The 55,538-nt window shown below is 67.5% G+C and carries 62 protein-coding genes (2 of these 62 cut by a window edge); 8 read left to right on the forward strand and 54 right to left on the reverse strand.

Annotated features, from left to right (window positions below; genetic code table 11):
* The 44 genes from map to EV643_RS15270 form a co-directional block, all read right to left on the reverse strand.
* Nucleotides 1-293, reverse strand: partial view of a type I methionyl aminopeptidase gene (map, locus tag EV643_RS15055; protein ID WP_133800681.1) — the start only. The gene continues 532 nt to the left of window position 1, outside the view; the window shows 293 of its 825 coding nt (coding positions 1-293); its start codon is at nt 291-293; the stop codon falls past the left edge of the window.
* Nucleotides 294-308: 15 nt separating this feature from the next.
* Entirely contained in the window at nt 309-884 is a 576-nt protein-coding gene (locus EV643_RS15060; RefSeq protein ID WP_133800682.1) for an adenylate kinase, read from the reverse strand.
* The gene (gene secY, locus EV643_RS15065; RefSeq protein WP_133800683.1) at nt 884-2,185 is read right to left on the reverse strand and encodes a preprotein translocase subunit SecY; all 1,302 of its coding nucleotides are present in this window, start codon (nt 2,183-2,185) and stop codon (nt 884-886) included. The genes EV643_RS15060 and secY overlap by 1 nt, the downstream gene beginning before the upstream one ends.
* A gap of 135 nt (nt 2,186-2,320) precedes the next feature.
* Nucleotides 2,321-2,761, reverse strand: coding sequence for a 50S ribosomal protein L15 (gene rplO, locus EV643_RS15070; protein ID WP_133800684.1), 441 nt, complete (start codon nt 2,759-2,761; stop codon nt 2,321-2,323).
* Nucleotide 2,762: 1 nt separating this feature from the next.
* Nucleotides 2,763-2,945 (reverse strand): 50S ribosomal protein L30, encoded by a 183-nt coding sequence (rpmD, locus tag EV643_RS15075; RefSeq protein WP_012923669.1) that lies wholly within the window; start codon nt 2,943-2,945, stop codon nt 2,763-2,765.
* Nucleotides 2,945-3,544 carry a 30S ribosomal protein S5 gene (gene rpsE, locus EV643_RS15080; RefSeq protein WP_133800685.1) on the reverse strand — a complete coding sequence of 200 codons (600 nt, stop codon included), beginning with the start codon at nt 3,542-3,544 and terminating at the stop codon, nt 2,945-2,947. Before rpsE ends, rpmD begins: the two co-directional genes overlap by 1 nt.
* A 30-nt stretch (nt 3,545-3,574) precedes the next feature.
* Nucleotides 3,575-3,958, reverse strand: a complete 384-nt coding sequence (gene rplR / locus EV643_RS15085) for a 50S ribosomal protein L18 (RefSeq protein WP_133800686.1) — start codon at nt 3,956-3,958, stop codon at nt 3,575-3,577.
* A gap of 2 nt (nt 3,959-3,960) precedes the next feature.
* Complete coding sequence (gene rplF / locus EV643_RS15090) at nt 3,961-4,503, reverse strand: 50S ribosomal protein L6 (protein ID WP_133800687.1); 543 nt, start codon at nt 4,501-4,503, stop codon at nt 3,961-3,963.
* A gap of 27 nt (nt 4,504-4,530) precedes the next feature.
* Nucleotides 4,531-4,938, reverse strand: coding sequence for a 30S ribosomal protein S8 (gene rpsH, locus EV643_RS15095; RefSeq protein WP_133800688.1), 408 nt, complete (start codon nt 4,936-4,938; stop codon nt 4,531-4,533).
* A 91-nt stretch (nt 4,939-5,029) separates the two neighbouring features.
* Nucleotides 5,030-5,215, reverse strand: a complete 186-nt coding sequence (locus EV643_RS15100) for a type Z 30S ribosomal protein S14 (protein WP_012923674.1) — start codon at nt 5,213-5,215, stop codon at nt 5,030-5,032.
* A gap of 1 nt (nt 5,216) precedes the next feature.
* Nucleotides 5,217-5,789 carry a 50S ribosomal protein L5 gene (gene rplE, locus EV643_RS15105; protein WP_133800689.1) on the reverse strand — a complete coding sequence of 191 codons (573 nt, stop codon included), beginning with the start codon at nt 5,787-5,789 and terminating at the stop codon, nt 5,217-5,219.
* Nucleotides 5,789-6,184 (reverse strand): 50S ribosomal protein L24, encoded by a 396-nt coding sequence (gene rplX, locus EV643_RS15110; RefSeq protein ID WP_133800690.1) that lies wholly within the window; start codon nt 6,182-6,184, stop codon nt 5,789-5,791. The genes rplE and rplX overlap by 1 nt, the downstream gene beginning before the upstream one ends.
* A gap of 1 nt (nt 6,185) precedes the next feature.
* The gene (gene rplN, locus EV643_RS15115; protein WP_012923677.1) at nt 6,186-6,554 is read right to left on the reverse strand and encodes a 50S ribosomal protein L14; all 369 of its coding nucleotides are present in this window, start codon (nt 6,552-6,554) and stop codon (nt 6,186-6,188) included.
* A gap of 96 nt (nt 6,555-6,650) precedes the next feature.
* Nucleotides 6,651-6,953 carry a 30S ribosomal protein S17 gene (rpsQ, locus tag EV643_RS15120; RefSeq protein WP_133800691.1) on the reverse strand — a complete coding sequence of 101 codons (303 nt, stop codon included), beginning with the start codon at nt 6,951-6,953 and terminating at the stop codon, nt 6,651-6,653.
* Complete coding sequence (gene rpmC, locus EV643_RS47175) at nt 6,950-7,267, reverse strand: 50S ribosomal protein L29 (protein WP_133800692.1); 318 nt, start codon at nt 7,265-7,267, stop codon at nt 6,950-6,952. The genes rpsQ and rpmC overlap by 4 nt, the downstream gene beginning before the upstream one ends.
* On the reverse strand, nt 7,267-7,686 hold the full coding sequence (gene rplP / locus EV643_RS15130; protein WP_133800693.1) for a 50S ribosomal protein L16: 420 nt from the start codon (nt 7,684-7,686) through the stop codon (nt 7,267-7,269). Before rplP ends, rpmC begins: the two co-directional genes overlap by 1 nt.
* A gap of 3 nt (nt 7,687-7,689) precedes the next feature.
* Nucleotides 7,690-8,544 (reverse strand): 30S ribosomal protein S3, encoded by an 855-nt coding sequence (rpsC, locus tag EV643_RS15135; protein WP_133800694.1) that lies wholly within the window; start codon nt 8,542-8,544, stop codon nt 7,690-7,692.
* Nucleotides 8,544-8,996, reverse strand: coding sequence for a 50S ribosomal protein L22 (gene rplV, locus EV643_RS15140; RefSeq protein WP_133800695.1), 453 nt, complete (start codon nt 8,994-8,996; stop codon nt 8,544-8,546). Before rplV ends, rpsC begins: the two co-directional genes overlap by 1 nt.
* Nucleotides 8,997-9,045: 49 nt before the next feature.
* On the reverse strand, nt 9,046-9,327 hold the full coding sequence (gene rpsS / locus EV643_RS15145; protein WP_131361012.1) for a 30S ribosomal protein S19: 282 nt from the start codon (nt 9,325-9,327) through the stop codon (nt 9,046-9,048).
* Nucleotides 9,328-9,342: 15 nt separating this feature from the next.
* On the reverse strand, nt 9,343-10,176 hold the full coding sequence (rplB, locus tag EV643_RS15150) for a 50S ribosomal protein L2 (RefSeq protein WP_077019232.1): 834 nt from the start codon (nt 10,174-10,176) through the stop codon (nt 9,343-9,345).
* Nucleotides 10,176-10,481, reverse strand: a complete 306-nt coding sequence (gene rplW / locus EV643_RS15155) for a 50S ribosomal protein L23 (RefSeq protein WP_133800696.1) — start codon at nt 10,479-10,481, stop codon at nt 10,176-10,178. Before rplW ends, rplB begins: the two co-directional genes overlap by 1 nt.
* Entirely contained in the window at nt 10,478-11,173 is a 696-nt protein-coding gene (gene rplD, locus EV643_RS15160; RefSeq protein ID WP_133800697.1) for a 50S ribosomal protein L4, read from the reverse strand. The genes rplW and rplD overlap by 4 nt, the downstream gene beginning before the upstream one ends.
* Nucleotides 11,170-11,826 carry a 50S ribosomal protein L3 gene (gene rplC / locus EV643_RS15165; RefSeq protein ID WP_202869559.1) on the reverse strand — a complete coding sequence of 219 codons (657 nt, stop codon included), beginning with the start codon at nt 11,824-11,826 and terminating at the stop codon, nt 11,170-11,172. The genes rplD and rplC overlap by 4 nt, the downstream gene beginning before the upstream one ends.
* A 16-nt stretch (nt 11,827-11,842) precedes the next feature.
* A complete protein-coding gene (rpsJ, locus tag EV643_RS15170) occupies nt 11,843-12,151 on the reverse strand; it encodes a 30S ribosomal protein S10 (protein ID WP_012923688.1) in 309 nt (102 codons plus the stop codon).
* Nucleotides 12,152-12,489: 338 nt separating this feature from the next.
* The gene (gene tuf, locus EV643_RS15175) at nt 12,490-13,683 is read right to left on the reverse strand and encodes an elongation factor Tu (RefSeq protein ID WP_133800698.1); all 1,194 of its coding nucleotides are present in this window, start codon (nt 13,681-13,683) and stop codon (nt 12,490-12,492) included.
* A gap of 72 nt (nt 13,684-13,755) precedes the next feature.
* Entirely contained in the window at nt 13,756-15,816 is a 2,061-nt protein-coding gene (gene fusA / locus EV643_RS15180) for an elongation factor G (RefSeq protein WP_238165604.1), read from the reverse strand.
* A gap of 122 nt (nt 15,817-15,938) precedes the next feature.
* Nucleotides 15,939-16,409 carry a 30S ribosomal protein S7 gene (gene rpsG / locus EV643_RS15185; protein WP_012923691.1) on the reverse strand — a complete coding sequence of 157 codons (471 nt, stop codon included), beginning with the start codon at nt 16,407-16,409 and terminating at the stop codon, nt 15,939-15,941.
* Nucleotides 16,409-16,783 carry a 30S ribosomal protein S12 gene (gene rpsL, locus EV643_RS15190; RefSeq protein ID WP_012923692.1) on the reverse strand — a complete coding sequence of 125 codons (375 nt, stop codon included), beginning with the start codon at nt 16,781-16,783 and terminating at the stop codon, nt 16,409-16,411. The genes rpsG and rpsL overlap by 1 nt, the downstream gene beginning before the upstream one ends.
* Before the next feature lie 265 nt (nt 16,784-17,048).
* Entirely contained in the window at nt 17,049-17,825 is a 777-nt protein-coding gene (locus EV643_RS15195) for a maleylpyruvate isomerase N-terminal domain-containing protein (RefSeq protein WP_238165593.1), read from the reverse strand.
* Nucleotides 17,818-19,056 carry a nuclear transport factor 2 family protein gene (locus EV643_RS15200; protein WP_133800700.1) on the reverse strand — a complete coding sequence of 413 codons (1,239 nt, stop codon included), beginning with the start codon at nt 19,054-19,056 and terminating at the stop codon, nt 17,818-17,820. The genes EV643_RS15195 and EV643_RS15200 overlap by 8 nt, the downstream gene beginning before the upstream one ends.
* A 55-nt stretch (nt 19,057-19,111) precedes the next feature.
* Nucleotides 19,112-19,375, reverse strand: coding sequence for a DUF1801 domain-containing protein (locus tag EV643_RS15205; protein ID WP_133800701.1), 264 nt, complete (start codon nt 19,373-19,375; stop codon nt 19,112-19,114).
* A 44-nt stretch (nt 19,376-19,419) separates the two neighbouring features.
* Complete coding sequence (locus tag EV643_RS15210) at nt 19,420-23,280, reverse strand: DNA-directed RNA polymerase subunit beta' (protein WP_133800702.1); 3,861 nt, start codon at nt 23,278-23,280, stop codon at nt 19,420-19,422.
* A 62-nt stretch (nt 23,281-23,342) separates the two neighbouring features.
* The gene (rpoB, locus tag EV643_RS15215; protein ID WP_133800703.1) at nt 23,343-26,825 is read right to left on the reverse strand and encodes a DNA-directed RNA polymerase subunit beta; all 3,483 of its coding nucleotides are present in this window, start codon (nt 26,823-26,825) and stop codon (nt 23,343-23,345) included.
* A 262-nt stretch (nt 26,826-27,087) separates the two neighbouring features.
* Nucleotides 27,088-27,756, reverse strand: a complete 669-nt coding sequence (locus EV643_RS15220; RefSeq protein WP_133800704.1) for a hypothetical protein — start codon at nt 27,754-27,756, stop codon at nt 27,088-27,090.
* A complete protein-coding gene (locus EV643_RS15225; RefSeq protein ID WP_133800705.1) occupies nt 27,756-28,253 on the reverse strand; it encodes an Rv1363c family protein in 498 nt (165 codons plus the stop codon). Before EV643_RS15225 ends, EV643_RS15220 begins: the two co-directional genes overlap by 1 nt.
* Nucleotides 28,250-29,542 (reverse strand): MCE family protein, encoded by a 1,293-nt coding sequence (locus tag EV643_RS15230; protein ID WP_133800706.1) that lies wholly within the window; start codon nt 29,540-29,542, stop codon nt 28,250-28,252. Before EV643_RS15230 ends, EV643_RS15225 begins: the two co-directional genes overlap by 4 nt.
* Nucleotides 29,539-30,762: an MCE family protein gene (locus EV643_RS15235; protein WP_133800707.1), complete on the reverse strand. Its 1,224-nt coding sequence runs from the start codon at nt 30,760-30,762 to the stop codon at nt 29,539-29,541. Before EV643_RS15235 ends, EV643_RS15230 begins: the two co-directional genes overlap by 4 nt.
* Nucleotides 30,759-31,949 (reverse strand): MCE family protein, encoded by a 1,191-nt coding sequence (locus EV643_RS15240; protein ID WP_133800708.1) that lies wholly within the window; start codon nt 31,947-31,949, stop codon nt 30,759-30,761. Before EV643_RS15240 ends, EV643_RS15235 begins: the two co-directional genes overlap by 4 nt.
* Nucleotides 31,946-32,959, reverse strand: a complete 1,014-nt coding sequence (locus EV643_RS15245; RefSeq protein WP_133800709.1) for an MCE family protein — start codon at nt 32,957-32,959, stop codon at nt 31,946-31,948. Before EV643_RS15245 ends, EV643_RS15240 begins: the two co-directional genes overlap by 4 nt.
* Nucleotides 32,956-33,987 (reverse strand): MCE family protein, encoded by a 1,032-nt coding sequence (locus EV643_RS15250; protein WP_133800710.1) that lies wholly within the window; start codon nt 33,985-33,987, stop codon nt 32,956-32,958. The genes EV643_RS15245 and EV643_RS15250 overlap by 4 nt, the downstream gene beginning before the upstream one ends.
* Nucleotides 33,984-35,312, reverse strand: coding sequence for an MCE family protein (locus EV643_RS15255; RefSeq protein ID WP_133800711.1), 1,329 nt, complete (start codon nt 35,310-35,312; stop codon nt 33,984-33,986). The genes EV643_RS15250 and EV643_RS15255 overlap by 4 nt, the downstream gene beginning before the upstream one ends.
* 5 nt (nt 35,313-35,317) lie before the next feature.
* The gene (locus tag EV643_RS15260; protein WP_133800712.1) at nt 35,318-36,148 is read right to left on the reverse strand and encodes an MlaE family ABC transporter permease; all 831 of its coding nucleotides are present in this window, start codon (nt 36,146-36,148) and stop codon (nt 35,318-35,320) included.
* A 1-nt stretch (nt 36,149) separates the two neighbouring features.
* Nucleotides 36,150-36,923 carry an MlaE family ABC transporter permease gene (locus EV643_RS15265; protein ID WP_133800713.1) on the reverse strand — a complete coding sequence of 258 codons (774 nt, stop codon included), beginning with the start codon at nt 36,921-36,923 and terminating at the stop codon, nt 36,150-36,152.
* The gene (locus tag EV643_RS15270; RefSeq protein ID WP_133800714.1) at nt 36,920-37,870 is read right to left on the reverse strand and encodes an ABC transporter ATP-binding protein; all 951 of its coding nucleotides are present in this window, start codon (nt 37,868-37,870) and stop codon (nt 36,920-36,922) included. Before EV643_RS15270 ends, EV643_RS15265 begins: the two co-directional genes overlap by 4 nt.
* Before the next feature lie 223 nt (nt 37,871-38,093).
* Here EV643_RS15270 and EV643_RS15275 point away from each other — a divergent pair, with 223 nt between their 5' ends.
* From EV643_RS15275 to EV643_RS15285, 3 genes are all read left to right on the forward strand, one after another.
* Nucleotides 38,094-39,341 carry an acyltransferase family protein gene (locus EV643_RS15275; protein WP_166665446.1) on the forward strand — a complete coding sequence of 416 codons (1,248 nt, stop codon included), beginning with the start codon at nt 38,094-38,096 and terminating at the stop codon, nt 39,339-39,341.
* Nucleotides 39,338-40,201 carry an acyltransferase family protein gene (locus EV643_RS15280; protein ID WP_133800716.1) on the forward strand — a complete coding sequence of 288 codons (864 nt, stop codon included), beginning with the start codon at nt 39,338-39,340 and terminating at the stop codon, nt 40,199-40,201. The genes EV643_RS15275 and EV643_RS15280 overlap by 4 nt, the downstream gene beginning before the upstream one ends.
* A 133-nt stretch (nt 40,202-40,334) precedes the next feature.
* Nucleotides 40,335-41,789: a PhoX family protein gene (locus EV643_RS15285; protein WP_133800717.1), complete on the forward strand. Its 1,455-nt coding sequence runs from the start codon at nt 40,335-40,337 to the stop codon at nt 41,787-41,789.
* Between the two features lie 73 nt (nt 41,790-41,862).
* On the opposite strand, the gene rplL is transcribed toward EV643_RS15285, so the two are convergent.
* The 3 genes from rplL to EV643_RS15300 all read right to left on the reverse strand — a co-directional run bounded on the left by rplL (nt 41,863) and on the right by EV643_RS15300 (nt 44,620).
* Complete coding sequence (rplL, locus tag EV643_RS15290) at nt 41,863-42,249, reverse strand: 50S ribosomal protein L7/L12 (protein WP_133800718.1); 387 nt, start codon at nt 42,247-42,249, stop codon at nt 41,863-41,865.
* A 68-nt stretch (nt 42,250-42,317) separates the two neighbouring features.
* Nucleotides 42,318-42,932 carry a 50S ribosomal protein L10 gene (gene rplJ / locus EV643_RS15295; protein WP_133800719.1) on the reverse strand — a complete coding sequence of 205 codons (615 nt, stop codon included), beginning with the start codon at nt 42,930-42,932 and terminating at the stop codon, nt 42,318-42,320.
* Nucleotides 42,933-43,432: 500 nt separating this feature from the next.
* Nucleotides 43,433-44,620, reverse strand: coding sequence for an MFS transporter (locus tag EV643_RS15300; RefSeq protein ID WP_166665447.1), 1,188 nt, complete (start codon nt 44,618-44,620; stop codon nt 43,433-43,435).
* A 137-nt stretch (nt 44,621-44,757) separates the two neighbouring features.
* On the opposite strand from EV643_RS15300, the gene EV643_RS15305 reads away from it, so the two are divergent.
* Entirely contained in the window at nt 44,758-45,402 is a 645-nt protein-coding gene (locus EV643_RS15305; protein WP_133800721.1) for an SMI1/KNR4 family protein, read from the forward strand.
* On the opposite strand, the gene EV643_RS15310 is transcribed toward EV643_RS15305, so the two are convergent.
* Genes EV643_RS15310 through EV643_RS15320 form a run of 3 tightly spaced genes read right to left on the reverse strand, consistent with a single transcriptional unit; the run spans nt 45,399 to nt 47,541 of the window.
* Entirely contained in the window at nt 45,399-45,803 is a 405-nt protein-coding gene (locus EV643_RS15310) for a RidA family protein (protein ID WP_133800722.1), read from the reverse strand. The genes EV643_RS15305 and EV643_RS15310 overlap by 4 nt on opposite strands.
* A gap of 14 nt (nt 45,804-45,817) precedes the next feature.
* Nucleotides 45,818-46,552: an IclR family transcriptional regulator gene (locus EV643_RS15315; RefSeq protein WP_133800723.1), complete on the reverse strand. Its 735-nt coding sequence runs from the start codon at nt 46,550-46,552 to the stop codon at nt 45,818-45,820.
* Nucleotides 46,549-47,541: a sugar kinase gene (locus tag EV643_RS15320; protein ID WP_133800724.1), complete on the reverse strand. Its 993-nt coding sequence runs from the start codon at nt 47,539-47,541 to the stop codon at nt 46,549-46,551. Before EV643_RS15320 ends, EV643_RS15315 begins: the two co-directional genes overlap by 4 nt.
* Before the next feature lie 118 nt (nt 47,542-47,659).
* On the opposite strand from EV643_RS15320, the gene EV643_RS15325 reads away from it, so the two are divergent.
* Genes EV643_RS15325 through EV643_RS15335 form a run of 3 tightly spaced genes read left to right on the forward strand, consistent with a single transcriptional unit; the run spans nt 47,660 to nt 51,272 of the window.
* Nucleotides 47,660-48,979, forward strand: a complete 1,320-nt coding sequence (locus tag EV643_RS15325) for a type III PLP-dependent enzyme domain-containing protein (protein WP_133800725.1) — start codon at nt 47,660-47,662, stop codon at nt 48,977-48,979.
* A gap of 23 nt (nt 48,980-49,002) precedes the next feature.
* Complete coding sequence (locus EV643_RS15330; RefSeq protein ID WP_202869560.1) at nt 49,003-50,640, forward strand: N-acyl-D-amino-acid deacylase family protein; 1,638 nt, start codon at nt 49,003-49,005, stop codon at nt 50,638-50,640.
* Nucleotides 50,637-51,272: a bifunctional 4-hydroxy-2-oxoglutarate aldolase/2-dehydro-3-deoxy-phosphogluconate aldolase gene (locus tag EV643_RS15335; protein WP_133800727.1), complete on the forward strand. Its 636-nt coding sequence runs from the start codon at nt 50,637-50,639 to the stop codon at nt 51,270-51,272. Before EV643_RS15330 ends, EV643_RS15335 begins: the two co-directional genes overlap by 4 nt.
* Here the strand turns inward: EV643_RS15335 and srmL are convergent.
* Entirely contained in the window at nt 51,269-52,390 is a 1,122-nt protein-coding gene (gene srmL / locus EV643_RS15340; RefSeq protein ID WP_133800728.1) for a PheS-related mystery ligase SrmL, read from the reverse strand. The two genes, EV643_RS15335 and srmL, sit on opposite strands and share 4 nt — an antisense overlap.
* A 214-nt stretch (nt 52,391-52,604) precedes the next feature.
* Between srmL and EV643_RS15345 the strand changes: the two genes are divergently transcribed.
* Nucleotides 52,605-53,642 carry an alpha-hydroxy acid oxidase gene (locus EV643_RS15345; protein ID WP_133800729.1) on the forward strand — a complete coding sequence of 346 codons (1,038 nt, stop codon included), beginning with the start codon at nt 52,605-52,607 and terminating at the stop codon, nt 53,640-53,642.
* A gap of 104 nt (nt 53,643-53,746) precedes the next feature.
* On the opposite strand, the gene rplA is transcribed toward EV643_RS15345, so the two are convergent.
* The 3 genes from rplA to nusG form a co-directional block, all read right to left on the reverse strand.
* Nucleotides 53,747-54,472, reverse strand: a complete 726-nt coding sequence (gene rplA, locus EV643_RS15350) for a 50S ribosomal protein L1 (protein WP_133800730.1) — start codon at nt 54,470-54,472, stop codon at nt 53,747-53,749.
* An 84-nt stretch (nt 54,473-54,556) separates the two neighbouring features.
* Entirely contained in the window at nt 54,557-54,988 is a 432-nt protein-coding gene (gene rplK / locus EV643_RS15355; RefSeq protein WP_133800731.1) for a 50S ribosomal protein L11, read from the reverse strand.
* A gap of 12 nt (nt 54,989-55,000) precedes the next feature.
* Nucleotides 55,001-55,538, reverse strand: partial view of a transcription termination/antitermination protein NusG gene (gene nusG, locus EV643_RS15360; protein WP_370452284.1) — the 3' portion only. 407 nt of this gene lie beyond the right edge of the window; 538 of the gene's 945 nt are visible here — the last part of the coding sequence; its start codon lies beyond the right edge, outside the window — the gene reads right to left on this strand; the stop codon is at nt 55,001-55,003.

Raw genomic sequence — 55,538 nt, forward strand, 5'->3', positions numbered from 1 at the left:
GAGATGATGTCGCCGTCGGCGAGCACCCGGTCACCCGGGATGCCGTGCACGATCTCGGCGTTGACCGAGGCGCAGATCGAACCGGTGAACCCGTGGTAGCCCTTGAACGACGGGGTCGCGCCGGACGAGCGGATGTTGTCCTCGGCGATCGCGTCCAGCTCAGCGGTGCTGATCCCGGCCTTCACCTCGCCGCGGAGCAGTTCCAGCGTGCGGCCGACCACCAGGCCGGCCTTACGCATGGTCAGGATCTGCTCGCGGGTCTTGATCTCGATCCCGCGGTCCTTGAAGATCATCGAAACTCTGCTGGCCTACTCGTCGGTGACGGACTTCAGCAAGGTCAGCACACGTTCGCTGACCTCGTCGATCTCGCCGACGCCGTCCACCTCGACCAGGATGCCGCGCTGTGCGTACACCTGCAGCAACGGCTTGGTCTCGGCGGCGTACACGTCCTGCCGGTGCCGGATGACCTCTTCGGAGTCGTCCGTCCGGCCGTCGGTCCGGGCCCGCTTGAGCATCCGCTCGACCAGCACGTCGGTGTCGGCGATCAGCGCGACCACGGCGTGCAGCTGGTGCCCGTGCTCGGCGAGGATCTCGTCCAGGGTGTCCACCTGCGGCAGGGTCCGCGGGTACCCGTCGAGCAGGAAGCCGTCGCCGGCGTCCGCCTCGGAGAGCCGGTCGCGGACCATCGCGTTGGTGATCTCGTCGGGGACGTAGTTGCCCGCGTCCATGTACCGCTTCGCCTCGAGACCCAGCTCGGTCTCTTCCTTGACGTTCTGCCGGAAAATGTCGCCGGTGGACACGGCCGGGATCCCGAGACGCTCCGCAAGCACCTTTGCCTGCGTGCCCTTACCGGCCCCGGGCGGACCCATCAGCAACATTCTCATCAGCGCAAGAACCCTTCGTAGTTACGCTGCTGCAACTGGCTCTCGATCTGCTTCACCGTGTCCAGTCCGACGCCGACCATGATCAGGATCGACGTACCACCGAACGGGAAGTTCTGGCTGGCGTTCAAGAGCACCAGCGCGACCAACGGGATCATCGAGATCACCGCGAGGTAGATCGCGCCCGGCAACGTGATACGGGACAGGACGTAGGAGAGGTACTCCTCGGTCGGCCGGCCCGCCCGGATTCCGGGGATGAAGCCGCCGTACTTCTTCATGTTGTCTGCAACTTCCTTCGGGTTGAAGGTAATCGAGACATAGAAGTACGTGAAGAAGATGATCAGGGCGACATACGTCACCATGTAGATCGGGTGATCGCCCTTGACCAGGTTGCCCTGGATCCAGATCGCCCACTTCTCGTCCTGACGGAACTGGCTGACCAGTACGGGCAGGTACATCAGGCTGGAGGCGAAGATGACCGGGATCACACCGGCCTGGTTCACCTTCAGCGGGATGTAGGTCGACGTACCGCCGAACATCTTCCGGCCGACCATCCGTTTGGCGTACTGCACCGGGATCCGGCGCTGGGCCTGCTCGATGAAGATGACCGCGGCCATGATCACCAACCCGATGACGAGCACCACGACGAAGGTCGCGAGGCCGTTCTGCTTGCGGATGCTCCACAGCTGGGACGGGAAGGTCGCCACGATCTGGGTGAAGATCAGGATCGACATGCCGTTGCCGACGCCGCGGTCGGTGATCAGCTCACCGAGCCACATCACCACACCCGTACCGGCGGTCATGGTGAGCACCATCACAACGACCGGGAACCAGCTGTCGTCGTGCAGCAGCGGCTCGTTGCAGCCCTGGAACAGCCGGCCGGGGGTGCGGGCGAGCGCGACGAACGCGGTCGCCTGCAGGATCGCCAGGCCGACGGTCAGGAACCGGGTGTACTGGGTGATCTTGCCCTGGCCCGCCTGGCCTTCCTTCTTCAGCGACTCCAGCCGCGGGATGACCACGGTGAGCAGCTGCAGGATGATGCTGGCGGTGATGTACGGCATGATGCCGAGCGCGAAGATCGCGAGCTGCAGCAGCGCGCCGCCGGAGAACAGGTTGATCAGGTTGTAGAGGTTCGCGTTCGCTCCGGACGTCGCCTGGTTCAGGCAGACGTCAAGCGACCTGACGTTGACGCCGGGCGCCGGAACGACCGAGCCGATCCGGAAGATCACGACGATGAAGAGCACGAACAAGATCTTCCGGCGCAGGTCCGGAGTCTTGAACGCGTTGGCAAAGGCGCCTAACACCCTGTCCTCCCACAAGTATCCACTGCCCGGTCAGGGCAGGGGCCTAGCAAAGCAGCCGGGCATGAGACGAACCAGGGCTCGTCCGAAACTCCAGCGTGACAATAACAAACGCCGGCTTCGCACGAGCCCTGGCACTCACACCTCGGTGGTCGTCCCTCCGGCCGCCGCGATCTTCTCCTTGGCGGACTTCGAGAACTTGTGTGCCGAGACCTGCAGTGCCACGGTCAGTTCGCCGTCACCCAGCACCTTCACCGGGTGACCGTTACGGACCGCGCCCTTGGCGACCAGCTCGGTCACGCCGACCTCGCCGCCCTCGGGAAACAGCTGTCCGAGCTTGTCCAGGTTAACGACCTGGAACTCCACTCGGTTCCTGCTCTTGAAGCCCTTCAGCTTCGGCAGCCGCATGTGCAGCGGCATCTGGCCACCCTCGAAGTACTCGGGGATGTTGTTGCGGGCCTTCGATCCCTTGGTACCGCGGCCGGCGGTCTTGCCCTTGCTGCCCTCACCACGACCCACCCGGGTCTTGGCGGTCTTGGCGCCGGGCGCCGGACGCAGGTGATGAACCTTGAGCGCCATGTCAGTCAACCTCTTCGACGGTGATGAGGTGGCGAACCGTACGCACCATGCCGCGGATCTCGGGACGGTCGTCGTGAACGGCGACATCGCCGATCCGCTTCACGCCCAGCGTCCGCAGCGTGTCGCGCTGGTTCTGCTTGCCACCGATGCCGGAACGGGTCTGGGTCACCTTCAGGCGTGCCATCAGGAAGCCGCCTCCGCCCGCGCCTTCAGCAGCGCCGCCGGAGCGACGTGCTCGACCGGCAGGCCACGGCGCGCGGCCACGGCCTCCGGGGTCTCCAGGCTGCGCAGCGCCTCGACGGTGGCGTGAACCACGTTGATGGCGTTGGACGAGCCCAGCGACTTGCTCAGGATGTCGTGGATGCCGGCGCATTCCAGCACCGCACGCGCCGAGCCACCCGCGATCACACCGGTACCAGGAGCAGCCGGACGCAGCATCACGACGCCTGCGGCCTTCTCACCCTGGACCGGGTGCGGGATGGTGCCCTGAATCCTGGGCACCTTGAAGAACGACTTCTTGGCCTCCTCGACACCCTTGGCGATCGCCGCGGGCACCTCCTTGGCCTTTCCATAACCCACACCGACGGTGCCTTCACCGTCGCCGACGACCACGAGGGCGGTGAAGCTGAAGCGACGACCACCCTTCACGACCTTGGCGACACGGTTGATGGCTACCACGCGCTCGATGTAGGCGGTCTTGTCAGCTGCCGCACCACGACCACCGTCGCGGTTACGGCGCTCACCACCGGCGCCGCCTCCGCGACGCTGCTGGCCTCCGCTCATTTCGAACTACCTCTTCCCTTTGTGTCGCCGTCAGAAGCCGAGGCCGCCCTCACGGGCGGCGTCGGCCAGGGCCGCGATGCGGCCGTGGTACTTGTTTCCGGCCCGGTCGAACACGACCGAGTCGATCCCGGCGGCCTTGGCCCGGTCGGCCAGCAGGCCGCCCACGGTCTTGGCCTTGTCGGTCTTGTTCGCCTCCGCGCCGCGCAGGTCCGCCTCCATGGTGGAGGCCGACACCAGCGTCACGCCGGCTACGTCGTCGATGACCTGAGCGAACAGGTGCTTGGACGACTTGCTGACGACCAGCCGCGGCCGCTCGGCGGTGCCGTTGATCTTCTTCCGGACGCGGATCTGCCGGCGCAACCGGGACGCGCTCTTCTTCGCCGAGTGCTTGTTGGGTCGCAATGCGATCGCCATGGTTACTTACCAGCCTTTCCGACCTTGCGGCGCACCTGCTCGCCCGCGTAGCGCACACCCTTGCCCTTGTACGGCTCGGGCTTGCGCAGCTTGCGGATGTTGGCGGCGACCTCACCGACCGACTGCTTGTCGATCCCCTGGACCGAGAACCGGGTCGGCGCCTCCACCGCGAAGGTGACGCCTTCCGGCGCGTCCACGGTGATGGTGTGGCTGTACCCGAGCGAGAACTCCAGCTGGGTCGGGCCCTTGGCGATGACCCGGTAACCGACGCCGACGATCTCGAGCTTCTTCTCGTAGCCTGCCGTCACGCCGGTCACCAGGTTGGCGATCAGGGTGCGGGACAGACCGTGCAGTTCCTTGCTCTTGCGCTGGTCGTCCGGACGGGTGACGGCGATGGTGCCGTCCTCTTCCCGGTTGACCGCGATGGGCTCAGCCACGACGTGCGAGAGCTGACCCTTGGGACCCTTGACGGTGACCGTCTGGCCGTCGATCGTGACGTCGACGCCGGACGGGACCGTGACCGGGAGCTTACCGATGCGAGACATGAATTTGGTCCTCCTTCCGGTTCTTCGTCACCAGACGTAGGCGAGGACTTCCCCGCCGACGCCCTTGTTCTTGGCCTGCCGGTCGGTCAGCAGGCCCTGTGACGTGGAGATGATCGCCACGCCCAGGCCGCCGAGCACCTTCGGCAGATTGGTCGACTTCGCGTAGACCCGCAGACCCGGCTTGCTGATCCGGCGGACGCCCGCGATGGAGCGCTCCCGGGTCGGGCCGAACTTGAGGTCCACGATCAGGGTCTTGCCGACGGCGCCCTCCTTGGGCTCCTCCACCTTGTAGGAGGAGATGTAGCCCTCCTGCTGGAGGATGTCGGCGATGCCCTGCTTGATCTTGCTGTACGGCATCGAGGTCGACTCGTGGTACGCCTGGTTGGCGTTGCGCAGACGCGTCAGCATGTCTGCGATCGGGTCGGTCATCGTCATGGCCTGGGGCCTCTTTCCCGCCGCGGTTTCGCCACTCGGCGACCTGCGGTGACTAGATGGTGAATGGAGAAAAGATCAGAGGAGGAGACGGTCACCAGCTGGACTTGGTGACACCGGGCAGCTCGCCCCGGTGCGCCATCTCGCGCAGGCAGATCCGGCACAGGCCGAACTTGCGGAAGACGGCCTTGGGCCGGCCGCAGCGCTGGCAGCGCGTGTAGCCGCGCACCGCGAACTTCGGCTTCCGGGCCTGCTTGACCTTGAGTGCTGTCTTCGCCACGTCAGTTCTCCTTGAACGGGAAGCCGAGCTGCTTGAGCAGCGCCCGCCCCTCGTCGTCGTTCTTGGCGGTGGTCACCACGGTGATGTCCATACCGCGAACCCGGTCGATCCGGTCCTGGTTGATCTCGTGGAACATCACCTGCTCGGTCAGACCGAAGGTGTAGTTCCCGTTGCCGTCGAACTGCTTCGGCGACAGGCCGCGGAAGTCGCGGATCCGGGGCAGCGCGAGCGCCAGCAGCCGGTCCAGGAACTCCCACATCCGGTCACCGCGCAGCGTCACGTGGGCGCCGATCGGCATCCCCTCGCGCAGCTTGAACTGCGCGATCGACTTGCGGGCCTTGGTCACCTGCGGCTTCTGGCCGGTGATCGCGGCCAGGTCCTTGACCGCGCCGTCGATCAGCTTCGAGTCGCGAGCCGCCTCGCCGACGCCCATGTTCACCACGATCTTGGTGAGGCCGGGCACCTGCATGACGTTCTCGAACCGGAACTGCTCCTGCAGCTGGCCGACGATCTCTTCGCGGTACTTGGTCTTCAGCCGGGGCTGCACCTTCGCCTCGGTAACTGCGGTGGTCATCAGATCTCCTCGCCGGTACGCCGCGCGATCCGGACGCTCCGGAAACCGGTGTACGTCGAGCCGTCGGGGCGCCGCTTCTGCACCTCGACGCGGTTGTAGCCGACGCGGGTGGTCACCTTCTGCTTCTTGCCGTCCTTCTCGACCTCGACCAGAAGCATCACGTTGGAGACGTGGATCGGGGCTTCCTGGGTGACGATGCCACCCGTGGTGCCGCCGCGCTGGGCCTGCTGCACCTTGGTGTGCTTCTTGACCCGGTTCACGCCCTCGACGATGACCTTCTCGGCATCCGGCAGGACCTGAATGATCTTGCCCTCGAGACCCTTGGACTTGCCGGCGACCACGCGGACGAGGTCACCCTTCTTCACGTGCAGCTTGCGCTGCGACTCGGTTGCCATGTCAGAGCACCTCCGGGGCGAGCGAGATGATCTTCATGAACCGCTTCTCCCGCAGCTCCCGCCCGACCGGGCCGAAGATACGGGTACCACGCGGCTCACCATCGGCCTTGAGGATGACGGCGGCGTTCTCGTCGAAGCGGATGTAGGAGCCGTCCGGACGCCGGCGCTCCTTCACGGTCCGCACGACGACGGCCTTGACGACGTCACCCTTCTTGACGCCACCGCCCGGGATCGCGTCCTTGACGGTGGCGACGATCGTGTCGCCGACACCGGCGTAGCGCCGACCGGAGCCGCCGAGAACGCGGATGCAGAGAATCTCCTTCGCACCCGTGTTGTCGGCGACCTTCAGTCGCGACTCCTGCTGGATCATCTGTTGATCTCCTGGTTGTCTCGCTGGTTCTCACTTCCGTGAGCCTTGCGGAACGAATGATTTCGTATGGGGTACAGCTGGGCGTTGCCCCGGGGACTACTTGGCCTTCTCGAGGATCTCCACGACGCGCCAGCGCTTGGTCGCCGACAGCGGCCGGGTCTCCATCAGCCGCACGAGGTCGCCGATACCGGCGGCGTTCTGCTCGTCATGGGCCTTGAGCTTGCTGGTGCGGCGGATGACCTTGCCGTACAGCTTGTGCTTGACCCGGTCCTCGACCTCGACGGTGACGGTCTTGTCCATCTTGTCGCTCAGCACGCGACCCTCACGGGTCTTGCGGCGGCCTCGCGCCTCGGTGGCGGTCGTGGTCACGGTCTCGTCCTTCGCTACGTTCTCGGTCATGCCTTGCTCCCGGCCTTCGTGCTGCTGTCGTCCGCGGTCTCCTCGGCCTCGGCCTCAACCTCGGCCGGGGTCTCGTCGGCCGTGGCGGCGGCCGGGCCGTCCACATCTTCGGTGATGCCGAGCGCACGCTCGGTCAGCACCGTGTAGATGCGGGCGATGTCCTTGCGGACGGCGCGCAGCCGGCCGTGGGACTCCAGCTGACCCGTGGCAGCCTGGAACCGGAGGTTGAACAACTCCTCCTTGGCGTTGTCGAGCTTTTCCAGCAGCTCGCCCCGGCCCAGGTTCCGCAGCTCGGCGGCGGTCAGGATAGCCATCAGTTCTCACCTGCCTCTCGGGTGATGAAGCGGCACTTCATCGGCAACTTGTGGATCGCCCGGCGCATCGCCTCGCGGGCGACGTCCTCGGTCACACCGGACAGCTCGAACATGACGCGGCCGCGCTTGACGTTCGCGATCCACCACTCCGGCGAACCCTTACCGGAACCCATCCGGGTCTCGGCAGGCTTCTTGGTCAGCGGGCGGTCCGGGTAGATGTTGATCCAGACCTTTCCGCCACGCTTGATGTGCCGGGTCATCGCGATACGCGCCGACTCGATCTGCCGGTTGGTGACGTAGTGGCTCTCGATCGCCTGGATGCCGAAGTCACCGAACGCCAGCGTGGTGCCACCCTTGGCCGCGCCAGAGCGGCCCGGGTGGTGCTGCTTGCGGTGCTTGACCTTGCGGGGGATGAGCATCGTTCAGCTCTCCGTTCCGGTCGTCTCGGCGGGCTTGTCGGCAGCCGGCGCCGGCGCCTCGGCCTTGGGGGCCTCGTTGCGCGCGCCACCGTCGCGACGGTCGTCGCGGCGGCCACCACGGTCGCCCCGATCGCCACGCTCGCCACCGCGGCCACCGCGGTCGTCCCGGCGGGCCGGGCGACGCTGCTGGGTGGCAGCCCGGGCGGCGGCCTGCGCCTCGCGCTCAGCGCGGGTGCCGGCGACGTCGCCCTTGTAGATCCAGACCTTCACGCCGATCCGGCCGAAGGTCGTACGGGCCTCGTAGAAGCCGTAGTCGATGTCCGCCCGGAGGGTGTGCAGCGGCACCCGGCCCTCGCGGTAGAACTCCGACCGGGACATCTCGGCGCCGCCGAGCCGGCCGGAGCACTGGATCCGGATGCCCAGGGCGCCGCCACGCATGGTGGTCTGCATCGCCTTGCGCATCGCGCGGCGGAACGCCACCCGGCCGGACAGCTGCTCGGCCACGCCCTGCGCGACCAGCTGAGCGTCGACCTCGGAGTTCTTCACCTCGAGGATGTTCAGCTGCACCTGCTTGCCGGTGAGCTCCTCCAGGCTGCCCCGGATCCGGTCCGCCTCGGCGCCGCGGCGACCGATCACGATGCCCGGACGGGCGGTGTGGATGTCGACCCGGACGCGGTCACGGGTGCGCTCGATCTCCACTCGGGAGATCCCGGCGCGCTCCATGCCCTTGCTCAGCAGGCGGCGGATCTTGACGTCCTCGCCCACGTAGTCCTTGTACAGCTTGTCGGCGTACCACCGGCTCTTGTGGTCCGTGCTGATGCCGAGCCGGAACCCGTGCGGGTTTACCTTCTGGCCCACTAGCGGGTCCTACCCTTCTTCTCAGCGGCCTTCTTCGCCGTGGCCGGCTTGGCCTCCTGCTCACGCGGGCCGACGACCACGGTGATGTGGCTGGTCCGCTTGTCGATCCGGGTGGCCCGGCCCTGGGCGCGGGGACGGTGACGCTTCAGCGTCGGCCCCTCGTCCACGAAGGCCTTCACCACGACCAGATCGTTCCGGCTCAGGTGCTCGGTACCCTCCGCGTTCGCCGCGGCGCTGTCGACGACCTTGTACACGGTCGCGGCAGCGGCCTGCGGGGCGAACTTCAGAGTGGCGAGTGCGTCGTCGACGCCCATGCCGCGCACCAGGTCGAGCACGCGACGCGCCTTCATCGGCGTCACGCGAACGAAGCGCGCGACCGCGAAGGCCCCGGGCTCGTCGCCCAGCAGGCTCTCGCGACGGGCACTGACGGCCCTACGCTCTTGAACGCTCATGATGTTCGAATCTCTCCGTAGGTTTGCTTCGCTTCGTCACCGACCGCGGTCAGCGACGCCGTGACTTCCGGTCGTCCTTCTCGTGACCCTTGAACGTCCGGGTCGGGGCGAACTCGCCGAGCTTGTGCCCGACCATCGCGTCCGTCACGAACACCGGCACGTGCTTGCGGCCGTCGTGCACCGCCAGCGTGTGGCCGATCATGTCCGGCACGATCATCGATCGGCGGGACCAGGTCTTGATGACGTTCTTGGTGCCCTTTTCGTTCTGCACCTCCACCTTCTTCATCAGGTGGTGGTCGACGAACGGGCCCTTCTTGAGGCTGCGTGGCATCTGTCCGGCTCCCTATCAGCGCTTCTTGCCGGCCTTGCGGCGCCGGACGATCATGCGGTCGCTTTCCTTGCGGGTGCGGGTCCGGCCTTCCGGCTGGCCCCACGGGGACACCGGGTGACGTCCACCCGAGGTCTTGCCCTCACCACCACCGTGCGGGTGGTCGACCGGGTTCATCGCGACACCACGGACGGTCGGGCGCTTGCCCTTCCAGCGCATCCGGCCCGCCTTGCCCCAGTTGATGTTCGACTGCTCGCCGTTGCCGACCTCACCGAGGGTGGCGCGGCAGCGCACGTCGACCATCCGGACCTCGCCGGACGGCATCCGCAGGGTGGCCATCCGGCCCTCCTTGGCGACCAGCTGCACGCTGGCGCCGGCGGACCGGGCCATCTTCGCGCCGCCACCGGGGCGCAGCTCGACGGCGTGCACCGTGGAGCCGACCGGGATGTTGCGCAGCGGCAGGTTGTTGCCCACCTTGATGTCGGCGGCCGGACCGTTCTCGACGATCGTGCCCTGCTTCAGGTTCGACGGGGCGAGGATGTAGCGCTTCTCGCCGTCGACGTAGTGCAGCAGCGCGATCCGCGCGGTCCGGTTCGGGTCGTACTCGATCTCGGCCACCTTCGCCGGGACGCCGTCCTTGTCGTACCGCTTGAAGTCGATCAGCCGGTACGCCCGCTTGTGACCGCCACCGTGGTGCCGGGTGGTGATCTTGCCGGAGTTGTTCCGGCCGCCCTTCTTGGGCAGCGGCCGCAGCAGCGACTTCTCGGGGGTCGAACGGGTGAGCTCGACGAAGTCGGCCACGCTCGAGCCACGGCGGCCCGGCGTCGTCGGCTTGTATTTGCGGATACCCATTACGACTGGCCTCCGAAGATGTCGATCCGGTCGTCACCCTTGAGGGTCACGATCGCTCGCTTGGTGTCCGGGCGCTTGCCCCAGCCCGAACGGGTCCGGCGGCGCTTGCCCTTGCGGTTGATGGTGTTGACGTCTGAGACCTTGACCTTGAACACCTTCTCGACCGCGAGCTTGATCTCGGTCTTGTTGGCGTCAGTGGCCACCTCGAACGTGTACTTCTGCTCGTCCAGCAGGCCGTAGCTCTTCTCGCTCACGACCGGCCGCAGCAGCACGTCCCGCGGGTCTTTGTTGACTCCGTGGCTCATGCTTCTACCTCCTGCTCGGCCTCGGTCGACGTGGCGACGGCCTTGACGGACTTGCCCTTCGGCGCGCCGGCGACGAAAGCCTCGAGCGCGCTCTTGGTGAAGATCACCGCGTCGCTGCAGAGCACGTCGTACGCGTTCAGCTGGTCGTACGCGAGCAGGTGCACGGTCGGCACGTTGCGCAGGCTCAGCCAGGTCTGGTCGTCGGCGCGGTCGATGACCACGAGCAGCTTGACGTGCTCGGTGATCTCGGCCAGCACCTTGATCGCGGTGCGGGTCGACGGCTTGTCGCCGTCCACGAACTTCTCCACCACGTGCACGCGACCGTCGCGGGCCCGGTCCGAGAGCGCACCGCGAAGCGCGGCGACGATCATCTTCTTGGGGGTCCGCTGGTTGTACTTGCGCGGCGTGGGGCCGTGCACGACGCCACCACCGGTGAACTGCGGTGCCCGGATCGAACCCTGGCGGGCGCGGCCGGTGCCCTTCTGGCGGTACGGCTTGACGCCACCACCGGAGACCTCACCGCGGGACTTGACCTTGTGCGTGCCCTGCCGGGCGGCGGCCAGCTGGGCCACCACGACCTGGTGGATCAGCGGCACGTTCGCCTGGACGTCGAACAGCTCGGCGGGGAGCTCGGCGGAGCCCTTCTTGCTGACCTTGTCGCCCTTGACGACGACTACGTCGACGGTGCTCACTTCTTGGCTCCCTTCGCGGCGTTGCGGATCAGCACGAGGCCGCCCTTGGGACCGGGAACCGCACCCTTGACCAGAATCAGGCCGCGCTCGGCGTCGATCGCGTGCACGGTGATGTTCTGGGTGGTGATGCGCTCGTTACCCATCCGGCCGGCCATCTTCATGCCCTTGAAAACCCGGCCCGGGGTGGCGCAGCCGCCGATGGAGCCCGGCGAACGGTGCTTCTTGTGCACACCGTGGGAGGCCCGCAGACCACCGAAGCCGTGGCGCTTCATCACACCGGCGAAGCCCTTGCCCTTGCTGGTGGCGGACACGTCGACGGTCTCACCGGCGGCGAAGGTCTCGGCCTTCAGCTCCTGGCCGAGCGTGTACTCGCTCGCGTCGGCGGTGCGCAGCTCCAGCAGGTGCCGGCGCGGGGTCACACCCACCTTGTCGAAGAGACCGCGCATCGGCTTGGTCACCTTCCGCGGGTCGATGTCGCCGAAGGCGATCTGGACGCCGTCGTAGCCGTGGCTGTCCGAGGTCCGGACCCCGGTCACGACACACGGGCCGGCCTGGATCACGGTGACGGGGACGATGCGGTTGTTCTCGTCCCAGGTCTGGGTCATGCCGAGCTTGGTGCCCAGCAGACCGCGCGTGTTCTTCTGAATGCTCATTGGTGTCGCTTTTCCCTCAGAGCTTGATCTCGATGTCGACACCGGCCGGCAGGTCGAGCCGCATCAGCGAGTCGACGGTCTTCGGCGTGGGGTCGATGATGTCGATGAGCCGCTTGTGGGTGCGCATCTCGAAGTGCTCGCGGCTGTCCTTGTACTTGTGCGGCGAGCGGATGACGCAGAACACGTTCTTTTCCGTCGGCAACGGCACCGGGCCAGCAACCTTCGCACCAGTACGCGTCACCGTGTCGACAATCTTGCGTGCCGAGCTGTCGATGACCTCGTGGTCGTAGGCCTTCAGCCGGATGCGGATCTTCTGTCCCGCCATCGCTTCGCTTCGTCCTTCTCTATCGTCTTCGTTGCGTTGCTCCGACCCCCGAGGTCGGGTGTGTCGCGGACGTGGAAACACACGTCAGCAGCACCTAATCGACCTGGAATGGTGATCGGGGCCCGGTCTCGGACCGGAACCTCGGCATGGTCTCCGGTCCGGCGCTGCCACCGGACCCGATGGTCCGCGGCGCACCCCGGCGGCCTCGCCTGAGCAACCTGAATATTGTGCCAGAGATCGGCGCCGGAACGCCAATCGGGTGGCTTCACGCCCCAGTTGGGCCGCAAAGCAGAGGTCCGCGGGGGCTCAGGGTGTGAGCCCTCGCGGACCTCGTGAGATCACTTGATGATCTTGGTGACCCGGCCGGCGCCGACGGTGCGGCCACCTTCACGGATCGCGAACCGGAGGTTCTCTTCCATGGCGATCGGCTGGATCAGCTCGACCGACATGTCGGTGTTGTCGCCCGGCATGACCATCTCGGTGCCCTCGGGCAGCGTGACGACGCCGGTGACGTCCGTGGTGCGGAAGTAGAACTGGGGCCGGTAGTTCTGGAAGAACGGCGTGTGCCGGCCGCCCTCCTCCTTCGACAGGATGTAGACCGAAGCGTCGAAGTTGGTGTGCGGGGTGGTGGTGCCCGGCTTGATCACGACCATGCCGCGCTCGACGTCCTCGCGCTTGGTGCCACGAAGCAGCAGACCGACGTTCTCACCGGCCTGGCCCTCGTCCAGCAGCTTGCGGAACATCTCGATACCGGTGACCGTGGTGGTCTGCTTCTCCGGACGGATGCCGACGATGTCGACGGTCTCGTTGACCTTGACCACGCCGCGCTCGATCCGGCCGGTGATGACGGTGCCGCGACCCGTGATGGTGAAGACGTCCTCCACCGGCATCAGGAACGGCTTGTCGATCTCGCGGACCGGCTGCGGGATGTAGGAGTCGACCGCGTCCATCAGCTCCATGATCGACTCGCTCCACTTGGCGTCACCCTGCAGCGCCGGGTGGGCCGCGACCTTGATGACCGGAACGTTGTCGCCGTCGAACTCCTGCTCGGAGAGCAGCTCGCGGACCTCGAGCTCGACGAGCTCCAGGATCTCCTCGTCGTCCACCATGTCGCACTTGTTCAGCGCCACGACCATGGCCGGCACGCCGACCTGACGGGCGAGCAGCACGTGCTCACGCGTCTGCGGCATCGGGCCGTCGGTGGCGGCGACGACCAGGATCGCACCGTCCATCTGGGCCGCACCGGTGATCATGTTCTTGATGTAGTCCGCGTGCCCCGGGCAGTCGACGTGGGCGTAGTGCCGGGCCTCGGTCTGGTACTCGACGTGCGCGATCGAGATGGTGATACCGCGCTGACGCTCTTCCGGCGCCTTGTCGATCTGATCGAAGGCCGACGCCTCGTTGAGCGTCGGGTACTTGTCGTGCAGCACCTTGGTGATCGCCGCGGTAAGAGTGGTCTTACCGTGGTCGATGTGACCGATGGTGCCGATGTTGACGTGCGGCTTAGTCCGCTCGAACTTCGCCTTCGCCACTGGGGCCCTCCTAGTAAATGTTGACTACGCCGTACGCCGACGCGCTGTGGGTGGTTGGTCCGGAGCGAGAGACTACTCGCCCCGGGCCTTCTTGATGATCTCTTCCGCCACGTTCTTCGGAACCTCGGCGTAGGAATCGAACTGCATCGAGTACGACGCGCGGCCCTGGGTCTTCGACCGCAGGTCCCCGACATACCCGAACATCTCGGACAACGGCACCAGGGCCTTCACAGCCCGGCTGCCACCGGGGCCTTCGTCCATCGACTGGATCTGGCCACGGCGTGAGTTGAGGTCGCCGATCACTTCACCCATGTAGTCCTCGGGGGTGATGACCTCGACCGCGAACATCGGCTCCAGGATGACCGGAGTCGCCCGGCGGGCGGCGTCCTTGAAGGCCATCGACCCGGCGATCTTGAAGGCGAGCTCGGACGAGTCGACGTCGTGGTAGGCGCCGTCCGTCAGCGTCACCTTGACGTCCACCATCGGGTAGCCGGCCAGTACGCCGAACTCCATCGCCTCCTGGGCGCCCTCGTCCACCGACGGGATGTACTCCCGGGGGATGCGGCCACCGGTGACGGCGTTGACGAACTCGTAACCGCCCTCGCCACCCGCCTCGACCGAGGTCGGCTCGATGGTGATGATCACACGCGCGAACTGACCCGAACCACCGGTCTGCTTCTTGTGCGTGTAGTCGACCTTCTCGACCTTCTTCTTGATCGTCTCGCGGTAGGCGACCTGCGGCTTGCCGACGTTGGCCTCGACGCGGAACTCGCGCTTCATCCGGTCGACCAGCACCTCGAGGTGCAGCTCACCCATGCCGGCGATGATCGTCTGGCCGGTGTCCTCGTCGGTCCGGACCTGGAAGGTCGGGTCCTCGTCGGCGAGACGCTGGATGGCCACACCCAGCTTCTCCTGGTCGGCCTTCGACTTCGGCTCGATGGCTACCGAGATGACCGGGGCCGGGAACTGCATCGACTCCAGCAGGACCGGCTTGGCCGGGTCGCACAGCGTCTCACCGGTGGTGGTGTCCTTCAGACCCATCACGGCGACGATGTGGCCGGCGCCGATCGAGGCGATCTCCTCACGCTTGTTCGCGTGCATCCGGTAGATCTTGCCGATCCGCTCCTTGCGGCCCTTGGTCGGGTTCAGCACCTGCGTGCCGGTCTCCAGCTTGCCGGAGTAGACCCGGATGAAGGTCAGCTTGCCCAGGTGCGGGTCGGCCGCGATCTTGAACGCCAGCGCCGAGAACGGCTCGCTGTCGTCCGGCTTGCGCAGCACGACCTGGTCGGCGTCCTTGACGTCGTGGCCCTCGATGGCCGGCACGTCGACCGGGCTCGGCAGGTAGTCGTTCACCGCGTCGAGCAGCGGCTGGACGCCCTTGTTCTTGAACGCCGTACCGGTCAGCACCGGGGTCAGCTTGCTCGCCAGGGTGGCGCGCCGGATGGCGGCCTTCAGCTGCTCCTGGGTCGGCTGGTCGCCTTCCAGGTACAGCTCCATGATGTCGTCGTCGGCCTCGGCCAGCGTCTCGATCAGCTTGTCCCGCCACTCGGCGGCCGCCTCGGTGTGCGACGCGGGGATCTCCTCGACGGTGTAGTCCTCACCGATCGTGGTCTCGCCCCGCCAGGTCAGCGCACGCATCTCGACCAGGTCGACGACGCCGATGAAGTCGGACTCGGCCCCGATCGGCAGCTGCATGACCAGCGGCACGGCGGCGAGCCGGTCCTTGATCATGTCGACGCAGCGCATGAACTCCGCACCGGTGCGGTCCAGCTTGTTCACGAAGCAGATCCGCGGTACGCCGTACCGGTCGGCCTGACGCCAGACGGTCTCGGACTGCGGCTCGACACCGGCGACACCGTCGAACACGGCGACGGCACCGTCGAGCACGCGCAGCGACCGCTCCACCTCGACGGTGAAGTCGACGTGGCCCGGGGTGTCGATGATGTTGATGGTGTGGTCTTTCCAGATGCAGGTCGTCGCGGCGGACGTGATGGTGATGCCGCGCTCCTGCTCCTGCTCCATCCAGTCCATCGTGGCAGCGCCCTCGTGGACCTCACCGATCTTGTAGGTGATCCCGGTGTAGAAGAGGATCCGCTCGGTCGTCGTCGTCTTGCCGGCGTCGATGTGGGCCATGATCCCGATGTTGCGGACCTTGGCCAGGTCGGTGGTGATTTGTACGGCCACCTCGGTGGTCTACCTCTCGCTTCCGTAATGCTTCAAAAGGGGTGAGCTGGGGGTCCGGATCGGACCCCGGATCACCAGCGGTAGTGGGCGAAAGCCTTGTTGGCTTCGGCCATCTTGTGCGTGTCCTCGCGGCGCTTCACCGACGCGCCGAGACCGTTGGACGCGTCCAGGATCTCGTTCATCAGGCGCTCGGCCATGGTCTTCTCGCGACGCGCACGGGAGTACGACGTGAGCCAGCGCAGGGCGAGCGTGGTCGAGCGACCGGGCTTGACCTCGATCGGCACCTGGTAGGTGGCGCCACCGACCCGGCGGCTCTTCACCTCGATGCTGGGCTTCACGTTGTCCAGGGCGCGCTTCAGCGTGATGACCGGGTCGGTGCCGGTCTTCGTCCGGGTGCCCTCGAGCGCCGTGTAGACGATGCTCTGCGCGATCTGCTTCTTGCCGTCCACCAGGATCTTGGAGATCAACTGGGTGACCAGCGGCGAACTGTAGACCGGGTCGATGATGACCGGCCGCTTGGGTGCGGGACCCTTGCGCGGCATTAGCTCTTCTCCTTCTTCGCGCCGTACCGGCTGCGAGCCTGCTTCCGGTTCTTCACACCCTGGGTGTCGAGCGAACCGCGGATGATCTTGTACCGGACACCCGGGAGGTCCTTCACCCGACCGCCACGCACGAGCACGATCGAGTGCTCCTGCAGGTTGTGGCCGACGCCGGGGATGTATGCGGTGACCTCGATGCCGCTGGTGAGGCGGACACGCGCGACCTTGCGAAGCGCCGAGTTCGGCTTCTTCGGGGTGGTCGTGTAGACGCGCGTGCACACACCACGACGCTGAGGGGAACCCTTCAGGGCCGGCGTCTTGTTCTTGGACACCTTGTCCTGGCGGCCCTTGCGGACCAGCTGCTGAATGGTGGGCACCGCGTAGGTCTCTTTCTGTCGTCCGGTCGGTTGCTGCGGCCCCCGCGGTCGGGTGTGTCGCGTGCGCACGGTCGTGCCGAAGTCGTAATCTCTGACTGTCGGCAGGGAGACCGAGCCACGCGCGCTAACCCGTATCTACGAGGGGCACGCATGACGGCCCAGGATGACCCGGGCACGATCGTTAAGACTAGCGGCTGCCTCAAGCACGGTCAAAACAGATGACCGCGCCGCGCTGAGGCCCGGCCGCGACACCAGTTTACAGGGTCTACGGAGTGGATCGTGCCGCCAGGAACGCGGTCGCCACGGCCGTGTCTCCCTCGACCTTCAACCGATCGCCCGGAAGCCGTTTCCACAGACACAGAAGCAGCTCCGCCGCGGTCCCGGACAGCACCGCCTCACCGACTGCCCTGCCCCGCTCCACCCGCGGCCGATCCCCTTGTGGCAAAGGCGTCAGCGTCCATTCGTCACCGGTGTCGACAGCCCGTACGCCGAGCTGCCGGGTGACCGAAGGCTCGAATCCGCGGACCAGCATCCGGGGCAGGAACACCCCGAAAACCTCGTCGACCCCGTCGGCCGCGATGGCCGGCGGAACCACATCCAGGGCCGTTTTCGCCGGCTCCGGATCGGCCGGACCGGCGGCGGCCTGGACGGCGTCTACCAGATGGACCGCCGTCTCATGCAGACGTCGCCGGGCCCAGAACCCCGCCCGCTGCTCAACCGGGGCGAAGTTCCAGCACGGCTCGTCCGGATCCACTGCCCTGATCGCGGCGACCAGGGCAGCCGTCGTCCCGGCGTACCAATCGGACCAGGAGGCCGTCGTCCGGAGCACGTCCGGGGCCTTCTGACCGACGCCGCTGAGCAGGATCGAGGCGGCCCAGCGCTGACCGCCGCCGATGTGCAGGGCCAGGTCGGCGACGGTCCAGCCGGGGCAGTTCGGTACCGCGGCGGCCGGGTCGACGGTCCCGAAGACCGCCGCCAGCTCCGCCGCGGTGCGCTCGAACTCGCTCAGGTAGTCCAGCTCGGACAAGGCTGTGTCAGACAAGGAACCGGACCTCGCTGATCAGCCCTTCCTGAACGCGATACATCACGATCGTCGGAATCGGGCCCTGGTCGGTGTCGTGCCGGATCGCCTGGTCGATGACCCAGTCGCCCAGCGTCATCCGCTGCTGCAGCTCGGTCTTGCACCGGCCGGCGCCGAAGAGTGGCCGGTAGTACTCGCGTAGTGAGCGGCGGCCCTTGAGCAACGACCCGTCGGCGAACTGCAGCTGCGCCGTCGGCGAGTACATCGCCAGGAACGCTTCCAGGTCGTGTGCCACATACGCGAGCTGCTCCCGCCCGACCACCCGGCTGGCCGCGGTCTCGGACCACGCCAGCAGCGCCACAGCCGGAGCCGGGGCAGGAGCAGGTGCGGGAGCCGGGATGGCTTCCGGGGTGAGGGCAGGGAGGGGGGAAGGGGGGAGGGAAGACGTGGACGAGGGGGTGGGGTTGGGGATGGTGGAGGTCGAGGAGGTGGCCGGCGGGAGTTGGCCGGTGGTTTGCTCGCTGGTGGGGTCCTGGCCCAGGTGGGCGATCGCCCAGTCCAGGGCCTTGGTCACCGCGGCGCGGGATTCGTCGGTGTGGTCGAGCATGTCGAAGCCGTGTTGCCCTTTCGGTACGTCGATGATGTCCAGCGCGGCGCCACCGGCGGAGACGAACTCCGCCACCGGACCAGCGAGTTCCTCACGCTCGCGGCCGACCCTCGTCAGCAGCACCGGCAGGTCTTTGGGTTTGCCGATCACCTCGGCGGCGGAAACGAGCTCGCCGACACCGGGTGGCGCGACGAGCAGCGGATATGTCAACAGCACGCAGCGCAGCCAGTCCGGCCGGCTGTCCAGCCACTCCCCCGCGAGCAGACCGGCGCCGGAGAAGAACCACAGGGCGATGCGGTTCGGGTCCACCTGCGGATCGGCCCGCAGAATGCCGACGGCGGCCTCCACGTCGTCGGCGGCGGTGGCGAGCTGATCGAGCCCATGGATCAGGCTGTGATCGACGACAGCTGCCACCGGACCGCGTTGTGCCGCGGCTGTCGCATACCCCCGATAGACCGGCCAGTCCCGCGGCGTCACCTCCAGATCCGCAGGCATCGGACCCCCGTGCACGAAGAGGATCGCACCTCGTCGCGCCGTGCCGGCCGGGCGATACAGGTCGACCTCACCGACCCGTTCGACCAGCACATCCACCGCGTCGGCGACCGGCAGAACGAAAGGCTGCAAGTACGCCGGGTGGTCGGTCATGGACCCATCTTGGCGCATCCCGGGGACACTCGCGCCCCGGCGCCCCGATTGCGTGTCAGGCGCGCCCGCGAACGTGCTCGACCGACCGCGTCATGAGCTCCTCCAGAACGCCGGAATCCACGTCTGCCAAGCGTTTGAGGTACAGGCAGGACACACCGGTCGTATGCGGACCAAGGCGCGCCAGCAGCTCGTCGTACCCGTCGAAACCTTCGGTGATGTACAGCGTCGTGGACTGCTTGCGTGGCGAGAATCCGATCTCGAACCAGTCCAGCTCACGGCCACGCGGCCATCGTGCCCCAGTACGCCGCGAGGGCGGCACCCCCTGATCGGGAGTGCCGCCCTCGGCAGTGTGTTTGACCGGACTCAGTTCTGGTACGAACCGAGGTCGAAGTCGTCGAGCGGGACCGACTGACCCGCGGACGGGCCGAAGTCGTAGTCGTACGACTCGTAGCCGACCATCGAGTACATCGCGGCCTTCGCCTCCTCGGTGGGCTCCACCCGGATGTTGCGGTAACGGTCCATGCCCGTACCGGCCGGGATCAGCTTGCCGATGATGACGTTCTCCTTCAGACCGACCAGCGAGTCGGACTTGCCGTGGATCGCGGCCTCGGTCAGGACCCGGGTCGTCTCCTGGAAGGAGGCGGCCGACAGCCACGACTCGGTCGCGAGCGACGCCTTGGTGATACCCATCAGGACCGGACGGCCCGAGGCCGGCGTACCGCCCTCGGCAACCACCCGACGGTTCTCCGCCTCGAACATCAGGCGGTCCGCCAGCTCACCCGGCAGCAGGTTCGCCTCGCCGGACTCGATCACCGTGACCCGGCGCAGCATCTGCCGGACGATGATCTCGATGTGCTTGTCGTGGATGGCCACACCCTGCGACCGGTACACCTCCTGGACCTCGTCCACCAGGTGCTCCTGCGCCTTGCGGACACCCAGGATGCGGAGTACCTCCTGCGGGTCCGGCGTACCCTGCGTCAGCTGCTGACCGACCTCGACGTGCTGACCTTCCTCGATCAGCAGGCGGCCACGCTTCGACACCGGGTAGGCGACCTCCTCGGAACCGTCGTCCGGGGTGAGCACCAGCTTCCGGGTCTTGTCGGTGTCCTCGATCGCGATCCGGCCGGCGGCCTCCGAGATCGGCGCCTTGCCCTTGGGCTGGCGAGCCTCGAAGAGCTCGACCACACGCGGCAGACCGTGGGTGATGTCATCACCCGCGACACCACCGGTGTGGAAGGTACGCATGGTCAGCTGCGTCCCCGGCTCACCGATGGACTGGGCCGCGATGATGCCGACCGCCTCACCGATGTCGACCGGCTTGCCGGTGGCCAGCGAACGGCCGTAGCACTTCGCGCAGGTCCCGGTCTTGGCGTCACAGGTCAGCACGGAGCGGACCTTGACCTCCTCGATCCCAGCCTCGACCAGCGCGGCGATGGACACGTCGCCCAGGTCGCTGCCGGCCGCCAGGACGACCTTCCCGGCCTTGTCCACCACGTCGGTGGCCAGGGTGCGGGCGTACGCGCTGGTCTCGACGTTCTCCGCGTGCACGACCTTGCCGTTCGGACCGGCCTCGCCGATCTTCTTCGGCAGACCACGCTCGGTGCCGCAGTCCTCCTCGCGGATGATGACGTCCTGCGAGACGTCCACCAGACGACGGGTCAGGTACCCCGAGTCGGCGGTCCGCAGCGCGGTGTCGGCCAGACCCTTCCGGGCACCGTGGGTGGCGATGAAGTACTCGACCACCGACAGGCCCTCACGGAAGTTGGACTTGATCGGCCGGGCGATGATCTCGCCCTTCGGGTTGGCCACCAGGCCACGCATACCGGCGATCTGCCGGATCTGCATCATGTTGCCTCGGGCACCCGAGTGGACCATCATCCAGATCGGGTTGGTCTTCTCGAAGTTCTCCTCCATCGCCTTGCCGACCTCGGCGTTGGCGCCGGTCCAGATCTCGATCAGCTCCTGCCGCCGCTCGGACGAGGTGATCAGACCCCGCTCGAACTGCTTCTGGACCTTCTCGGCCTGCGACTCGTACCGGGCCATGATCTCGGGCTTGCTCGGCGGCGTGCTGAAGTCGTCGATCGACACCGTGACACCCGACCGGGTGGCCCAGCGGAAACCGAGATCCTTCAGCGCGTCCAGGCAGTTGGCCACCTGGACCTTGGAGTAGCGCTCGGCCAGGTCGTTGACGATCGAGCCCAGCTGCTTCTTGCCGACCTCGGTGTCCACGAAGGTGTAGTCGCTCGGCAGCGCCTCGTTGAACAGCGCGCGGCCCAGCGTCGTCTCCAGCGAGAACCCGCCGTCGTCCAGCGGCATCGCACCAGCCGGTGCCTCCGCCTCGCCCAGCCGCAGCGTGATCTTCGCCTGCAGCGACAGCTCGTTGCGGTCGAACGCCATCAGCGCCTCGGCCACCGAGCCGAACGCCCGGCCCTCGCCGAGCACGCCCTCCTTCAGCATGGTCAGGAAGTAGATGCCGATGATCATGTCCTGGGTCGGCATCGTGACCGGACGGCCGTCGGCCGGCTTCAGGATGTTGTTCGTCGACAGCATCAGGATCCGCGCCTCGGCCTGCGCCTCGGCCGACAGCGGCAGGTGCACCGCCATCTGGTCACCGTCGAAGTCCGCGTTGAACGCGGAGCAGACGAGCGGGTGGATCTGGATCGCCTTGCCCTCGATCAGCTGCGGCTCGAACGCCTGGATACCGAGCCGGTGCAGGGTAGGTGCACGGTTCAGCAGGACCGGGTGCTCGGTGATGACCTCTTCCAGCACGTCCCAGACCTGGGCGCGCTGGCGCTCCACCATCCGCTTGGCGGACTTGATGTTCTGCGCGTGGTTGAGGTCGACCAGCCGCTTCATCACGAACGGCTTGAACAGCTCCAGCGCCATCGCCTTCGGCAGACCGCACTGGTGCAGCTTGAGCTGCGGGCCGACCACGATGACCGAACGGCCGGAGTAGTCGACGCGCTTGCCCAGCAGGTTCTGACGGAAACGACCCTGCTTGCCCTTGAGCATGTCGGACAGCGACTTCAGCGGCCGGTTGCCCGGGCCGGTGACCGGACGGCCACGGCGGCCGTTGTCGAACAGCGCGTCGACGGCCTCCTGCAGCATCCGCTTCTCGTTGTTGACGATGATCTCCGGCGCGCCCAGGTCGAGCAGCCGCTTGAGCCGGTTGTTCCGGTTGATCACCCGGCGGTACAGGTCGTTCAGGTCGGAGGTGGCGAACCGGCCACCGTCGAGCTGGACCATCGGCCGCAGGTCCGGCGGGATCACCGGAACGCAGTCGAGCACCATGCCCATCGGGCTGTTGTTGGTGGCAAGGAACGCGGTGACGACCTTGAGCCGCTTCAGGGCGCGGGTCTTGCGCTGGCCCTTGCCGGTCTTGATCGTCTCGCGCAGGTTGGCCGCCTCGGCCTTCAGGTCGAAGGTCTCCAGCCGGCGCTGGATCGCGGCGGCGCCCATCGCGCCCTCGAAGTACTTGCCGAACCGCTCCTTCATGGCGCGGTAGAGGATCTCGTCGCCCTCCAGGTCCTGGACCTTGAGGTTCTTGAACCGGGTCCAGACCTCGTCGAGGCGGTCGATCTCGCGCTGCGCACGGTCGCGCAGCTGCTTGACCTCACGCTCGGCGGACTCCTTCACCTTGCGCCGTACGTCGGCCTTGGCGCCCTCGGCCTCGAGCTGCGCCAGGTCCTCCTCGAGCTTCTTCATCCGCTGCTCGATGTCGTTGTCGCGCCGGTTCTCGAGCTGCTTGCGCTCGACGTCGGTCCGGCCCTCCAGCGAGGCGAGGTCGCGGTGCCGCGCCTCGTCGTCGACGTCGGTGATCATGTACGCCGCGAAGTAGATGACCTTCTCCAGGTCCTTCGGGGCGAGGTCGAGCAGGTAGCCGAGCCGCGACGGGACACCCTTGAAGTACCAGATGTGGGTGACCGGGGCCGCCAGCTCGATGTGGCCCATCCGCTCCCGGCGCACCTTCTGGCGGGTGACCTCGACGCCACACCGCTCACAGATGATGCCCTTGAACCGGACTCGCTTGTACTTACCGCAGTAGCACTCCCAGTCCCGGGTGGGACCGAAGATCTTCTCGCAGAACAGTCCGTCACGCTCGGGCTTGAGCGTCCGGTAGTTGATCGTCTCGGGCTTCTTGACCTCGCCGTGCGACCACTGGCGGATCTCATCCGCGGTCGCCAGTCCGATCCGAAGCTCGTCGAAGAAGTTCACGTCGAGCACGATGTGTTATCTCCCCAAAAGTAAAAGGTCTGAGTGATTGTTGATGTCAAGCGGCAACCCGCTCAGACCTCCTCGACGCTGTTCGGCTCACGCCGGGACAGGTCGATGCCCAGTTCCTCCGCTGCACGGAAGACGTCCTCCTCGCTGTCGCGCATCTCGACCCGGCTTCCGTCGGACGAGAGCACTTCCACGTTCAGACACAGGGACTGCATTTCCTTGACCAGAACCTTGAACGACTCCGGGATACCCGGCTCCGGGATGTTCTCGCCCTTGACGATCGCCTCGTACACCTTGACCCGGCCGACCACGTCGTCCGACTTGATGGTGAGCAGTTCCTGCAGCGCGAAGGCGGCGCCGTAGGCCTCCAGGGCCCACACCTCCATCTCGCCGAACCGCTGACCGCCGAACTGCGCCTTACCACCCAGCGGCTGCTGGGTGATCATCGAGTACGGACCGGTCGAACGCGCGTGGATCTTGTCGTCCACCAGGTGGTGCAGCTTCAGCATGTACATGTAGCCGACACCCACCGGCTCCGGGAACGGCTCGCCGGAGCGGCCGTCGAAGAGCCGGGCCTTGCCGGTGCCGTCGACCATCCGGACGCCGTCGCGGTTCGGCAGCGTGGAGCCGAGCAGGCCGGTGACCTCCTCCTCCTTGGCGCCGTCGAACACCGGGGTGGCGACGTTCGTGAACGGCTCGGCCTCGCCGGCGCCGATCTTGATCAGTCGCTGGGCCCACTCGTCCTTGTTGTCCGGGTCGACCTTCCAGCCACGACTGGCGACCCAGCCGAGGTGGGTCTCCAGCACCTGACCGACGTTCATCCGGCCGGGCACGCCCAGCGGGTTCAGGATGATGTCGACCTGGGTGCCGTCCTCCAGGAACGGCATGTCCTCGACCGGCAGGATCTTCGAGATGACGCCCTTGTTGCCGTGGCGTCCGGCGAGCTTGTCACCGACGGAGATCTTGCGCTTCTGCGCGACGTACACGCGGACCAGCTGGTTCACGCCCGGCGGCAGCTCGTCGCCGTTGTCGCGGTCGAAGACGCGGACCCCGATGACGGTGCCGTTCTCGCCGTGCGGCACCTTCAGCGAGGTGTCGCGGACCTCACGGGCCTTCTCACCGAAGATGGCCCGCAGCAGCCGCTCCTCCGGGGTCAGCTCGGTCTCGCCCTTGGGGGTGACCTTGCCGACCAGGATGTCGCCGGTGGTGACCTCGGCCCCGATCCGGATGATGCCGCGCTCGTCCAGGTCGGCCAGCATCTCGTCGGAGACGTTCGGGATGTCCCGGGTGATCTCCTCCGGACCCAGCTTGGTGTCGCGAGCGTCGACCTCGTGCTCCTCGATGTGGATCGAGGTCAGCAGGTCCTGCTGTACGACGCGCTGGCTGAGGATGATCGCGTCCTCGTAGTTGTGGCCCTCCCACGGCATGAACGCGACCAGCAGGTTGCGGCCGAGCGCCATCTCGCCCTCGTCGGTGCACGGACCGTCGGCGAGCGGGCTGTTCACCTCGACCCGCTGCCCGGCGTCGACCAGCGGACGCTGGTTGATGCAGGTGCCCTGGTTCGACCGGCGGAACTTCGCCAGCCGGTAGGTCTGGTACGTGCCGTCGTCGGCGGCGACCTCGATCAGGTCGGCCGAGACCTCCTTGACCACACCGGCCTTGTCGGCCACCACCACGTCACCGGCGTCGACCGCACCGCGGTACTCCATCCCGGTGCCGACCAGCGGAGCGTCGGCGGTGATCAGCGGCACGGCCTGGCGCTGCATGTTGGAGCCCATCAGCGCGCGGTTGGCGTCGTCGTGCTCCAGGAACGGGATCATCGCGGTCGCGACCGACACCATCTGGCGCGGCGAGACGTCCATGTAGTCCACGTCCTCGACCAGCACGAGCTCGACCTCACCGTGGCGGCGACGGACCAGCACGCGGTCCTCGGCGAACCGGTCGTCGTCGGTCAGCACGGCGTTGGCCTGCGCGATGACGAACCGGTCCTCCTCGTCGGCGGTCAGGTAGTCGACCTGGTCGGTGACGCCGCCGTCCACGACCTTGCGGTACGGCGTCTCGACGAACCCGAACGGGTTCACCCGGCCGTACGTCGCGAGCGAGCCGATCAGGCCGATGTTCGGGCCTTCCGGGGTCTCGATCGGGCACATCCGGCCGTAGTGGGACGGGTGCACGTCGCGGACCTCGAAGCCGGCCCGCTCCCGGCTCAGACCACCCGGGCCAAGGGCCGACAGGCGGCGCTTGTGGGTCAGACCCGCGATCGGGTTGGTCTGGTCCATGAACTGGGACAGCTGGGAGGTGCCGAAGAACTCCTTCAGCGCCGCCACCACCGGGCGGATGTTGATCAGGGTCTGCGGCGTGATCGCCTCGACGTCCTGGGTCGTCATCCGCTCCCGGACCACCCGCTCCATCCGGGCCAGGCCGGTGCGGAGCTGGTTCTGGATCAGCTCGCCGACCGTGCGCAGACGGCGGTTGCCGAAGTGGTCGATGTCGTCCTCTTCGACGACGATCTCGCCCTGCGGCGCGTCCAGGTCGGTCTTGCCCTCGTGCAGCGCGACCAGGTACTTGATCGTCGCGACGATGTCGTTGATCGTCAGGACGGCCGTGTCGTGCGCCTCGTCCCGGCCGAGCTTCTTGTTGATCTTGTACCGGCCGACCTTGGCCAGGTCGTAGCGCTTGCCGTTGAAGTAGTAGTTGTCCAGCAGCGCCTGCGCGGCCTCGCGGGTCGGCGGTTCACCCGGACGCAGCTTGCGGTAGATGTCCAGCAGCGCGTCGTCCTGCCCGGAGGTGTGGTCCTTCTCCAGGGTGAGGCGGATCGACTCGTACTCGCCGAACTCCTCCAGGATCTGCGCGTCGGTCCAGCCGAGCGCCTTGAGCAGCACGGTGACGTTCTGCTTGCGCTTGCGGTCCAGCCGCACGCCCACCATGTCGCGCTTGTCGACCTCGAACTCCAGCCACGCGCCGCGCGACGGGATGATCTTGGCGGTGAAGATGTCCTTGTCGGAGGTCTTGTCCGGTGTGCGCTCGAAGTACACACCGGGGGACCGGACGAGCTGGGAGACGACGACACGCTCGGTGCCGTTGATCACGAAGGTGCCCTTGCGCGTCATCAACGGGAAATCGCCCATGAAGACGGTCTGGCTCTTGATCTCGCCGGTCTCGTTGTTCATGAACTCGGCGGTGACGAACAGCGGCGCCGAGTAGGTGACGTCGCGCTCCTTGCACTCGTCGACCGTGTTCTTCGGCGGCTCGAACCGGTGGTCACGGAACGACAGCGACATGGTGCCGCTGAAGTCCTCGATCGGGGAGATCTCCTCGAAAATCTCTTCCAGGCCGCTGGGGCCGGACAGATCCGACCGTCCCTCGGCCTCGGCGGCGGCCACCCGGGCCTGCCACGTTTCGTTACCGACCAGCCAGTCGAAACTGTCCACCTGCAGCGCAAGCAGATCCGGAACCTCGAGAGGCTCGGAGATCTTTGCGAAGGAGATGCGGCGGGAGCCGGAAACGTCGGAAATGCTGTCGGACTGGGGGTTGCGCGAGGCGACCAAGGGGCGTCCTTCCACGGGCTCGCAGAAATCACTTCGGTGCTGGGAGCGCACGCCGAACCACCCTAGTCAAGTCTTGACCTGAGCCAGGGTGAAGAGTAAAGGCAGCGCAAAGCAATAGGTTACCCGATCAGGGCAAGGCTGTCCAATGGGGTCCAACACTATGCCGTCGGACCACCTACTCAGTCAAGGACCGACCCGGGGTCTCAAGCGGGTGATGACCCGCGAGCCGCCCGGCAAGTCCCATCCGGAGCCACCCCTGAGACTACAGTCCGGCGATCTCCTGGACCAGCCATTGACCACCGTTTCGAACCATCGTGAACCGGGTTCGGTTCAGGTCCACCCGCGGTTTACCCTGCGTGATCGTGCTGGTGGTGGTCTGGTTCACGAAGATGACCAGGGTGACCCGGTTCGCGTCGCCGTCGCGGACGCCGACCTCGCGGACCTCGGCCCGGACGGTCGCCTTGGTCTTGGTGGCGAGCTCGCCGGCCACCTTGGCGGTCTCGTCGAACTTGGCCGCGAATTCGGGGGTCATCGTCGCCCGCGCGGCCGCGAAGCTCTTGTCCAGCGAGCGGTAGTCGTAGCTGAGCGCCGTCTCGGCCGCCTTCCGGCCCGCCGTCGCCGCCTCGTTCCGGGCGTCCTCGGCCTCCTGGCCACGCCACGCCTTCAACCCGAGGAACCCGGCCAGCGCGAGCACGATCACGATCAGCACGGACAGAGACACCGTGAGTACGACGTTGACGCGGTTCGGCTGACTGACTACCGGCTCGCTGACTTCTTCGGACTCGACAGATTGGTCACTGTCCGTGGTCTCGTCAGGGGTGACTACCTCTTCGACGGCCTCTTCCGGCTGCTCGAGTGTGGCGGGAGTCACTTGCTCCGCCGTACGGCGCTGGCCGGCGATCCGGGGGCGGTTGCGGGGGCGATCCGGCATCAGCCCACCACCTGGAGGTCGGCGGTGAGCCAGCGGTCCTGTTCGCGGACCAGGTCCAGCTTGATCCGGTAGCGCCGCTCCACCCCGTCGGCGGACGCGGTGTTGGTCACCACCGCGTTCACGATCACCAGCACCTGGGCCGAGTCCTTGTCGTTCGACACCACCGCGGCCTCCTTCACGTCGCCCTTGGAGGTCGCCTTGTTCGTCACCACCTCGGCCTTGACCTGGTTCGACCCGGCCGCGAACTCCTCCTTGAACTGCCCGGTGGAGTCGTCCAGCACCCGCTTCGCGTCGGCGTCCCAGCTCTCGTAGTTGTACGTGGTGAAGTCGAGCGCCAACTGCCGGCCCGCCTGCATCGCACCGGCACGGGCGTCGGCCCGCGCGTTCTGCCGGCTCAACGCGACCACGGAGACGACGGCCGCGGCCAACGCGACGACCAGCAGCACGCTGAGCGCCCAGGCCAGGATCGCCTGACCCCGTCGGGAGATCGAGGTCACTGGCTGGTCACCGGACCGAGGATGAGGGCTTTCCAGGAGTCCGAGCCGAGGTAGTCCGCCTGGCCGCCGGTCGAGCCGAGCACGAGCTCAGGCATCCCGCCGGAACCGCCCGCGGACCTGGTCGTGGTGTCGTACCCGACGCCGTAGCCGGTCCGGTTCAGGTCTTCCCGCGACGACGGTGCGGGCTTGTTCTGCGCGCCGCGGACGTTTACGCCGGACCCGGGTGCCGCAGTACAGCCTGCCTTGGTGTTGGCGGGCTTGTCGGTGGTGTCCTGCGGGACCCGCTTGTCGGTGGCGTTGTAGCCCGCCCGGCACGCGGCTGGGTCGAAGCCGAGCACCAGGCCGAAGTGCGCGTCGTAGTGCCCGGTCCCCTTGTCCCGGCCCGGTACGACGTACCCGCCCATCGCGACCGCCGGGTACACCACCATCAACTGCTCGACGGCGTCCAGCCGGACCGCGGTGATCTCGCTCATCGTCAGCAGGTTACCTAGCAGCACCGCGATGTCCGCACGGTTCTCCGAGATCAGCGCCGTGACCTGCTCGGATGCGCCCGAGCCCTGGTCGATGACCGTGCGCAGCGGCTTGTCCGAGGCAACCAATGTGTCCGACAGCAGAGCCAGGTTCTTCGCCCAGGTCCGGATCGCGTCGCCGCTGGCCACCTGGGTGGCGAGCACGGTGTTGCCGTCGTTGATCAGCTTGATCGTCTGGGCGATGTTCGCGTCCGCGTCGTTGATCAGCAGGCCGGAGCTGTCGATGATCTTCTGCAGGTCGCCGCCCTTGCCGCGAAGCGCGTCGCCGAGCTCCTTGACCGTGGTCCGCAGGCTCTCCTTGTCGACCGAGTTCACCAGCTGGTCGAGGTTCAGCAGCAACTCGGTGGTGTCGATCGGGATCGCGGTGTCCGCGCGGTCGATCTTCGACCGGTCCTGCAGATAGGGGCCGTCGTCGCGGCGCGGCTGCAGGTCGACGTACTGCTCGCCGATCGCCGACCGGTTGGCGACCACCGCCAGGACGTCGTTCGGGATCTTCACGTCCTTTTCGATGTCCAGGTTGACTTCGACACCGTCGGAGAGCAGTTTCAGCTCGCCGACCCGGCCGACCGGCTTGCCGCGGTAGGTCACCTCGGCGCCGGAGAAGATGCCGCCGGACTCGGCGAAGCTGGCGCTCACGGTGTAGTCGTCGTCGAACAGCAGCTTGTCGACCTGGGCGTACTTGCCGCCGACGTACGCGATGCCGACCACGGTGATGAGCAGGAACACCATCAACTGGATCCGGACGGTTCTGCTGATCACTTGACCACCCCCGGCATCAGCACCTTGGCCAGCTCGGGGTCGAACCCGCTCCGGTTCAGCGTCGGCGTACAGGCGGGCAGGCCGAGCACGGTGATGCAGCTCGTCGCCGTGCCGGTCGGCACCGGTAGCGGCGGCAACCCACCGGGCTTCGTCGGGTTCCGCACCGGCAGGCTCAGGGTGGCCGTTGGCACCGAGGTCGGCCCGACGGTCGGCAGGTTGAGCCCGAGCAGACCCTGCAGCGCCTTCTGTGAGTTCACGTCCAGCGTGATGTTGAGGTTGGTGAAGTCACCCTGCACCGCTTTCGCCGCCGCGTCCGGGAACGGATACGTCAGCAACAGCTCCAGCGACTTCGGCAGGTTCTCCCCCGCCTCGGCCAGCTTCGTCAGCACCGGGTACAGCGACTTGAGGTTGGCCACCAGGTCCGCCTGCGACGCCGTGATCACCCGGGTCGCGGTGTTGCCCAGCTTGGCCAGGGCCTGCAGCGTCTTCACCAGGGCCGCACGCTGCTTGTCCAGGGTGGCGATTGACTTCGGCAACGAGTCGATCGCGGTCGCCAGCGTCTCCTTCTGTGCGTTCAGCTTCTTCGCCAGCGCGTCGACCGCGGTGATCGCGGCGACGATCTTCTCCTTGTTGGCGTCCAGCGTGCCGACGAAGGTGTTCAGCTGGGTGAGCACGCTGCGGATGGCCGGCTCGTTGCCGGTCAGCGCCTTGTTCAGCTCCTGGGTGATGATCTGCAGCTGGGCCACGCCACCACCATTGAGCAGCAGCGACAGGGCAGCCAGGACTTCCTCGACCTCGACGTTGCTGGTGGTCCGGGACAGCGGGATCAGCTCGCCGTTCTCGAGCTTGCCGCGCGGCTGCTCGGTCCCGGTCGGCGGTGCCAGCGAGACGAACTTCTCGCCGAGCAGGCTGGTCTGCCGGATCGTCGCGCGCGCGTTGTCCGGCAGCTCGACGGTCTTCGGCAGCTTCAGCCGGACCTTGGCGACGTACCCGTCCAGCCAGACCTTCTCGACCGTACCGACGGTGACATCGTCCACCTTCACCGACGACTTCGGCACCAGGTCCAGTACGTCGGTGAACTCCGCGGTGATCGTGTACGCCGGGCCCTTGATCTTGGCGCCACCGGGCAACGGCAACGAGTAGACGCTGAAGTCACACCCGCTCAGCACAGTGGCGAGAGCGACCACGCCGGCCACCACCGCAGTACGGCGAATCCTCATCGCGACACCTCCCCGGGAACGAGACCGCCCAAGGTCGGGTCAACCGGGTCGGGGCTCGGCAGCTTCGGCTTCGGCGCGGGCGCCCACGGCGTACCGGCGGGGCCACCGGAGCCGGTCAGGCTGCTCAGCAACGGGAGCTTCGGCAGTGCTTCGAACACGGGCTTCAGCGCCGAGCACGTCGAGAGCGGCTGGTTCGCCTGCAGCAGCAAGGAGCAGATGAAGTCCGCCGGGTCGTCCAGCTGGGCCATGTTCACCCGCTGGTCCAGCGTCCCGTACTGCGGGTTGTAGACGCGGGCCAGGTTCCCCAGGCCGAGCGGAGCGGTCTCCAGCACCTCCGCGATCGCCGCCTTCTCCTTGACCAGGATCTGGGAGAGCTGGGTCGCGCTCGACACGGTCGTCCGAACCAGCGCGCGGTTGTCCTTCACGAAGGTCGCCACCTCGCCGAGCGCGGTCGCGAGCAGGTTGAGCGCGGCCGCCAGATCCTTCCGCTCCCCCGCCAGCGTGGTCGAGGTGGCGGCGAAGTTGGTGTTGAACTGCTTCACCAGCTGATCGTTCGCGGCCAGCGCGGACACGAACGTCTGCAGCTGGCGGATCGTGCTGAACAGGCTCTTGGAGTTGCCCGAGAGGGTCTGGGTCAGCGTCGACACGTCGGTGATGGTCTGGTTCAGCTTGGCGCCCTGGCCGTTCAGGTTGGCCGCGGACACGTCGAGCAGCCGGGACAGCGCGCCCTGGTCGTTCGCACCCTTCGGGCCGAGCGCGACGGACAGGTCATTCAGGCTCTGGTAGATCTGGTCGAGCTCGAGCGGTACGGCGGTCCGGGCCAGCGGGATCTCGGCGCCGTCGGCCATCACGTCGCCCTTGGAGTAGACCGGGGTGAGCTGGATGTAGCGGTCGGCAACGATCGACGGCGACGCGATCACCGCCTTGGCGTCGGCCGGCACCTTGTGCTCGGCCTCCCACCAGAACTTCACCCGGACCGCACGACCGGCCGGCGTGACGCTCTCGATCTCGCCGACCTTGATGCCGAGGATCCGGACGTCGGAGCCGGGGTAGACGCTGACCGCACGCGGGAAGTACGCGGTCGCGGTGACGCGCTTCGGCTGCGGCCAGAGCGAGACGACGCTGACGGCGAGAATCACCAGGACCACGCCGAAGGTGATCAACCGGGTCACCGAGGCGATCTTCATCGGCTCGCACCTCCCAGGATCGGCAGCCCGGGAATCGGTACCTGCGGCAACGGGACTTCCGGGACCGGGACCACGTTCTCCAAGTAGGTGTCGAACCACGGCCCGGTGCCGAGCGTGTTGGTGAACACGCGGACGAACGGCGCCAGGTTGCGCAGGGTGGCGTCCAGGGCGTTCTGGTTCTTCAGCAGCGTCGCCAGCACCGCGTTCACCTTCTGCAGAGTGGGCGCGAGATCCTTGCGGTTCTCCCGGACCAGCGCGGTGATCTGGGCGGACAGCTTCTGGGTCGACACCAGCAACTGGTGGATCAGCGCACGCCGCGCCTGCACCGCCTGGAAGACCGTGTTGCCGTCCTTCAGCAGCTTGACCAGCTCCTGGTTCCGGTCGGCCAGGATCTTGGTGACGGTGTCGGAGTGCTGCAGCAGCTTCTTCAGCTCCTCGTCCCGTTTCGCCACCGTCCGGGACAGCCGGGACAGACCGGTCAACGACGCCTGTACTTCGTCCGGCGTGTTCCGGAACGTCGTCGACAAGGTGTCGAGCGCCCGGGCCAGCTGAGCCGTGTCGATCCGCTCGGTCGTGTTGGCCAGATCGGTGAACGCGTCGACCACGTCGTACGCCGAAACCGTGCGGTCCAGCGGGATCTCGGAGCCCTCCTTGAGCTCACCCGCACCGGCCGGGTTCAGCTTCAGGTACTTCTGCCCGAGCAGCGTCTTGATCTTCATCTCGGCGCCGGTCTTGTCGCCCAGCTTGACCCCGCGATCCACCACGAAGTCGACCCGGACGTGGGTGCCCTCCAGCTCGACCTTCCGGACCTGGCCGACCCGTACGCCGGCGACGCGGATCTCGTCGTTCGGCTTGAGCCCGCCCGCCTCGGAGAACTGCGCGGAGTACTTCGTCCCGCCCCCGATCAGCGGCAGGTCCTGCGCCTTGAACGCGGCCATCATCAGCAGCCCGATCACCGTCAGGCCGACGACGCCGATGGTCACCTGGTTCTGTTCGCGGAAGGGCTTCATCGCTGACACCTCGCCGAGTTGTTGTCGTAGGCGACTGGGATGCGCGTGCCGAGTGGCAGGGTGACGTTGCCGTCGAAGCCACACAGGTAGAAGTTGAACCAGGAGCCGTACGACGCGGTCCGGGTCATCGTGTTCAGCTTCGACGGCATGTTCTGCAGCGTCTTCACCCAGATCGCCTGGGTGTCGTCGAGCGTGGTGGACACCTGCCGCAACCGGTCCAGGTCCGCCTTGATCGGGACCCGGGTCTGCTGCAACAGGCCGGCCGTCTTGTTGTTCAGCGAGTTGATCGAGCCGAGCGAGCCGAGGATCGGGTGGATGTCCTTGCTCAGCCCGGTGATGAACCGCTGCAGGTTGACCAGCAGGGCGGTGAAGTTCTGCTGCCGCTGGGAGACGATCTGCAGGGTCGCGGTCAGGTTGGTGATCAGGTCGCCGATCACCTTGTCCGAGTCCGCGAGCGTGCTGGTCAGCGACGCGGTCCGGGCCAGCAGGCTCTCGATCGTGCCGCCCTCGCCCTGCAGCACCTTGATCACCTCGAAGGCGAACTGGTTCACGTCCGCCGGGGTGAGCGCGGTGAACAGCGGCTTGAACCCGTTGAACAGCACCGACAGGTCCAGAGCCGGCGCGGTGCGGTCCTTGTCGATGACGTCGTTCTTCTTCATCCGGGTGCCGCCGCCGACGCCTTCGGTGAGCGCGACGTACCGGTTGCCGACCAGGTTCCGGTAGCGCAACGTGGCCCGGGTCGAGGTGTAGAGCACCTGGTCGGAGTCCACGCTGAAGGTCACCATCGCCAGGGTGTCCTCGTGTAGCGCGATCTTGTCCACCTGGCCGACCCGGACACCCGCGATCCGGATGTCGTCGCCCTTGTTCAGCCCGACCACATCGGTGAACACGGCCTTGTACTTCGTCGTCGGGGTGAAGCTGATGTTCCCGATCGTGACGGCCAGCAACGCGGTCGCGATCGAGGTGACGACAACGAAGATCGCCAGCCGGGCGGTGTCGAACGAGGTCTTCTTGTCCAGGAGTTTCACTTCAGGTTCACCTGGCCTCCGCGCATCAGGGGGCCGACCATCAGGGTGGTCAGATCCGGTACGTCGCCGGGGGCCACGCCCATCGCCGGACCGACCACCGAGTCGATGACCTGCTGCTCCGCCGGGCTGCCGGCCGCACCGGAGTCCATCGCGAACCCGGGGGCGGCCCGGTTCAGCTGCAGGTTCACGGGGAATCGCTCGTTCTTGTTGTGGTCGCCGATCACGCCGTCCTCACCGGTGATGTACGGCGCCGGGTTGTCCTGCGTGTACGGACCCGGCTTCGCCCCTGGGTGGCTGTAGTTCTTCCCGACGCAGGTGGGCCCGCGCTTGTCGAGGTACTTGGGCAGCTCGTTCGGCTGGTACGGCGTGGGCTGGTTGGTGATCAGCTCGAGGTTGATGTTCAGGGCGCCGTTGCGGAACGTGTCGTTCAGGATCGGCGCGGTCTCGGTCATCACCCGGAGGAAGCACGGGTACTCCGGCGAGTACTTCTCCAGCAGGTCGAGCACCGGCCGGCTCACCTCGCCGAGCCGGATCACCCGGTCCTCGTTCTCGGTCAGGAACCCGTCGGCCGTTGTCGACAGCGTGGACACGTCGGTGAAGAACTTCTGCAGCTGCTGCTCCTTCTCCACCACGGTGTTGCCGGTGATGGTCAGGTTGCGCAGCGCCCGGGCCAGGTCGGGCGTGACGTCGCCGTACAGCGCGGAGACCTGGGTCAGCTTGGTCAGCGCCGCGACCAGCTCCGGCATGCTCGGATTCAGCTTCTTCAGGTAGCCGTCCAGCTGGGTCAGCGTCTTGGCGATGTCCTCACCGCGACCTTCGAGCGCGGTGGCCAGCGCGTTCAGGGTGGCGTTCAGGTCGGCCGGGTCGACCGCCTGGAGCAGCGGCAGCGCGTCGTTCAGCACCTTCTCGATCTCGATGCCGACCGCCGTCTTGTCCCGGGAGATCACGTCACCGGCCTTGATGTGCTGCCCCTCGTTGCCGGCCGGTGGGACCAGCGCGACGTACTTCTCGCCGAACAGCGTCTTCGGCAGGATCCGGGCGCTGACCTCGCGGGAGATCTCCTCGACCTGGTCCGGTTTCAGGGCCAGCTCGACCGTCGCCTCGTCGCCGTCGGTGCTGACGTCGCGGACCTCGCCGACGATGACGCCGCGCAGCTTGACGTCCGCGTGCTTGTTCAGCTGCAGGCCGATGTGGCTGGTCTTCAGCTGCACGTCGACGGTGTCGGTGAAGACCTTCGCGTAGAACGCGTAGGTGAGCCAGAGCAGGAAGCACACCACGCCGATGAACGCGATGCCGAGGGCATGGGTGGAGAACCGCCGGACCATCCCCATCACCCCGCCAGCCGTACGGTCGTGGTGGTGCCCCAGATCGCCATCGACAGCAACAGGTCGACCACGTTGATGACGACGATGGAGGTCCGTACCGCGCGGCCGACCGCGACGCCGACGCCCGCGGGGCCCCCGGTCGCGTGGTAGCCGTGGTAACAGTGCACCAGGATCACCAGGACGGCGAAGACCAGCACCTTGCCGAACGACCAAAGAACGTCGCCCGGTGGTAAGAACAGATGGAAGTAATGGTCATACGTCCCCGTACTCTGCCCGTAGAACGTGGTCACCGTGAGCCGGGTGGCGAAGTACGACGCGAGCAGGCCGACGACGTACAGGGGAATCACCGCGATCAGGCCGGCGATGATCCGGGTGGTGACCAGGAACGGCAGCGACGGGATCGCCATCACCTCGAGCGCGTCGATCTCCTCGCTGATCCGCATCGCGCCGAGCTGCGCGGTGAACCCGCAGCCGACGGTCGCGGCCAGCGCGATCCCGGCGATCAGCGGGCCGATCTCGCGGGTGTTGATGTAGGCGCTGACGAATCCGGCGAAGGCCGAGGTGCCGATCTGGTTCAGCGCCGAGTAGCCCTGCAGGCCGACCTCGGTGCCGGTGAAGAAGGCGAGGAAGGTGATCACGCCGACGGTGCCGCCGATCACGGCCAGCGCGCCGGTGCCCAGGGTCACCTCAGCGAGCAGCCGGAGGATCTCCTTGCGGTACCGGGTGATCGACTTGCCGGACCAGGCCAGGGCCTTGATGTAGAAGGTCAGCTGCTCGCCCAGCCGGTCGAGCGAGCTGAGCGGTTTGCGGACCAGCGTGTCCATCAGGGCCGACATGTCAGGCCCCCTTCGGCGGGACGAGCTGGAAGTAGATCGCCGTCATGCAGAAGTTCGCGACGAACAGCAGCATGAAGGTGATCACCACGGACTGGTTCACCGCGTCGCCGACACCCTTCGGGCCGCCGCCCGCGTTCATACCCTTGTACGACGCGACCACGGCCGCGATGAACCCGAAGACGAGCGCCTTCGCCTGTCCCTGCCACAGGTCGGGCAGATGGGCGAGCGCGGTGAACGAGGCCAGATAACTGCCTGGTGTGCCGTCCTGCAGGACGACGTTGAAGACGTAGCCACCCATCACGCCGACGACGCTGACGAACCCGTTCAGGAAGAAGGCGACCAGCATCGTGGCCAGCACCCGCGGCACCACCAGCCGGTGGATCGGGTCGATGCCGAGCACCATCATCGCGTCGAGTTCCTCGCGGATCTTCCGCGCGCCCAGGTCCGCGCAGATCGCCGAGCCACCAGCCCCGGCGATCAGCAGGGCGGTCGCGATCGGCGACGCCTCCCGGACCACGGCCAGCACCGCGGCCGAACCGGTGAACGCCTGCGCGCCGAACTGTTTGATCAGCCCGCCCACCTGCAGCGCGATCACCGCGCCGAACGGGATCGCGACCAGGGCGGTCGGGATGATCGTCACACTGGCGACGAACCAGGCCTGCTGCAGGAACTCGCGCACCTGGAACGGCCGCCGGACCGAGGCCCGGGCGGTGTCGAGGGCGAAGGCGAACAGGGAGCCGGCGTGCTTCAGCGGGGCGGTCGTGGAAACAGTCACGTGGTGGCCCCCACGACGTCAGCGGCGAAGGAGCCTGGCGGTGGGGTGACTCCGTTCTCCCGGCACCACTCGCCCGGCGGTCGCTGGGTCGGCCGGATCACGCCGCTGCTCGGCAGTTGCTGCACCGGGATCGGCGGTAGCGGCGGCAGCTCCTGGTCGGCCTCCCGGGCCAGCTCGTCGGCGTCCTTCTCCTCGGACATGCCGATCGGGCCGACCCGCTGCGCGTTCAGGAATTGCCGGACCACCGGCTCCTCGCTGGACAGCAGCATCTCGCGCGGGCCGAACATGGCCAGGTGCCGGTGGTACAGCAGGCCGATGTTGTCCGGCACGGTCCGGGCGGTGTTGATGTCGTGGGTGACGATCAGGCAGGTCGCCTGGGTCATCTCGTTCAGGTCGATGATCAGCTGGTTGAGGAACGCCGTACGGACCGGGTCGAGGCCGGAGTCGGGCTCGTCGAAGAGCAGGATCTCGGGTTCCAGCACCAGCGCGCGGGCCAGCCCGGCCCGCTTCCGCATCCCGCCGGAGATCTCGCCGGGCAGCTTCTTCTCCGCGCCGACCAGGCCGACCATCTCCATCTTCTCCATCACGATGGAGCGGATCTCGGACTCGGACTTCTTGGTGTGCTCGCGGAGCGGGAAGGCGACGTTGTCGTACAGGTTCATCGAGCCGAACATCGCGCCGTCCTGGAACAGCACGCCGAATAGCTTGCGCACCTCGTAGAGCCTGCGCTCCGAACAGGTGGCGATATCGGTGCCCTCGATGTGCACGTGGCCCTTGTCCGGCTTGAGCAGGCCGATCAGCGTCTTGAGGAAAACGGACTTACCGGTTCCGGAAGGGCCGAGCATCACACAGATCTCACCTGCGGGCAGCGTGAGAGACACGTCGCCCCAGATGAGCTGGCTTCCGAAGGATTTTGTGAGTCCTTCGACGCGGACTTCTACGCCCACCGGTCCTCCTCACGGGTCTGTCGTGCTGCCCCGACCGACGACGTTCTGACGGTCCAACGAGGGCGCGGTGCCCTAGGTTACGCACGAGTACCTTTTTCCGTAACCCCTCGATGTCAACCGTTCATGACCGATGAGTCACGCTCTGGTCACGCACCCGACCTCGGGTACAGTCCTGCGCGTCGCCCTTCGTGGTGACGAAAGGGCCCCAGTCGCCGGAGGAACAGTGCCGCGGTCAGCAACCTGGTTGAGCCGGCTGCGGCCGGAGCAACAGCCGCCGCAAGGGATCGCCTCGCCGCAGCACGGCGACCAACTGCCGCATCCGCGCTCCGAGATCCTAGCCCTGACCGGGGTCCGGGCCGCGGCAGCACTCGCCGTAGTCCTTCATCACATCGGGTTACCGGCGTCGGCGCCGGAACCGCTGCGGAATCTGGTTGCCTCCGGCTACATCGGCGTACCGCTGTTCTTCATGCTGTCCGGGCTGGTGCTGGCCTGGAACTACTCCTCGCTGACCATCCTGTCCGGCGCCCGGCTCTGGCGGTTCTACCTGGCCCGGATCGCGCGGGTGATGCCGCTGTACTGGGCCGTGTTGCTGTTTCTCGTCCTGCAGCGCGCGGCCAACGGCGTACCGCAGGAGTCGTTGTGGCGGCATGTGCTCGCGATCCAGGCCTGGTCGGGTGACTACTCGATCGGTCAGGCCAGCTACAACCCGCCCGGCTGGTCGATCTGCGTCGAGATCTTCCTGTACGCCGTGTTCCCGCTGCTGGTGCCGGTGATCGCCTTTGTCTCCAAGCGATTCGGGGTGGCCGGGCTGGTCGGGGTGATCGCGTTCGCGTTCGCCGTCCAGGTCGCGCTGGTGGCGATCTTCACCGCCGAGGGGTGGGCGTTCCTGTCGGTGAAGGATCCGGCGTCCGGGCATCGGTGGCTGTACCGGAATCCGTTGCCGCGGTTGTCGGAGTTCGTGATCGGGATGTCGCTGGCGTTCCTGTTGCTGCGTGGGTTCAAGCTGCGGACGCGGGTCGCCGGATGGTTGCAGGCGGCATCGGTTGCGGTGGTGCTGGTGGTCGCGTCTCTCGGGCCGACGTTGGCGCGGTGGGAGCTGCCGGCTTTCTACGGCGCGATGTGGACCGTGCCGTTCGCCGTGCTGCTGCTGTCGCTTGCGGCTGCTCCGTCGGCCTGGTTGTCGAGGTTCTTCGCGACGCGGGCGCTGGTGACGTTGGGGACGGCCAGTTACGCGGTGTACCTGACGCATCGGCCGTTACTACCCTTCCTGGGCAAGGATCGAGGCAGCATGCTGACCGATCCGGCCGGCTGGGCGCCGTACGTCGGGGTCGTGGTGATCGTGGGTCTTTGCCTGCTGATCGGGGAAGGCGCGCACCGGCTGATCGAAGTACCGGCTCGACGGGCCGTACTGCGATTGGCGCGGCGGCCTCGACCGGTCACTGAGCGTACGCCGACGGAGGTGTCCGCGTGAGCGGTCTCACATCGGTGTCCGAGGGGGCCGCACTGTCGCACCCGCGGCCGGAGATCCTTGCGCTGACTGGGTTGCGGGGCCTGGCCGGGGTTGCGGTGGTTGCGTCGACCGTCGGGGTGTGGCGGACCGCGCCGGACGTGCTGCACGACCTGGTCGCAGGGGTTGGGGTGTTGGCGATCCCGTTCTTCTTGGTCCTGTCCGGATACGTGCTGGCTTACAACTACCCGTCGCTCAGCTACTCGGCGGGCCGGCAGCTGATCGGGCGCTACGCCATGGCGCGCGTGGCCCGGCTTGCTCCGCTCTTCCTGGTTGTCGGCGCCTGCGTGCTGCTACTCGGCGCCCTGAACGGTGGCGACTGGGTGCGCGCCGTCTACGCCGACCAGGCGTGGTTCGTGGCTTCGGTTGTCCTTTGCTACGCGGCATATCCGTTGCTGGCCGGCTTCGTCGCCTCCCGTCGGGTGGCTGCGATCGTTGCCGCCCTGGTAGTCGGCGCAGTCCTGCTGGTCGTGGAACTGGGCACGAGTGTGGAGCTCTACCGGATACCAATCGTGTGGTTGCCGGTCTTCGTGCTTGGCATGACGCTGCGTATGCCTTCCTTCCCACGCTGGCTGGCGAACCGGGTGCTGGTTCGCATCGGCGTCATCAGCTACCCCTTGTTCCTGACCCACAGCCTCGTCATCCACGGCTTCGGCCGAGTCCCCGCCGGCTCCGTGCCGAACGCCCTGCTCGCTCTCTGCTGGATCGCCCTGGCTGTCCTCGTTGCCGAAGGCGCCCACAGGTATGTCGGAGTCCCCGGCCGCCGGTGGCTGATGGATCTGGCCCGCCGCCTGGACCGGCGTACTGCTTCAGTAGACGGGTGAGAGATCTCCGGGCGCGCCGAAGGCTCGCCGAGCTGGTCGAGCGCGGGCTGGCCGACATCGACGGCTGGCTGGGCTGAGCGCTGTTCCTCCTGCTGGGCGAGGTCTAGCTTCAGGTTGGGAGGAGGGATGACAGATGAGCATCCAGCGTCGGACGTTTCTCGGGGCGGTCGCGGGCGGGGTTCTGGCCGGTGGGCCGTTCCAGGGGTTCGTTGCCGGGCCTGCTGCGGCGGATCCGAAGGGTAGTGCGCCGTTCCGGGAGTTGCGTGCGATCCCGGACCTGCGCGACGGCAAGGTCCGGTTGCATCTGCCCGAGGGGTTCTCCTACCGGTCGTTCCACGACACGGAGACCCCGGTGGTGCTGCGCGACGGCACCACGCTGCCCGGCCGGCACGACGGGATGGGCGCGTTCCAGCGGGGCAACGGCAACGTGATCCTGGTCCGCAACCACGAGCTGAACAACCCGGGTGCCCCGTTCGGCCCCGGTACGCCGTACGACAGCCAGGCCCAAGGCGGTACGACGACGATCGAGGTGACCCGCTTCGGCGAGGTCGTCGACGCGCACACCAGTCTGAACGGCACGATGATGAACTGCAGCGGCGGCATCATGCCGTGGCGCAGCTGGATCACCTGCGAGGAGACGGTCAACGGTCCCGACGTGGGACCCGACTTCACCGGGACGTCGAACGTGCCGCTGACCAAGCCGCACGGGTTCGTCTTCGAAGTACCGGCCAGCGGGCAGTCGGATCGGCGGCCGATCACGGGAGCCGGCCGGTTCGCCCACGAAGCGGTCTCGTTCGACCCGGTCGACGGCATCCTCTACCTGACCGAGGACAACTTCGCCTTCCCGTCCGGGTTCTACCGGTACCGTCCGGCCCGGCATCCGTTGAAGGCCGGCCGGCTCGACGATCAAGGTCGGCTGCAGATGCTCGCCGTACGAGGGCGCCCGAACCTGAACCTGGCCGCCGAGCAACCACAGCGGGCGACGTACGACGTGACGTGGGTCGACATCGACGATCCGGCACCGGAGTTCCCGTACGTTCCGGGTGAACCAGCGCCGACGACGAACGACCAGGCCCTTGTGTACGTCGGCGACCAGGGTCGCGCGCAGGGTGCGGCGTACTTCTCCCGGCTGGAAGGACAGGTGTACGACGACAACGTCGTCTACTTCTGCTCGACCCAAGGTGGTGGCGCCGAGGAGACAGGGCCGGACCCGGTCGGTGGTTATGGCAACGGCTTCGGTCAGATCTGGGCGTATCACACCCGGGCACGCAAGCTGCAGCTGATCTTCCAGTCGCCCAACCGGGAGACGCTGGACTTCCCGGACAACGTGACGACCAGCCGGCGCGGGACGCTGGTGCTCTGCGAGGACAACGTCGAGGACAACTACCTGCGCGGCCTGTCCAGAGGCGGTCAGCTCTGGGATATCGCGCTGAACCGGCTGACCAGCAGCACCGGCGTGCCCCGCTTCAACGACGAGTTCGCGGGGTCGACGTTCAGTCCCGACGGGCACACCTTGTTCGTCAACATCCAGGCCAGCCGCGGGCTGACCTTCGCGATCTGGGGTCCCTGGCGCACGATCGGCGTCTGAACGCGGCGAAGGGCGGCCCCGAGCCGGGACCGCCCTTCGGCGTACTGCTTGTGTGCGGCTGTCGCCGCACGGGTCACTTCAGGGTGACGGTGGCGCCGGCGCCCTCGAGGGCCTCCTTGGCCTTCTCCGCGGCAGCCTTGTCGACCTTCTCGAGGATCGCCTTCGGGGCGGCCTCGACGAGGTCCTTGGCCTCCTTCAGGCCGAGGCTGGTGAGACCGCGCACCTCCTTGATGACCTGGATCTTCTTGTCGCCGGCCGACTCGAGGACGACGTCGAACTCGTCCTGCTCGACAGCCTCTTCGGCTGCGGCAGCCGGGGCTCCCGCAGCGGCGGCGACGGCGACCGGAGCAGCGGCGGTCACGCCGAACTCCTCCTCGAACGCCTTTACGAACTCGGAGAGCTCGAGCAGGGTCAGTTCCTTGAACTGGCCGAGCAGCTCTTCGGTGCTGAGCTTCGCCATGTTGGCGGTCCTTCCGTAAATGTGGTGCTTAGGTGATGACTGAATGGGGTGTTGCGGTGAGGTCTGCTTCAGCTGTCGGCTGGAGCGGTTTCCTCGGTGCTCGCCTCGGCAGGTGCGTCGGCGGCATCCGACACCGCTTCCTCCGCTGCGACCTCGGGGGCAGCCCCGTCGGCCGGCAGCTTCTCCTGCAGTGCCGCGAACAGGCGTGCGGCCTGCGCCAGCGGAGCAGCGAACAGCGACACCGCCTGCTGCGGCGCCGCCTTCATCGCACCTGCGAGCTTCGCGAGGAGAACCTCACGCGACTCCAGGTCAGCGAGCTTGGTGATCTCGTCAGAGTTGAGTGCCTTGCCGTCCAGCACACCACCCTTGATGACGAGAAGGGGATTGGCCTTGGCGAAGTCACGCAGCCCCTTGGCCGCGACCACCGGGTCGCCCTTGATGAAGGCGATGGCCGACGGACCCTGAAGCAGCGAGTCGAACGACTCCACTCCGGCGTCCTTGGCAGCGATCTTGGTCAGCGTGTTCTTCACCACGGCGTAGTTCACGTCATCACCGAGCGTAGTGCGCAACTGCCGCAACTGCGCCACGGTGAGTCCGCGGTACTCGGTCAGCACGGCGCCGGTAGAGCTGCGGAAGTTCTCCGTGAGCTCTGCGACGTCGGCGGCCTTGTCCGGCCTCGCCATGGGTCTCCTTCCGCCCTGCCTCTCGACAGGGTTGGACTTGTCTGCCATGCCGGTCGGACCCACCCAATGAGAAACGCCCCTGCGCAGGCGCAAGGGCGTGAACAAACAAGAGCTCTTCACTTCCAAGTCACCTGCGCGGGCCGCCCACTCTGTGGGACCTTCAGCCGCTCCAGAAATTCCCGGAGCAACAACCAGCGGTCTTCGGCAGAGTCAAGAGTAACCGCCGCCGACCTCCCCACCAAATCGGTTACTCCACCCCTCCGTCGCCCACCCCTCCAACCGCCCGCCACCCGTCCGCCGCCAGCCCGTTCGCCGAACGAATCGGGGCACCTTGAACAACATCCCCGCCGTCCCGTGGCGGGAGCTTGAACAAGATCTGGGCACCTCGGACAGGCCATTTCTCTGTCCGCGGTCCCCGGATGTTGTTCAAGGTCCCGCGAAGGAGTTGCCAGTCGGCGAGGCAACCGCGGGTCAGTCGGGGCGGGTGCAGTCGGGTGGGGTCAGTCGGGGGTGGTGGGGTGGGGGTGTGGACGGGGTGGGATCCAGCGGTTCATGGCTAGGGCGGCGGCCCAGCCGGTGAGGCCCATCACCAGGATCGCGGGGCCGAGGGCGGTGAGGGCGGTGACGGCAGAGAGCAGGAAGGGGCCGCCGGCGTTGCCGGTGTCGGCGAAGAGGCGGAAGGCGCCGAGGAACTGGGCCCGGCCGACCGGCGGGGACGCGTCGGCGCCCAGCGTCATGATGATGCCGGCGCCGAGACCGTTGCCGAGGCCCATCAGCAGCGCGACCGCGGTCAGCGCACCGGCCGTATGGGTCAGCGGGAGGAGCAGATGGGCCAGGCCGAGCACGGTCATCGACGGGACCGCGACCCACTTCCGGCCGAACCGGTCCATCACCGACCCGGCCGGATAGAACAGCAACATGTCGACGGCGCCGGAGATCCCGAAGATCAGGCTGATCGTCTGCGGATCCAGTCCGATGTGCTCGGCCCAGAGCGGGATCACCACCTGCCGCGATGCCCGGATCGCGCCGACCAGGAGCGCGCCGACACCCAGGGTGCGTAGTACGGGCAGGTGTTCGCGGATCACGGACCTGGTGGACTGTACGGCGACCGGCCGGGCCAGGCGCTTCCGGCGTACGGACTCGAGGTCGGGCAGGCTCAGCAGTACGCCGCAGGCCAGGACCGCGGCGACGAGATGGACCCAGTACGCGCCGTCGGTGCCGAGGAAGCGCATCGCCAAGGCGCCCAGGAACGGACCGATGAAGGACCCGATCCGCTGGACCCCACCGAGTGTCGACAGCGCCCGCGCCCGCAACTGCAGCGGGATCGCCTCACTCAGATAGGCCTGCCGGGCGAGCCCCCAGACGGAGGCCGCGATTCCGGTCGCGGCGATCGCGATCGCCAGGCCCCAGACCGTCGGCACGAGCAGGCAGGCGACCAGAGCGACGGAGACGAGACCGGTCGCGAGCAGCATCGCGCGGCGTTCGCCGATCTTGGTGGTGAGAGAGCCGGCCGGGATGTCGCCGATCACCTGACCGACACCGGCGGCCGCGACGACCAGACCGGCCACCGCGAATGAGGCGCCGAGGTCCCGCGCGGACAACGCGACCACGGGAGCGATCGCACCCTGGCCGATGCCGTACAGGAGCGCCGGCAAGTAGACCGAAGGGGCGATCCTCCACAGACTCACGGGCCGTTCACCTTCGTCTACGGCAGTGCCTCCCAGCGTCTGATCACCCAGCCAGCGGCAGCCTAACTCCGCTGTTTTACATCGTGGAAATCCGTCCCATCAGGCGGAAGACCCCTCGGGCTGGGATGGTCGATTTCATGACCGTCCCTTCCGTCACGGAGTCGTGGGAGCGGATCGACAGCTGGCTCGCCCGGCACGCCGCACCGAGCTTCGCCCTGCTGGCCCCGCCCGTCACCGACGCCGACCTGCACTTCACCCAGCAGGTGGTCGATCTGCCGCCCGAACTCGTCGAGTCCCTGCGCTGCCATGACGGGCTGCTCACCTGGGCCAACCTGTTCCCGTCGCAACCGCCGTCGAGGTGCCGGACCATCGCCGCGAACTGGCAGCTGCGGATGGACCTCGCGCCGGATTTCGACGGCTTCACCGTCCACCCGCCGAACGACGAGTCGTACTGGCATCCGCAGTGGATCCCGTGGGCCGACGGTGACGGCGACCTCCAGGTGATCGACCTGCGACCGGGCCCGGACCACGGCCGGCTCGGCATGGCGTACCACGACAGCACCGGCGACTTCACCGAGAGCTGGCCGAGCCTCCCGGCGTACCTGGCCGACGTCGCCCGATCCCTGTACTCCGGCACCGGCGTCGGCGAGTGGTACCCCTACCTGCTGTCCGACGGCGCGCTGTGGTGGGACCTCGGCCCCGACCGGAAGGCGGTCACCAATCCGCTGCTGGACGGCACCGCGACGCCGCCCGAACCCCTGGTCCGCGCACCAACCGATTAGCTCAGCACGGCGAGCGCGTCGATCTCGACGAGCATCTGCTCCAGCGGCAGGCCGGGGAAGACGGTCGTCCGGGACGGCAGTACGCCGCTCGGCGTCCGCGGCTCGACGAACTCGGTGTAAGCCTCGTTCATCGCGGCGAAGTGGTCGCGGGTGGTGAGGTAGACGCGCAGCATCAGCACGTCGTCGAAGGTCGCGCCGCCGGCCTTGAGGATGGCCTCGATGTTCTGCAGCACCCGGGTGGTCTGCGCCTTCACGTCGCCTTCGAAGACGAACTCACCGCTCTCCGGGTCGACCGAACCCTGGCCGGAAACCTGCAGGATGTTCCCCTTGCGCACGCCCTGGGAGAAGACGGGCAGCGGCTTGGGGGCGTCGGGCGTGGAGATCTCGGTCTTGTCGGACACGGTGATGACCCTTCCTAGTTGTAGTCGCGGCCGATGGCGGCCGTGGTTTCGCGGAGTTCGGGAAGTAGTTCGAGGACCTGCTCGAAGTTGAGCAGGACGTCCGGCGCGGAGATCGAGATCGCGGCGACGACCCGGCCGACGCGGTCGGCGACCGGCGCGCCGATGCAGTTGATGAAGGACTCGTGCTCGGCCCTGTCCTGTGCCCAGCCCTGCTCCCGGACCCGGTCCAGCTCGTCGCGCAGGTCGTCCGGCCCGGTGATCGTGTTCGGGGTGAACCGGTGGTAATCGATCGATGCGAGCAACGCCTCTCGCTGCCGCTTGGGCTGAGCCGCGAGCAGCACCTTGCCGACGGCCGTGCAGTGCAACGCCGCCGGAACACCGACCTGCGAGTACATCCGGACCGACTGCACGCTGTCGAGCTTGTCGATGTAGATGACCTGCCCGTTCTCGTACGCCGCCAGGTGCACGGTCTGCCCGGTCCGCTGGTTCAGCTGCCTGAGATGCGGTTCGGCGACAGCCCGTACGACGTGTTGCTCGCGGGCCGCATCCGCCAGGCCGAACAGACGCGACCCCAATCGGTACCGATGCGACTCGTCCCGTCGTACGAACCGCTCGGTCTCCATCGTCCGCAGCAGCCGGAGCACCGTCGTCTTGTGCACCCCGAGCTCGGTCGCCAGCTGATCCAGCGACCGCTCTCCCTCGCCCAGGCTGACCAGGATCTGCAGGGCCCGCCCCAAGCTCTGGCTCACAACACCACCCCAGCCGGGCCAACACGTGCCTTGCCCCACTCATCATCGGAGCAATGCAACAACGCCATGCGGACGGCTGCCGACGGCGGCACTGCATGATCTTCACGCACGGCAAGGACGGCCGCAGCGCCCAGATGACCGAGCCGCAACCGCTGCTCCGTCGGCAAACCCTGCAGGGTCCCCGCCAGGAATCCGGCCGCGAACGCATCCCCCGCACCCACCGGCTCCACGACGTCGACCGTCAGCGCCGGGACCTCCGCCATCCCACCGTCCGGCGCCAGAGCGAGCGCCACGTGCGCGTCGGACTTCAGCACGATCGTCGCGCGCGGCCCGAGCATTTCCCGCAGCTTCTCCGGGTCATCGGTCCCGGCGAACTCAGTTGCCTCGTCCGCACCGAGCAGCACGACATCCGCAGCCCGCAGCAACCGCCAGAGCGCGGTTGGCTCCCGGTCGCGCCACAACGCGGGCCGCCAGTTGAGGTCGACGCTCAAGCTGAAGCCCAACTTGGCGCGCAAGGTCGCGAGGTGGTCCAGCATTTCGGCGGCGGTTGGCGAGAGAGCCGCGGTGATCCCAGTGGTGTGCACCAGGTCGGCGTTGGCCAACCGCTCCCGTACGGCCGGGCGATCCAGGAACGACGCGTCCATCGCCGACGCGGCCGAACCGGATCGGTAGTAGTGCATCCGGGACCGGCCGTCGAGGCTGTGCTTCACGTAGAGTCCGGTCGGCCGCGATTCGTCCCGTTCAACCCCTCCGACGTCGACGCTGCGCGCCTGCAGATCCCGCAGTACGTGGGTCCCGAAACCGTCGGCGCCGAGCCGGGAGATCCAGGTGGTCGGCACACCGAGCGCGGCCAGCCCGCCGGCCACGTTGCACTCCGCGCCGCCGACCGATCGCCGGAACGTCTCGACGTCCTCCAGCTGGGCACCCTCGGCGGCGAGCATGATCATCGCCTCGCCGAGACAGACCGCCCGTTGGACCAGGTCGGCCATCGGCACGTCCTCTCAGGCAGAGTTCTACTGTGACGCGGGTTCTGGCGTAACATAGCGCCGGAATGCCAGAATGCGCAATATTCGTTGCACGATACGCAATACCTGCAGAGGGGCGCAGATGTCTGCTTCGTACGACGCCACCGCGGTCGCGGCCCTGGCGGATGAGCGGGTGAGCTGGCAGGACAAGGCGCTCCCGCCGGCGTTCTGGGGGCGGACCGTCGCCGACGTCCTGGCCGACAAACCACGGCTGTCGAACCTGCCGACCCCGCTGCTCACCCTGTCCGCCCCCGGCCTCGAGCACAACGTCGCGACCATGGCCCGCTGGTGCGCCGAGCACGGTGTCGAGCTCGCACCGCACGGCAAGACCACGATGGCCCCCGCGCTCTGGGCCCGGCAGCTCGACGCGGGCGCGTGGGCGATCACGCTGGCGAACGGGTTCCAGCTCGGCGTTGCCCGCGCGTACGGCGTGCACCGGGTGATCGTCGCCAACTCGCTGATCTCGCCGCTGCAGCTCCGCTGGATCGCCGACCAACTCGCCGCCGACGAGACGTTCGAGGTCCTGGTCTGGGCCGATTCGGTCCGCACGGTCGAGCAGTTGGAGGCCGCCCGGGCCACACACGTCCAGCCCGGCGCGCGCCCGCTCGACGTACTGGTTGAGGTCGGCGGAGATGGTGGTCGTACGGGTGCTCGGTCGGCCGAGACCGCTTTGGCCGTCGCGCAGGCGATCGCCGCGGCGTCCACTTTGAGGCTGGCCGGAGTCGCGGGCTACGAAGGCGCCATCGCTCGCGGCGCCGACGAGGCCGGGCTCGAACACGTCCGGGCGTACCTGCGCCAACTGGCCGCGGTCCACGTCCGCCTCGCCGAGGACGACCTGTACGACGCTGACGTGGTGCCCGTGGTCAGCGCCGGCGGCAGCGCGTACTTCGAACAGGTCGCGCAGGTGCTCGGCCCGCTCGCTGAGACCGGCGCCCGCGTGGTGCTCCGGTCGGGCGCCTACATCACCCACGACGACGGGACGTACCGACAGGTCTCCCCGCTCGGCTCGCACCCCCGGACCGACGGCGATCGCCTCATCCCCTCGATCCACGGCTGGGTCCGGATCACCTCCCAACCCGAACCAGGGCTGGCCATCTTCGACGCGGGCAAACGTGATCTCCCGTACGACGAGGGACTGCCCGAGCCCCAGTTGCTCCGGCCCCGCACCCCCGGCGAATCACCTCGAACCGTGGCCGGTCTGACGGTGCCGAAGATGAACGACCAGCACGGATTCCTCCGCTTCGACCCGACAGGTGAGGCGCCGGTGGTGATCGGCGACGAACTCCGGGTCGGCCTGTCGCACCCGTGTACGGCGTTCGACAAGTGGGGCCTGATCCCGGTGATCGACGACCCGGACGCCGATGATCCGGTCGTCGTCGACCTCGTCCGCACCTTCTTCTGAGTCCGCACCTGCTGAGGATGGCCTTGACCGACTTGCTGATCACCGGCGCGACCGTGCTCGACGGCACCGGCGCTCCCGGCGTACGGGCTGATGTAGCCGTCACCGGCGGCCGGATCATGGCTGTGGGCAACAACCTGGGTACGTCGGACCGGGTGATCGCGGCGGACGGATTGGTCGTGTCGCCCGGGTTCATCGACATGCACGCGCACTCCGACGTGCAGATCCTGGCGAATCCGGACCACACCGCGAAGGTCAGCCAGGGCGTCACGCTCGAGGTGCTCGGCCAGGACGGGCTGTCGTTCGCCCCGATCGACGACCCCACCCTGGCCGCCCTCCGACGCCAGATCGCCGGCTGGAACGGGGAACCGGACGACTTCGACTTCTCCTGGTCGACCGTCGCCGGCTACCTCGGCCGGCTGGATCAGGGCATCGCCTGCAACGCGGCGTACCTGGTCCCGCAGGGGACGCTCCGGATGATGGTCGTCGGCACCGAGAACCGCCCGGCCACCGCCGCCGAGATCGACGAGATGAAGCGGCTGCTCGTGGCAGGCCTTGAACAGGGCGCGGTCGGGATGAGTAGCGGCCTCACCTACACGCCCGGCATGTTCGCCAGCACCGACGAACTGATCGAGCTGTGCAAGGTGGTCGCGGCGTACGGCGGGTACTACAGCCCGCACCAGCGCTCGTACGGCGAGGGCGCGCTGGCCGCGTACGACGAGATGGTCGAAGTGGCCCGTCAGTCCGGCTGCGCGTTGCACCTGACCCACGCGACCATGAACTTCGAGCCGAACGAGGGCCGCGGCGGCGACCTGCTCGCGCTGATCGACAAGGGCCTGGCCAGTGGTGTCGACATCACCACCGACACCTATCCGTACCTGCCCGGGTCGACCACGCTCGCGGCGATCCTGCCGAGCTGGACCGCTGAAGGTGGTCCAGACGCGCAGCTCGCGCGACTGCAGGACGCGGACGACCAGGCCAGGATCATCCGCGACATGGAGCAGATCGGTTCGGACGGCTGCCACGGCTGCGTCACCGACTGGAACACGGTCGAGATCGGCGGGGTGAAGAACCCGGCGCTCGAAGGGGCCGTCGGCAACACCATCGCCGCGATCGCCGCCGGCATCGGCAAGCCGCCGGCCTGGGTGTTCTTCGACCTGTTGGTCCGGGACAACCTGGGGACGACGATCCTGCACCACGTCGGGCACGAGGAGAACGTCCGGACGATCATGCGGCACTCCACCCACACAGGTGGATCCGACGCGATCCTGGTCGGCGGCAAACCCCATCCGCGGGCCTGGGGGACGTTCCCGCGGTACCTCGGGCGGTACGTCCGCGAGCTCGGGGTACTGGAGCTCGCCGACTGCATTCACCACCTGACCGGGCGACCGGCTCGCCGGCTCGGACTGACCGATCGGGGGTTGGTGCGGGAGGGATACCACGCCGACCTGGTGCTGTTCGATCCCGTGACCGTGCGGGATACGGCGACCTTCGAGGATCCATGCCGGCAGGCCGAGGGAATCCCGTACGTCTTCGTCAACGGGGTCCCGGTCATCGACGACGGCCGCCGTACCGATGCCCTGCCAGGCCACGCCATCCGTCGTGCCGGTGAATACCCGGGCCCCGCCGTCCGCAGTACAGATGCAGCGAAAGGAATCGTATGAACACGATGGAGCTGCTCCGGGCCGATCGGGTGCTGAGCGTGGTCCGCGCGCCGGAGATCAGTGACGCGCGCGACCTGTGCGCCGCACTCGTTGCCGGCGGCATCCATGTGGTCGAGCTGACGTTCACCACCCCGGATCTCGCCCGCCACCTCGAACGAGCCGCCTCCACCGCCGCCGAGACCGGAGCCGTGGTCGGCGCGGGCACCGTCCAGACCGGCGCCCAGGCCACGCAGGCCGTCGATGCCGGCGCTCAGTTCCTCGTCACTCCTGGCCAAGGACCCGAAGCCGCTGCCATCGTCGAGGTCGCCCACGGGGCAGGCGTCCCGGTCGCGCTCGCCGCCTTCACCCCGTCCGAGGTGATGACTGCGCTGGCGTTGGGCTCGGATGCGGTCAAGATCTTCCCCGCTCACCACCTCGGCCCGAGATACCTGAAGGACCTCAGCGGCCCCTTCCCCGGCGTTCCCCTGCTCCCATCCGGCGGCATCAACGCCTCCAATGCCCGGGCCTTCCTCGACGCCGGCGCCCTGGCCGTGAGCGCCGGCACCGATGTCGTCTCCCCCGCCGACGTGACAGCGGCCCGCTGGTCCGACATCACCACCAAGGCCGCCGCATTCGTCACCGCCCTCGGCTAACCAGCGATCAGCTCGAGCACCGGCCCCTCGTGGAGGGCGGTGTAGACGCGGTCGCGGAGTTCGTTGGCCTGGGCGTCGGTCAGGGTGCGGTCGATCGGCCGGAGCACCAGTCTGATCAGGACGTTGCGTTGACCTGGGGTGAGCTGGAGACGTTCGCGGGCGGCCTCGGGGAGTTCGTCGTACGGCGTTTCGGAGCGGACCTCGACGGATTCGGCCGCGTCCGCATCGGTGCCGAGGGCATCCCGAACACGATCGCCGAGGACTTCCGCCGATACGTCGACATCCGGGCCGACCACGACGGACAAGTCGCGCCGTACTGCGGGCATCGCGGACACCGGCTTGTACGGCGACAGGTCAAGCAGCTGGTCGGCCACCCGGGGATCCGTCGAGCGGAGCAGCCGGATGTCGCGGATTCCCTTGCGGAGCATGAGTAATCGGTCGAGACCAGGGCCCATCGCGAGACCGGTCCAGCTCTCGTCGAGGCCCGCGCGGCGTAGTACCGGCGGGGCGGCGACACCACATTCGCCGATCTCGATCCACTGGTCGTCGAGCAGGACGTCGATCTGGCGGCCGTGGGTCGTGTACGGGTGGACCGCGGGGATCGGCCGGTACGTCCGGCCGGGCAGGACCGTCTCGACGACGCGGGCGATCAGCTCCTCCAACTCGGCCTCACCGAGGACGACGTTGCGGCTGATCCGCCAGAGGTCGAGCTGGTGCGGCGTACCGGTGTGCTGCCAGTCGACCGAGTCGCGGCGGTAGCAGATCCCCGCGCACACCATCAGCACGTCGGACGAGTCGGAGCGGGCGAGCTCCCGCAACGCGGGCGGGATCATCGCGGACGTGTGACTCCGCAGCACCTGATCGGCCGAGGCGTAGCGGGTGTAGCGGGCCTCCCGGGTAACCGCGCCGGCGGCGTACCCGAGGTTGTCGTAGTTGTCGGCGAGCGGGACGACCGGGTGATCCCGGCGAGTCCAGATCTCGGTGTAGGGCCAGGCCTGGGCGAGCGCGGTACGGAGCGAGTCGACGATCAGCTGGATCGCGTGCGGACCCTGACCGGGATCGGCCAGGTCGCGGATGGCGAGGGCGGCGTGCAGTTCTTCGGCGGACAGGACAGCCATGGGAGTCTCCAAGAGGTGAAGAAGCGGGTGCGAGGGACGAAGACACCCCGACCGGCCGCGGTCACCTCAGGAGAGAGCGCAGCAGCAGCTCACCCCGTCGGCACCACTGTGCCGGCCGGGGCGCGAAAATCGCTGCCCGTGCTGCTTCACAAGCCCTACTTTAGCTCGCCGCTCGGGGCCGCGCCGTGGACTTTTGGATGCGAGGATCGGCGGTATGCGATGGATCGACGGGTTGGAAGCGGCCGCGGCCGAGAAGCTGCCGGAGCCGGTGCACCGCTACTACCGGCAGGGGTCCGCAGGCGGGATCAGCGTCGGCGAGGCGGTCGAGGCGTGGAACTCGTACCGCTTTCGGCCGCACATCCTGACCGATGTGTCGCAGGTCGAGCTCGGGACGACGGTCCTCGGCACTCCCGTCGACGTACCGGTGCTGGTGGCGCCGTCGACCCTGCAGCGGCAGGCGGATCCAGCCGGGGAGACGGCGATGGCGGCCGGCGTGGCCGCGGCCAACTCGGTGCTCGGGGTCTCCAGCAACGCCGGTACGCCGTTCGCCGAGATCGGCGCGACCGGGGTGCCGTGGTGGTTGCAGATCTACGTCGTGCGGAACCGCGACATCACCCTGCGGATGCTCGACGCCGCGGTGGAGGCGGGCGCGCGAGCCGTCGTACTGACCGCGGACACCCCGGTCGTCGGCCGCAAGGAGGACGACGGGCCGACGGTGTGGGACGTGATCCAGCCGAGTCACCTGCTCGCGAACATCGATGAGGCCGACTACACCGACGACGATTTCGCGAAAGCGGACGACCTGGGTCCGGACGTGATCGGCTGGCTGGCCGAGCGGACCGGGCTGCCCGTTGTGGTGAAGGGCGTACTGCGCGGCGACGACGCCAAGCGTTGTGCCGACGCGGGCGCGGCCGGGGTGATCGTGTCGAACCACGGCGGCCGGCAACTCGACGGGTCGATCCCGACCGCGTGGGCGCTGCCGGAGGTCGCCGAGTCGCTCGCCGGGACCGGGACCGAGGTGTACGTCGACGGCGGGATCCGGCGCGGTGAACACGTGCTGGCCGCACTCGCTCTCGGCGCCCGCGCGGTGTTCGTCGGCCGCCCGGCCCTGTGGGCGCTCACTGTCGGCGGCGCTGCCGGAGTCACCCGGTTGCTCGGCGATCTCGGCGACGAACTCGACCACGCCCTCCGCCTGATCGGCTGCCCTCGAGTCGACCAACTGTCCCCCGACCTACTGCGGTCGTATCGTTGATCACGGCGTGGCTACCGCGTGGCCGCGCCGTTGCGATGGGGACGCGGAAACGCGAAAGTCCCCGGTCCACGGACCGGGGACTCTCGTGGCTGACGGGGCGAGGCTCAGGCCTCGGCCGGGGCTTCCTCGTTGAGGCCGCGGGTCAGGTTGGGATCAACCTGGACGCCCGGACCCATCGTGGTCGAGAAGACCGTCTTCTTGATGTAGCGGCCCTTCGAGCTGGCCGGCTTGAGCCGCAGGATCTCCTCCAGCGCGGCGCTGTAGTTCTCCACCAGCTGGGCCTCGTCGAACGACGCCTTGCCGATGATGAAGTGCAGGTTCGCGTGCCGGTCGACCCGGAACTCGATCTTGCCGCCCTTGATCTCGGTCACGGCCTTGACCACGTCCGGGGTCACCGTGCCGGTCTTCGGGTTCGGCATCAGACCACGCGGGCCGAGCACCCGGCCGAGCCGGCCGACCTTGCCCATCAGGTCGGGGGTGGCGACGACGGCGTCGAAGTCGAGCCAGCCGTCGGTGACCTTCTTGATCAGGTCGTCGTCGCCGACGAAGTCGGCGCCGGCCTCCCTGGCGGCCTCGGCCTTCTCACCGGTGGCGAAGACGAGGACCCGTGCCGTCTTGCCGGTGCCGTGCGGAAGGTTGACGGTGCCGCGCACCATCTGGTCGGCCTTGCGGGGGTCGACCCCGAGGCGCATCGCGACGTCGACGGTGGAGTTGAACTTCTTGCTGCCGGCGGCTTCCTTGGCCAGCCGGATCGCCTCGAGCGGCGTGTACAGCTTGTCGAAGTCGATCTTCTCCGCGATCGCGCGGTAGGCCTTGCTGCGCTGTGCCATGTCTGTTTCCTCTCTGGGATGTGGTCCGTGGGCGGCGCTTCGCCCTGCCACAACTGCTGTTTCAGCGGGTACTGCGAGAGCCGGTCAGGCCTCGACGGTGATGCCCATCGAACGGGCGGTGCCCTCGATGATCTTCATCGCGGCGTCGATGTCCCGGGCGTTCAGGTCCGGCATCTTGGTGGTGGCGATCTCGCGGACCTGGTCCTTGGTGATCTTGCCGACCTTGTCCTTGTGCGGGACGGCCGAGCCCTTCTGCAGGCCGGCGGCCTTCTTGATCATCTCCGGCGCCGGCGGCGTCTTGGTGATGAAGGTGAAGGAGCGGTCTTCGTAGATGGTGATCTCGACCGGCACGACGTTGCCACGCATGGACTCTGTCTGCGCGTTGTACGCCTTGCAGAACTCCATGATGTTGACGCCGTGCGGACCGAGCGCGGTACCGACCGGCGGGGCCGGCGTCGCGGCGCCGGCCTGCAGCTGCACCTTGACCAGGGCAGCGATCTTCTTCTTCGGAGGCATTCTTTCGGGTCCTTAGACTTTCTGGATCTGGTTGAAGCTGAGCTCGACCGGGGTCTCCCGGCCGAAGATCTCGACCAGCGCCTTGATCCGCTGGGCGTCGGCATTGATCTCCGTGATCGTGGCGTGCAGGGTCGCGAACGGCCCGTCGACCACCATGACCGAGTCGCCCACACCGAAATCGGCGACCTCGACCTTCTTCTTGGCCGCGGTCTTGGTGGGTGCGGCGCCGGTCTCGGCAGCCGCCGCCTCGGCCGCCGCCACGACGGCCGGAGCGAGCATCTTCTCGACCTCTTCGAGGCTGAGCGGTACGGGCTTCTGGCTGTTCCCGACGAAGCCGGTCACCGACGGCGTGTGCCGCACGGTCGACCAGGACTCGTCGGTCAGGTCCATCCGGACCAGCACGTAGCCGGGGAGGACGGTGCGCTTCACCATCCGGCGCTGCCCGTTCTTGATCTCGGCGACCTCTTCGGTCGGCACGATGATCTCGAAGATGTAGTCCTCCATGTTCAGGGAGTTGATCCGGTTCTCCAGGTTGCCCTTGACCCGGTTC

It is taken from the genome of Kribbella caucasensis, from assembly GCF_004361855.1.
GTDB classification, from domain to species: domain Bacteria; phylum Actinomycetota; class Actinomycetes; order Propionibacteriales; family Kribbellaceae; genus Kribbella; species Kribbella caucasensis.

What these genes read in the sequence shown, in the direction of transcription:
- EV643_RS15060 (WP_133800682.1), bottom strand. Translation starts at nt 884, where the DNA reads ATGAGAATGTTGCTGATGGGTCCGCCCGGGGCCGGTAAGGGCACGCAG.
- rplO (WP_133800684.1), bottom strand. Translation starts at nt 2,761, where the DNA reads ATGGCGCTCAAGGTTCATCACCTGCGTCCGGCGCCCGGCGCCAAGACC.
- rpmD (WP_012923669.1), bottom strand. Translation starts at nt 2,945, where the DNA reads ATGGCACGCCTGAAGGTGACCCAGACCCGTTCCGGCATCGGTGGCAAG.
- rpsE (WP_133800685.1), bottom strand. Translation starts at nt 3,544, where the DNA reads ATGAGCGGAGGCCAGCAGCGTCGCGGAGGCGGCGCCGGTGGTGAGCGC.
- rplR (WP_133800686.1), bottom strand. Translation starts at nt 3,958, where the DNA reads ATGGCGATCGCATTGCGACCCAACAAGCACTCGGCGAAGAAGAGCGCG.
- rplF (WP_133800687.1), bottom strand. Translation starts at nt 4,503, where the DNA reads ATGTCTCGCATCGGTAAGCTCCCGGTCACGGTCCCGTCCGGCGTCGAC.
- rpsH (WP_133800688.1), bottom strand. Translation starts at nt 4,938, where the DNA reads ATGACGATGACCGACCCGATCGCAGACATGCTGACGCGTCTGCGCAAC.
- rplE (WP_133800689.1), bottom strand. Translation starts at nt 5,789, where the DNA reads ATGACCACCGCAGTTACCGAGGCGAAGGTGCAGCCCCGGCTGAAGACC.
- rplX (WP_133800690.1), bottom strand. Translation starts at nt 6,184, where the DNA reads ATGGCAACCGAGTCGCAGCGCAAGCTGCACGTGAAGAAGGGTGACCTC.
- rplN (WP_012923677.1), bottom strand. Translation starts at nt 6,554, where the DNA reads ATGATCCAGCAGGAGTCGCGACTGAAGGTCGCCGACAACACGGGTGCG.
- rpsQ (WP_133800691.1), bottom strand. Translation starts at nt 6,953, where the DNA reads ATGACCGAGAACGTAGCGAAGGACGAGACCGTGACCACGACCGCCACC.
- rpmC (WP_133800692.1), bottom strand. Translation starts at nt 7,267, where the DNA reads ATGGCTATCCTGACCGCCGCCGAGCTGCGGAACCTGGGCCGGGGCGAG.
- rplP (WP_133800693.1), bottom strand. Translation starts at nt 7,686, where the DNA reads ATGCTCATCCCCCGCAAGGTCAAGCACCGCAAGCAGCACCACCCGGGC.
- rplV (WP_133800695.1), bottom strand. Translation starts at nt 8,996, where the DNA reads ATGAGCGTTCAAGAGCGTAGGGCCGTCAGTGCCCGTCGCGAGAGCCTG.
- rpsS (WP_131361012.1), bottom strand. Translation starts at nt 9,327, where the DNA reads ATGCCACGCAGCCTCAAGAAGGGCCCGTTCGTCGACCACCACCTGATG.
- rplB (WP_077019232.1), bottom strand. Translation starts at nt 10,176, where the DNA reads ATGGGTATCCGCAAATACAAGCCGACGACGCCGGGCCGCCGTGGCTCG.
- rplW (WP_133800696.1), bottom strand. Translation starts at nt 10,481, where the DNA reads ATGAGCCACGGAGTCAACAAAGACCCGCGGGACGTGCTGCTGCGGCCG.
- rplC (WP_202869559.1), bottom strand. Translation starts at nt 11,826, where the DNA reads ATGAGCATTCAGAAGAACACGCGCGGTCTGCTGGGCACCAAGCTCGGC.
- rpsJ (WP_012923688.1), bottom strand. Translation starts at nt 12,151, where the DNA reads ATGGCGGGACAGAAGATCCGCATCCGGCTGAAGGCCTACGACCACGAG.
- fusA (WP_238165604.1), bottom strand. Translation starts at nt 15,816, where the DNA reads ATGGCCCACATCGACGCCGGCAAGACGACGACGACCGAGCGGATCCTC.
- rpsG (WP_012923691.1), bottom strand. Translation starts at nt 16,409, where the DNA reads ATGCCGCGCAAGGGTCCCGCACCCAAGCGGCCGGTCATCATCGACCCG.
- EV643_RS15200 (WP_133800700.1), bottom strand. Translation starts at nt 19,056, where the DNA reads ATGACCGACCACCCGGCGTACTTGCAGCCTTTCGTTCTGCCGGTCGCC.
- EV643_RS15220 (WP_133800704.1), bottom strand. Translation starts at nt 27,756, where the DNA reads ATGCCGGATCGCCCCCGCAACCGCCCCCGGATCGCCGGCCAGCGCCGT.
- EV643_RS15235 (WP_133800707.1), bottom strand. Translation starts at nt 30,762, where the DNA reads ATGAGGATTCGCCGTACTGCGGTGGTGGCCGGCGTGGTCGCTCTCGCC.
- EV643_RS15240 (WP_133800708.1), bottom strand. Translation starts at nt 31,949, where the DNA reads ATGAAGATCGCCTCGGTGACCCGGTTGATCACCTTCGGCGTGGTCCTG.
- EV643_RS15245 (WP_133800709.1), bottom strand. Translation starts at nt 32,959, where the DNA reads ATGAAGCCCTTCCGCGAACAGAACCAGGTGACCATCGGCGTCGTCGGC.
- EV643_RS15255 (WP_133800711.1), bottom strand. Translation starts at nt 35,312, where the DNA reads ATGGTCCGGCGGTTCTCCACCCATGCCCTCGGCATCGCGTTCATCGGC.
- EV643_RS15260 (WP_133800712.1), bottom strand. Translation starts at nt 36,148, where the DNA reads ATGTCGGCCCTGATGGACACGCTGGTCCGCAAACCGCTCAGCTCGCTC.
- EV643_RS15285 (WP_133800717.1), top strand. Translation starts at nt 40,335, where the DNA reads ATGAGCATCCAGCGTCGGACGTTTCTCGGGGCGGTCGCGGGCGGGGTT.
- rplL (WP_133800718.1), bottom strand. Translation starts at nt 42,249, where the DNA reads ATGGCGAAGCTCAGCACCGAAGAGCTGCTCGGCCAGTTCAAGGAACTG.
- rplJ (WP_133800719.1), bottom strand. Translation starts at nt 42,932, where the DNA reads ATGGCGAGGCCGGACAAGGCCGCCGACGTCGCAGAGCTCACGGAGAAC.
- EV643_RS15305 (WP_133800721.1), top strand. Translation starts at nt 44,758, where the DNA reads ATGACCGTCCCTTCCGTCACGGAGTCGTGGGAGCGGATCGACAGCTGG.
- EV643_RS15320 (WP_133800724.1), bottom strand. Translation starts at nt 47,541, where the DNA reads ATGGCCGACCTGGTCCAACGGGCGGTCTGTCTCGGCGAGGCGATGATC.
- EV643_RS15325 (WP_133800725.1), top strand. Translation starts at nt 47,660, where the DNA reads ATGTCTGCTTCGTACGACGCCACCGCGGTCGCGGCCCTGGCGGATGAG.
- EV643_RS15335 (WP_133800727.1), top strand. Translation starts at nt 50,637, where the DNA reads ATGAACACGATGGAGCTGCTCCGGGCCGATCGGGTGCTGAGCGTGGTC.
- srmL (WP_133800728.1), bottom strand. Translation starts at nt 52,390, where the DNA reads ATGGCTGTCCTGTCCGCCGAAGAACTGCACGCCGCCCTCGCCATCCGC.
- EV643_RS15345 (WP_133800729.1), top strand. Translation starts at nt 52,605, where the DNA reads ATGCGATGGATCGACGGGTTGGAAGCGGCCGCGGCCGAGAAGCTGCCG.
- rplA (WP_133800730.1), bottom strand. Translation starts at nt 54,472, where the DNA reads ATGGCACAGCGCAGCAAGGCCTACCGCGCGATCGCGGAGAAGATCGAC.
- rplK (WP_133800731.1), bottom strand. Translation starts at nt 54,988, where the DNA reads ATGCCTCCGAAGAAGAAGATCGCTGCCCTGGTCAAGGTGCAGCTGCAG.